The 56,888-nt window shown below is 73.6% G+C and carries 53 protein-coding genes, 1 pseudogene and 1 riboswitch (2 of these 55 running past the window's edge); of the genes and pseudogenes, 37 read left to right on the forward strand and 17 right to left on the reverse strand.

The features are described 5' to 3' along the window. The 9 genes from J2S63_RS09155 to J2S63_RS09195 form a co-directional block, all read left to right on the forward strand. A protein-coding gene (locus J2S63_RS09155; RefSeq protein ID WP_310301533.1) for a cytochrome P450 crosses the window boundary here: on the forward strand, window positions 1-421 show its final stretch. 947 nt of this gene lie to the left of the window's left edge; only the last 421 of its 1,368 coding nucleotides appear in the window; its start codon lies off the left edge, out of view; it ends in the stop codon at window positions 419-421. Beyond that, window positions 414-1,409: a GNAT family N-acetyltransferase gene (locus tag J2S63_RS09160; RefSeq protein ID WP_310301535.1), complete on the forward strand. Its 996-nt coding sequence runs from the start codon at window positions 414-416 to the stop codon at window positions 1,407-1,409. The genes J2S63_RS09155 and J2S63_RS09160 overlap by 8 nt, the downstream gene beginning before the upstream one ends. 106 nt (window positions 1,410-1,515) lie before the next feature. Beyond that, window positions 1,516-2,076, forward strand: a complete 561-nt coding sequence (locus tag J2S63_RS09165; RefSeq protein WP_310301537.1) for a hypothetical protein — start codon at window positions 1,516-1,518, stop codon at window positions 2,074-2,076. Between the two features lie 43 nt (window positions 2,077-2,119). Then, window positions 2,120-2,497 (forward strand): DUF1304 domain-containing protein, encoded by a 378-nt coding sequence (locus J2S63_RS09170; protein WP_310301539.1) that lies wholly within the window; start codon window positions 2,120-2,122, stop codon window positions 2,495-2,497. Between the two features lie 71 nt (window positions 2,498-2,568). After that, complete coding sequence (locus J2S63_RS09175; RefSeq protein WP_310301541.1) at window positions 2,569-3,234, forward strand: 4a-hydroxytetrahydrobiopterin dehydratase; 666 nt, start codon at window positions 2,569-2,571, stop codon at window positions 3,232-3,234. 40 nt (window positions 3,235-3,274) lie between these two features. After that, a complete protein-coding gene (locus tag J2S63_RS09180; protein ID WP_310301542.1) occupies window positions 3,275-4,864 on the forward strand; it encodes an adenylate/guanylate cyclase domain-containing protein in 1,590 nt (529 codons plus the stop codon). A gap of 166 nt (window positions 4,865-5,030) precedes the next feature. Next, window positions 5,031-5,177: riboswitch (cyclic di-AMP (ydaO/yuaA leader) on the forward strand. A 1-nt stretch (window position 5,178) separates the two neighbouring features. After that, window positions 5,179-5,637: a transglycosylase family protein gene (locus tag J2S63_RS09185; protein WP_310301544.1), complete on the forward strand. Its 459-nt coding sequence runs from the start codon at window positions 5,179-5,181 to the stop codon at window positions 5,635-5,637. 78 nt (window positions 5,638-5,715) lie between these two features. Next, window positions 5,716-9,024, forward strand: coding sequence for an ATP-binding protein (locus J2S63_RS09190; protein ID WP_310301546.1), 3,309 nt, complete (start codon window positions 5,716-5,718; stop codon window positions 9,022-9,024). 73 nt (window positions 9,025-9,097) lie between these two features. Continuing rightward, the gene (locus J2S63_RS09195) at window positions 9,098-10,519 is read left to right on the forward strand and encodes an FAD-binding oxidoreductase (protein WP_310301547.1); all 1,422 of its coding nucleotides are present in this window, start codon (window positions 9,098-9,100) and stop codon (window positions 10,517-10,519) included. 48 nt (window positions 10,520-10,567) lie between these two features. On the opposite strand, the gene abmR is transcribed toward J2S63_RS09195, so the two are convergent. Next, the gene (gene abmR / locus J2S63_RS09200) at window positions 10,568-11,128 is read right to left on the reverse strand and encodes an ATP-binding transcription factor AbmR (protein WP_310301549.1); all 561 of its coding nucleotides are present in this window, start codon (window positions 11,126-11,128) and stop codon (window positions 10,568-10,570) included. Between the two features lie 191 nt (window positions 11,129-11,319). On the opposite strand from abmR, the gene J2S63_RS09205 reads away from it, so the two are divergent. Further along, entirely contained in the window at window positions 11,320-11,799 is a 480-nt protein-coding gene (locus J2S63_RS09205) for an MOSC domain-containing protein (RefSeq protein ID WP_310301551.1), read from the forward strand. On the opposite strand, the gene J2S63_RS09210 is transcribed toward J2S63_RS09205, so the two are convergent. The 3 genes from J2S63_RS09210 to J2S63_RS09220 are packed head-to-tail and all read right to left on the reverse strand — an operon-like array spanning window position 11,757 to window position 13,950. After that, window positions 11,757-12,083: a DUF1905 domain-containing protein gene (locus J2S63_RS09210; protein ID WP_310301553.1), complete on the reverse strand. Its 327-nt coding sequence runs from the start codon at window positions 12,081-12,083 to the stop codon at window positions 11,757-11,759. The two genes, J2S63_RS09205 and J2S63_RS09210, sit on opposite strands and share 43 nt — an antisense overlap. A 1-nt stretch (window position 12,084) precedes the next feature. Continuing rightward, complete coding sequence (locus tag J2S63_RS09215) at window positions 12,085-13,515, reverse strand: dihydrolipoyl dehydrogenase family protein (protein WP_310301555.1); 1,431 nt, start codon at window positions 13,513-13,515, stop codon at window positions 12,085-12,087. Between the two features lie 39 nt (window positions 13,516-13,554). Continuing rightward, window positions 13,555-13,950 (reverse strand): VOC family protein, encoded by a 396-nt coding sequence (locus J2S63_RS09220; protein WP_310301557.1) that lies wholly within the window; start codon window positions 13,948-13,950, stop codon window positions 13,555-13,557. A 174-nt stretch (window positions 13,951-14,124) separates the two neighbouring features. Between J2S63_RS09220 and J2S63_RS09225 the strand changes: the two genes are divergently transcribed. Beyond that, window positions 14,125-14,358 (forward strand): hypothetical protein, encoded by a 234-nt coding sequence (locus J2S63_RS09225; RefSeq protein ID WP_310301559.1) that lies wholly within the window; start codon window positions 14,125-14,127, stop codon window positions 14,356-14,358. Between the two features lie 52 nt (window positions 14,359-14,410). After that, complete coding sequence (locus tag J2S63_RS09230; protein ID WP_310301560.1) at window positions 14,411-15,271, forward strand: esterase/lipase family protein; 861 nt, start codon at window positions 14,411-14,413, stop codon at window positions 15,269-15,271. Window positions 15,272-15,298: 27 nt separating this feature from the next. On the opposite strand, the gene J2S63_RS09235 is transcribed toward J2S63_RS09230, so the two are convergent. Together J2S63_RS09235 and dnaB are read right to left on the reverse strand one after the other, a co-directional pair. After that, the gene (locus tag J2S63_RS09235; RefSeq protein ID WP_310301562.1) at window positions 15,299-16,099 is read right to left on the reverse strand and encodes a crotonase/enoyl-CoA hydratase family protein; all 801 of its coding nucleotides are present in this window, start codon (window positions 16,097-16,099) and stop codon (window positions 15,299-15,301) included. Between the two features lie 12 nt (window positions 16,100-16,111). Continuing rightward, window positions 16,112-17,911, reverse strand: coding sequence for a replicative DNA helicase (dnaB, locus tag J2S63_RS09240; RefSeq protein ID WP_374725136.1), 1,800 nt, complete (start codon window positions 17,909-17,911; stop codon window positions 16,112-16,114). A gap of 479 nt (window positions 17,912-18,390) precedes the next feature. Between dnaB and J2S63_RS09245 the strand changes: the two genes are divergently transcribed. The 4 genes from J2S63_RS09245 to J2S63_RS09260 all read left to right on the forward strand — a co-directional run bounded on the left by J2S63_RS09245 (window position 18,391) and on the right by J2S63_RS09260 (window position 22,274). Next, entirely contained in the window at window positions 18,391-19,770 is a 1,380-nt protein-coding gene (locus tag J2S63_RS09245; protein ID WP_310301564.1) for an MATE family efflux transporter, read from the forward strand. 41 nt (window positions 19,771-19,811) lie between these two features. Further along, the gene (locus J2S63_RS09250) at window positions 19,812-20,405 is read left to right on the forward strand and encodes a hypothetical protein (RefSeq protein WP_310301567.1); all 594 of its coding nucleotides are present in this window, start codon (window positions 19,812-19,814) and stop codon (window positions 20,403-20,405) included. Window positions 20,406-20,479: 74 nt separating this feature from the next. Then, window positions 20,480-21,652, forward strand: coding sequence for a hypothetical protein (locus J2S63_RS09255; RefSeq protein ID WP_310301569.1), 1,173 nt, complete (start codon window positions 20,480-20,482; stop codon window positions 21,650-21,652). Window positions 21,653-21,737: 85 nt separating this feature from the next. After that, complete coding sequence (locus tag J2S63_RS09260; protein WP_310301570.1) at window positions 21,738-22,274, forward strand: TetR/AcrR family transcriptional regulator; 537 nt, start codon at window positions 21,738-21,740, stop codon at window positions 22,272-22,274. A gap of 130 nt (window positions 22,275-22,404) precedes the next feature. On the opposite strand, the gene rplI is transcribed toward J2S63_RS09260, so the two are convergent. The 4 genes from rplI to rpsF all read right to left on the reverse strand — a co-directional run bounded on the left by rplI (window position 22,405) and on the right by rpsF (window position 24,251). Continuing rightward, window positions 22,405-22,863: a 50S ribosomal protein L9 gene (rplI, locus tag J2S63_RS09265; protein ID WP_310301573.1), complete on the reverse strand. Its 459-nt coding sequence runs from the start codon at window positions 22,861-22,863 to the stop codon at window positions 22,405-22,407. Between the two features lie 14 nt (window positions 22,864-22,877). Then, entirely contained in the window at window positions 22,878-23,114 is a 237-nt protein-coding gene (rpsR, locus tag J2S63_RS09270) for a 30S ribosomal protein S18 (protein ID WP_310301574.1), read from the reverse strand. A gap of 127 nt (window positions 23,115-23,241) precedes the next feature. Continuing rightward, window positions 23,242-23,877, reverse strand: coding sequence for a single-stranded DNA-binding protein (locus J2S63_RS09275; RefSeq protein WP_310301576.1), 636 nt, complete (start codon window positions 23,875-23,877; stop codon window positions 23,242-23,244). 83 nt (window positions 23,878-23,960) lie between these two features. Further along, entirely contained in the window at window positions 23,961-24,251 is a 291-nt protein-coding gene (gene rpsF / locus J2S63_RS09280; RefSeq protein WP_310306651.1) for a 30S ribosomal protein S6, read from the reverse strand. Between the two features lie 217 nt (window positions 24,252-24,468). Here rpsF and J2S63_RS09285 point away from each other — a divergent pair, with 217 nt between their 5' ends. The 7 genes from J2S63_RS09285 (at window position 24,469) to J2S63_RS09315 (ending at window position 30,969) form a co-directional block, all read left to right on the forward strand. Then, window positions 24,469-25,257, forward strand: a complete 789-nt coding sequence (locus J2S63_RS09285; protein WP_310306653.1) for a deoxyribonuclease IV — start codon at window positions 24,469-24,471, stop codon at window positions 25,255-25,257. A 109-nt stretch (window positions 25,258-25,366) separates the two neighbouring features. After that, window positions 25,367-26,140, forward strand: coding sequence for an amino acid ABC transporter ATP-binding protein (locus J2S63_RS09290; RefSeq protein ID WP_310301578.1), 774 nt, complete (start codon window positions 25,367-25,369; stop codon window positions 26,138-26,140). 96 nt (window positions 26,141-26,236) lie between these two features. After that, window positions 26,237-27,121, forward strand: coding sequence for a glutamate ABC transporter substrate-binding protein (locus tag J2S63_RS09295; RefSeq protein ID WP_310301580.1), 885 nt, complete (start codon window positions 26,237-26,239; stop codon window positions 27,119-27,121). A 100-nt stretch (window positions 27,122-27,221) separates the two neighbouring features. Continuing rightward, on the forward strand, window positions 27,222-27,902 hold the full coding sequence (locus J2S63_RS09300; RefSeq protein ID WP_310301582.1) for an amino acid ABC transporter permease: 681 nt from the start codon (window positions 27,222-27,224) through the stop codon (window positions 27,900-27,902). Next, window positions 27,899-28,744: an amino acid ABC transporter permease gene (locus J2S63_RS09305; RefSeq protein ID WP_310301583.1), complete on the forward strand. Its 846-nt coding sequence runs from the start codon at window positions 27,899-27,901 to the stop codon at window positions 28,742-28,744. The genes J2S63_RS09300 and J2S63_RS09305 overlap by 4 nt, the downstream gene beginning before the upstream one ends. A 31-nt stretch (window positions 28,745-28,775) precedes the next feature. Further along, entirely contained in the window at window positions 28,776-29,909 is a 1,134-nt protein-coding gene (locus J2S63_RS09310; protein ID WP_310301585.1) for a lipid II:glycine glycyltransferase FemX, read from the forward strand. Between the two features lie 4 nt (window positions 29,910-29,913). Beyond that, window positions 29,914-30,969 carry an alanine racemase gene (locus J2S63_RS09315; RefSeq protein WP_310301587.1) on the forward strand — a complete coding sequence of 352 codons (1,056 nt, stop codon included), beginning with the start codon at window positions 29,914-29,916 and terminating at the stop codon, window positions 30,967-30,969. Window positions 30,970-30,999: 30 nt separating this feature from the next. On the opposite strand, the gene J2S63_RS09320 is transcribed toward J2S63_RS09315, so the two are convergent. Continuing rightward, the gene (locus J2S63_RS09320) at window positions 31,000-32,421 is read right to left on the reverse strand and encodes a glycosyltransferase family 87 protein (protein ID WP_310301589.1); all 1,422 of its coding nucleotides are present in this window, start codon (window positions 32,419-32,421) and stop codon (window positions 31,000-31,002) included. 7 nt (window positions 32,422-32,428) lie between these two features. Then, window positions 32,429-34,645, reverse strand: a complete 2,217-nt coding sequence (locus J2S63_RS09325) for a transglycosylase domain-containing protein (RefSeq protein WP_310301591.1) — start codon at window positions 34,643-34,645, stop codon at window positions 32,429-32,431. 172 nt (window positions 34,646-34,817) lie between these two features. On the opposite strand from J2S63_RS09325, the gene J2S63_RS09330 reads away from it, so the two are divergent. The 5 genes from J2S63_RS09330 (at window position 34,818) to J2S63_RS09350 (ending at window position 41,002) form a co-directional block, all read left to right on the forward strand. Next, window positions 34,818-35,405, forward strand: coding sequence for a PadR family transcriptional regulator (locus J2S63_RS09330; protein ID WP_310301593.1), 588 nt, complete (start codon window positions 34,818-34,820; stop codon window positions 35,403-35,405). A gap of 27 nt (window positions 35,406-35,432) precedes the next feature. Further along, the gene (locus J2S63_RS09335) at window positions 35,433-36,524 is read left to right on the forward strand and encodes an inositol-3-phosphate synthase (RefSeq protein WP_310301595.1); all 1,092 of its coding nucleotides are present in this window, start codon (window positions 35,433-35,435) and stop codon (window positions 36,522-36,524) included. A gap of 103 nt (window positions 36,525-36,627) precedes the next feature. Beyond that, entirely contained in the window at window positions 36,628-37,395 is a 768-nt protein-coding gene (locus J2S63_RS09340) for an RDD family protein (protein ID WP_310301597.1), read from the forward strand. Between the two features lie 121 nt (window positions 37,396-37,516). Beyond that, window positions 37,517-39,679, forward strand: a complete 2,163-nt coding sequence (locus J2S63_RS09345) for an MMPL family transporter (protein ID WP_310301598.1) — start codon at window positions 37,517-37,519, stop codon at window positions 39,677-39,679. Between the two features lie 33 nt (window positions 39,680-39,712). Next, window positions 39,713-41,002: an MFS transporter gene (locus J2S63_RS09350; protein ID WP_310301600.1), complete on the forward strand. Its 1,290-nt coding sequence runs from the start codon at window positions 39,713-39,715 to the stop codon at window positions 41,000-41,002. A gap of 89 nt (window positions 41,003-41,091) precedes the next feature. Here the strand turns inward: J2S63_RS09350 and J2S63_RS09355 are convergent, their stop codons facing one another. From J2S63_RS09355 to J2S63_RS09370, 4 genes are all read right to left on the reverse strand, one after another. Further along, window positions 41,092-43,023 (reverse strand): DUF6345 domain-containing protein, encoded by a 1,932-nt coding sequence (locus tag J2S63_RS09355; protein ID WP_310301602.1) that lies wholly within the window; start codon window positions 43,021-43,023, stop codon window positions 41,092-41,094. A gap of 108 nt (window positions 43,024-43,131) precedes the next feature. After that, on the reverse strand, window positions 43,132-43,602 hold the full coding sequence (locus J2S63_RS09360; RefSeq protein WP_310301604.1) for an SRPBCC family protein: 471 nt from the start codon (window positions 43,600-43,602) through the stop codon (window positions 43,132-43,134). A gap of 10 nt (window positions 43,603-43,612) precedes the next feature. Further along, complete coding sequence (locus tag J2S63_RS09365; protein WP_310301606.1) at window positions 43,613-44,323, reverse strand: AIM24 family protein; 711 nt, start codon at window positions 44,321-44,323, stop codon at window positions 43,613-43,615. 9 nt (window positions 44,324-44,332) lie between these two features. Continuing rightward, window positions 44,333-45,787 (reverse strand): CCA tRNA nucleotidyltransferase, encoded by a 1,455-nt coding sequence (locus J2S63_RS09370; protein ID WP_310301608.1) that lies wholly within the window; start codon window positions 45,785-45,787, stop codon window positions 44,333-44,335. 73 nt (window positions 45,788-45,860) lie between these two features. Here J2S63_RS09370 and J2S63_RS09375 point away from each other — a divergent pair, with 73 nt between their 5' ends. The 9 genes and pseudogenes from J2S63_RS09375 to J2S63_RS09410 all read left to right on the forward strand — a co-directional run bounded on the left by J2S63_RS09375 (window position 45,861) and on the right by J2S63_RS09410 (window position 56,329). Beyond that, window positions 45,861-48,275 (forward strand): DUF6049 family protein, encoded by a 2,415-nt coding sequence (locus J2S63_RS09375; RefSeq protein ID WP_310301610.1) that lies wholly within the window; start codon window positions 45,861-45,863, stop codon window positions 48,273-48,275. Next, a complete protein-coding gene (gene murJ, locus J2S63_RS09380) occupies window positions 48,272-49,948 on the forward strand; it encodes a murein biosynthesis integral membrane protein MurJ (RefSeq protein ID WP_310301612.1) in 1,677 nt (558 codons plus the stop codon). Before J2S63_RS09375 ends, murJ begins: the two co-directional genes overlap by 4 nt. Window positions 49,949-50,112: 164 nt before the next feature. Continuing rightward, window positions 50,113-51,966, forward strand: coding sequence for a protein kinase family protein (locus tag J2S63_RS09385; RefSeq protein ID WP_310301614.1), 1,854 nt, complete (start codon window positions 50,113-50,115; stop codon window positions 51,964-51,966). Between the two features lies 1 nt (window position 51,967). Further along, the gene (sigM, locus tag J2S63_RS09390; RefSeq protein WP_310301616.1) at window positions 51,968-52,669 is read left to right on the forward strand and encodes an RNA polymerase sigma factor SigM; all 702 of its coding nucleotides are present in this window, start codon (window positions 51,968-51,970) and stop codon (window positions 52,667-52,669) included. A 46-nt stretch (window positions 52,670-52,715) separates the two neighbouring features. Beyond that, entirely contained in the window at window positions 52,716-53,495 is a 780-nt protein-coding gene (locus J2S63_RS09395; RefSeq protein ID WP_310301618.1) for a hypothetical protein, read from the forward strand. A 192-nt stretch (window positions 53,496-53,687) separates the two neighbouring features. Continuing rightward, entirely contained in the window at window positions 53,688-54,713 is a 1,026-nt protein-coding gene (trxB, locus tag J2S63_RS09400; protein ID WP_310306655.1) for a thioredoxin-disulfide reductase, read from the forward strand. A 90-nt stretch (window positions 54,714-54,803) separates the two neighbouring features. After that, window positions 54,804-55,121 carry a thioredoxin gene (gene trxA / locus J2S63_RS09405; RefSeq protein WP_310306657.1) on the forward strand — a complete coding sequence of 106 codons (318 nt, stop codon included), beginning with the start codon at window positions 54,804-54,806 and terminating at the stop codon, window positions 55,119-55,121. Window positions 55,122-55,144: 23 nt separating this feature from the next. Continuing rightward, window positions 55,145-55,315: pseudogene (locus tag J2S63_RS21290) on the forward strand (peptidoglycan-binding domain-containing protein); the annotation flags it as partial. Between the two features lie 132 nt (window positions 55,316-55,447). Further along, window positions 55,448-56,329 carry an N-acetylmuramoyl-L-alanine amidase gene (locus J2S63_RS09410; protein WP_374725137.1) on the forward strand — a complete coding sequence of 294 codons (882 nt, stop codon included), beginning with the start codon at window positions 55,448-55,450 and terminating at the stop codon, window positions 56,327-56,329. Here the strand turns inward: J2S63_RS09410 and J2S63_RS09415 are convergent. After that, window positions 56,289-56,888: the 3' portion of a GNAT family N-acetyltransferase gene (locus tag J2S63_RS09415; protein ID WP_310301623.1), read on the reverse strand. The gene runs 105 nt beyond the window's last position; the window shows 600 of its 705 coding nt (coding positions 106-705); its start codon lies off the right edge, out of view; the stop codon is at window positions 56,289-56,291. The genes J2S63_RS09410 and J2S63_RS09415 overlap by 41 nt on opposite strands.

A 56,888-nucleotide genomic window follows, 5' to 3' on the forward strand; every position in this document is an offset into this window, starting at 1 on the left:
GCGCTGCCTGGCCGACGAGTCCCTGTGGGACAACGCGGTCGAGGAGGTGCTGCGCCACGACTCCCCGGTGCAGCTGACCGGCCGCACCGCCGTCCGGGACACGACCGTCGAGGGCGTCGCGATCCCGGCCGGCACGACGGTGCTGATCATGCTGGGCGGGGCCAACCGCGACCCTGCGGTCTTCGCGGACCCCGACCGCTTCGACGTCGGTCGCGCCGAGGCCGGCGAGCACCTCGCCTTCAGCCTCGGCGCACACTTCTGCCTCGGCGCCCAGCTGGCCCGGCTGGAGGCGCGGGTGGCGCTGCGCGAGCTCTACTCCCGCCACCCCGACCTGCGCGTGGTCGGCACCCCTGTGCGCAAGCAGACCCAGGTGCTGCGGGGCTACGAGCACCTGCCCGTGGAGCTCGGCCCCCGTGCCTGAACCGGGCGCGAGCCCCTACCCCCGACGCCTCGACCGCGTCACGCTCCGGCTGATGCGGGTCGCCGACGCCGAGGTCCACGCGGCCTACCGCTCCGACCCCGAGGTCGCCCGGCACCAGCTGTGGGAGGTGCCCTACCCGGTCGAGAAGGCCGTCGAGTCGTTCCGCGACCAGGAGGAGCTCGACGACCTGGTCGTCGGCGGCTGGACGACTCTGGCGATCGAGGTCGACGGGCAGGTCGTCGGCGACGTGGTCTGTCGCGTCGACGAGACCGGAGGGGTCGCCGAGATCGGCTACACGCTGGCCCGGGCGCACCAGGGCAGGGGCTACGCGTGGGAGGCCGCCTCGGCGCTGGTCGAGGACCTGGTCGAGCGCATCGGGGTGGGCCGGGTCCTCGGCGAGCTCGACCCCGTCAACGTGCCCTCCCAACGGGTCCTCGAGCACGTCGGCCTGGTGTTCGAGTCCTTCACGCTCAGGTCGTTCCTGTGGCGCGGGGTGTGGAGCGACAACATGGGCTACGCCGCGACCGCCGAGCAGTGGCGGGCCTGGCACGACCGGCCGCGCACGCCGTTCGAGGACGTCCGGCTGGTCGAGCTCGACGCGACCACACAGGCGTCGTACGCCGCCCTGGGCACGCACCACTCCCAGCTCCGCTTCGTCCCCCCGCCGCTGGAGGTGTACGCCGCCGCGCAGTTCGGCGACCGCCTGCTGCTCCGCGGGATCGAGGCGGACGGGCAGCCGGCCGGGCTCGTGCTCCTCGGCACCGGGGACGAGTCGTGGACCGTCGAGGCCCTGCTGGTCGACCGGATGCTGCAGCGGCGCGGGGCCGGACGTGCGGCGCTGGACCTGGTCACGGACCTCGCGCGGACCTCCGGCGCCGGGTCGCTGCGGGCCCCGCGGCACGAGGGACCGGGGAGCCCGACCCGCTTCCTGCAGGCCTGCGGCTTCGTCGACGACGCGGAGCACCTGACGCGGCGGCTGTCCGGCTGACCCGGGCCGACGGCCCAAGTCGCCTGCAAGTCAGCCCCAAGCGGCGCGCCCCAGGGTGGGTGACGTCCCCGAGAGACGGGGCCACACCTCCCGAAAGGTCCACCCGATGCGCCAGATCGCCGGCCTCGCCGCCGCCCTCACCCTGTCCACCGTCGCCGTCGGCGCCGCCGTCCTCGGCCCGGCCGTCGCCTCGGCCGAGCCCGCACAGGTCTCCGACGGCCACGCCGTGGCCGGGGCGCAGAACGCCACCCTGGCGCAGCTCAAGAAGGCGCTGCGTCCCTTCCAGGACAGCCCCGCCGCCGCGGAGGCCGCGGGCTACGAGCCGTCCACGACCTGCGTCGCGGCGCCGATGGGCGGCATGGGCTACCACTACGTCAACCTGTCGCTGGCCATGCAGCCGGCAGACCCGATGCACCCCGCGGTGCTGGTCTACGTCCCGGGCGACGACGGCCGCCTCGCCCTCGGGGCCGCGGAGTGGTTCAAGGTCGACGAGGACCAGGACCTCTCCACCGACGGGGACCGCCCCGCGCTGTTCGGCCGTGACTTCGACGGCCCGATGCTCGGCCACGAGCCCGGCATGCCCACCCACTACGACCTGCACGCGTGGCTGTTCCAGCCCAACCCCAAGGGCGTCTTCCAGCCCTGGAACCCGACCGTCTCCTGCTGAGCGTTCGCCTGCTCCGGCCGGCGTCCGCGGGCATCCTGTCCCCATGGAGACCATCGGGTGGGTGCTCGCGGCGCTGGCCGGGCTGCTGCACGTCTACATCTTCGTCCTCGAGGCCCTGCGCTTCGACGACCCCGGCACCCGCGCGGTGTTCCGGATCGAGCCGGAGCACGCCGACGCGGTCCGGCCGTGGGCCTGGAACCAGGGCTGGTACAACCTCTTCCTCGCCGTGGGCGCCCTGGCCGGCGCCGGGTTCGGGCTCGCCGACCACCACGGCACGTCGGTCCCGCTGGTGGTGCTGGCCTGCGGGAGCATGACGGCCGCGGCGCTCGTGCTGGTCCTCACCGACCGCCGCATGCAGCGCTCGGCCCTGCTCCAGGGCACGATCCCCACCCTGGCGCTCCTCGCCCTCGCGCTGGGCTGACCGGCGCGCCTTCCCGTCGTACGACGGCGCGGGGGTTCCGCCTGTCGGTGCGGTCGGCGAGAGTGGCAGGCATGAGCCCAGACCGCAAGCAGACGCTGACCGGGTCCCAGGTCGAGGCCGAGGGACTGACCGGGTGGACCTTCGCCCTCGACGAGCTGTCCACCCGCATCTCGTGCCCCGACTTCGCCGCCGCCCTGCGCCTGGTCGTCGCCATCGGCGAGGCCGCCGAGAGCGCCGACCACCACCCCGATCTCGACCTGCGCTGGGGGCGGGTCGACGTGCGCATGTCGAGCCACGACGTCGGCGGGGTCACCAGCCGAGACGTCGACCTCGCCCGCACGATCAGCCGCCTCGTGCAGGAGCAGGGGGCCGAGCAGGCCAGCGACACCGTCTCGCGCCTCGAGCTGGCGCTCGACACCCCGTCCGCCGCGGAGATCCGGCCCTTCTGGGCGGCGATCCAGGGCCTGGAGGACGCCGGCGACGGCGAGTGGGCCGACCTGAAGGACCCCTTCGACCGCACGCCCACGCTGTGGTTCCAGGAGTCCGGCGACGAGGAGCCCCGGCAGCGCTGGCACCCCGACATCTGGGTCGACCCCGCCCAGGCCCGCGCGCGCATCGACGCCGCGCTGGCCGCCGGCGGGACCCTCGTGAGCGACGAGCACGCCCCGTCGTTCTGGGTGCTCGCCGACGCCCAGGGCAACAAGGCGTGCATCTGCACGTGGCAGGAGCGCGGCTGATCCCACCCGCGCCGAGCACCGCGACTGTCACCATGTCGGCGTGAGCGACACCGACCAGGCGGCCCAGGAGCGGGCCGAGGAGACCGTCCCCGCCTCGGAGGTCCGGGCCGAGCGCGCGGACCGCGTCTCGGCGACGCGCTCCCTCCGCCGGGGCCGCCGACTGTGGCGGGTGGCCAACCTCGGCGTCATCAGCGTGCTCATGGTGTCCAACACCGTCGGCGCGATCATCGCGCTGGTGCTGCCGATGTTCGTCATCCCGCTGCCGCCCTACCGGCCCGGCCACGAGCGCTCGACGCTGTTCTTCGTCGTCACCGTCGCGATCTACGTCGGCGCCGCGCTGCCGCTGGGCATCTGGCTCGGCCGCCGCGCCCAGCGCGCCGCGCGGCAGTGGCTGCTGTCCGGCCGACCGGCCACGCTGCGCGAGCAGCGCATCGTGCTGCGCACCCCGAGCCGGCTGTTCCTGGTGCAGATGTTCTTCTGGCTGCCCGCCGCCCTCCTCTTCGGCGCGCTGAGCCTCGGCCGCGGCTTCATGGGCGCCTTCTGGGTCACGGCCACTGTCGCCCTCGCGGGCGCGACGACCGCCGCGTCGACCTACCTCCTCGCCGAGCGGATCCTCCGCCCGATCGCCGCCAAGGCGCTGTCCCGGGGCGCCCAGGGCGACTTCCGTGTCAGCGGCGTGCGGCGGCGCGCGATCCTGGCGTGGGTTCTCGGCACGGGTGTGCCCGTCGGGGGCCTGCTCGCGGTCGGCATCGTCTCCCTGAGCACGGGCGACGGCTCCCGGCAGCAGGTGCTCGTCGCCGTGATCGTGCTCTGCGGCATCGGCGTGGTCGTCGGCTTCGCGACCGTGAGCGCGGTGGCGCGGGCCACCGCGGGCCCGATCCTCGGGGTGTCCCGCGCGCTGCGCCGCGTGCAGGACGGCGACCTCGACGTGTCGGTGCCCGTCTACGACGCGACCGAGATCGGGCGACTCCAGGTCGGCTTCAACGCGATGGTCGTCGGGCTGCGCGAGCGGGAGCGCATCCGCGACGCGTTCGGCACCTATGTCGACCCGGCGATCGCCGAGCTGATCCTGCGGGAGGGCACCGACCTCGACGGCGAGGAGCTCGAGGTGACGGTGATGTTCATCGACATCCGCGGCTTCACCACCTACGCCTCCGAGACCGAGGCCCACGAGGTGGTCACGCGGGTCAACCAGCTGTTCTCCACCGTGGTGCCGATCGTCCACGAGCACGAGGGGCACGTGGACAAGTTCGTCGGCGACGGCCTGCTGGCCGTCTTCGGCGCCCCGCGGCGCAACGAGCGCCACGCCGACGCCGCGCTGGCGGCCGCGCGGGCCATCGCCGAGGCCGTCCCCCAGGTCGACCCCGACCTCGGCATCGGCATCGGCCTCAACTCCGGGCCGGTCGTCGCCGGCAACGTAGGCGGCGGCGGTCGGCTGGAGTTCACCGTCATCGGCCACACCGTCAACATCGCCGCCCGGGTGGAGTCCGCGACCCGCGAGACCGGTGACACCGTGCTGCTCTCGGAGGCGACCCGCGACCAGCTGGCCGACCCTCCGGACCTCACCGCGCGCGAGGGCATCCACCTCAAGGGCCGCGACGGCGAGGTCACGCTCTACGCACCCGCCTAGCACCTCGGGTCCGTCCCCTGGGTCACACCGATCCCTGCGGTCACGACCTCGGCCCGGGAAGGTAAAGACCCGTCCTCGGTGCTTCACCGGGCCGCACGGTCCGTCGTAGTTTTCTCGGGCCTCGCACCCCCTGCGGGGCGGCCACCGTCGTACGCCGAGTCCTGCCGGTCGGTGGTCCCCGAACCGCTTGGCAGGAGCGGGGGACCCACGTTCCACGGGCTGCCACCGCAGCCCTCGGGGTGAAGCCGCGCGAGCGGCCGGGCACTCCTGCCCGAACCCGACAGCTGACCTCGCAGGCGTGTGGAGGAACCTTCATGCGCTCACGCATGCCTGCCGTCCGACGGGCGTCCCGTCGTACCCCCCTGACCGTCCTGTCCCTGCTCTCCTCGGCCCTGATGTCGCTGGTGCTGGTCACCGGCGCCGGCCTCGTCGTCGCCGGCGCCGCCCAGGCCGACACGCGGCCCTCGCCCGGCCCCACGATGCACTCGACCCAGCGGACGCCCCGTCCGCAGGCGCGGCCCCGGCACTACCGCGCCTGGCAGCGGATCGCCCACTGCGAGAGCACCGGCCGGTGGCACGTCGACACCGGCAACGGCTACTACGGCGGCCTGCAGATCAGCGCCGGCACGTGGCGGGCGTACGGCGGCCGGCGCTACGCCCGGCTCCCGCACCGCGCCACGAAGGTGAAGCAGATGCGGGTCGCCGAGCGCATCCTGCGCGGGCAGGGCTGGGGCGCCTGGCCCCACTGCTCGCGCGTCGCCGGCATGCGCTGAGCCTCGCGGGTCGTCCCGCACCGGCGACCTGCGCCGGCGTCGTGGCCGGACGGGCCGCGCGCTCCTAGGCTGTGCGGCGTGGGAGAGCAGGAGGTCTCGGGGGCGACGCGCTACCGCGCGTTCGGCGGGCTGGTGGTGCAGACCGCCGCGGGCGAGCAGGAGCTGCGCCGGCGCCGCGAGCGCGACGTCCTGGCGGTGCTGCTCGCCGTCCGTGCTCCGGTGTCGGCCGACCGGCTGCTCGGCGAGGTGTGGGACTCCGGCGCGGCGCTCGGCTCCCTCCAGGCGGTGGTCTCACGCCTGCGCGACACGGTCGAGCCGCGACGGACCGCGCGCGGGGAGAACCGCTGCCTGGTGAGCACGTCGGCGGGCTACGCGATCCGCGCCGACGTCGCGGACGTCGACACCTGGCTGTTCGAGGACGCCGCCGGACGGTGCCTCGCCTCGACCGACCCGGCCGGGGCGCTGACGCTCTTCGAGCAGGGCGAGGCGCTGTGGACCGGCGAGCCCTACGCCGACTGCTCGCCCGAGGCCGTGGTGGCGGCCCGGGCCCGGCTGGTCGAGCTGCGCGCCGCGGCCACCGAGCGCGCGGCCCAGGCCCTGCTCGACCTCGGCCGCCCCGAGCAGGTCGGGCTGGTCCTGGCGCGCCTGGTCGAGGAGCACCCGTTCCGCGAGCGCCTGTTCGCGCTGCTGGCGCTGGCGCACTACCGCTGCGGCCGCCAGTCCGAGGCGTTGGAGACCCTCCGCGACCTGCGCTCGCGCCTGGCCGACGAGCTGGGAGTCGACCCGACGCCGGAGGTACGCCGGCTGGAGACCGACCTGCTGCGGCAGGACCCGGCGCTGGACGGTCCCGTCGCGGCCCCGCGGTCGCCCGCGCCCGCCCCGGACCGTCCGGCGGCGCCCGGCGACGCGCTGGTCGGCCGGCAGGAGCCCCTGGCCCGCGTGACCACCCTGCTCGACCGGCTGCCGGTGGGGCGGCAGGTCGCCACCGTGCTGGGCGAGCCCGGCATCGGCAAGACCCGGCTCGTCGAGGAGGTCCTGCGCGGGGCGGCCGGTCGCGGTCTCACCACCGTGGTCGGCCAGTGCCACCAGGGCGACGTCGCGCCGGCGCTGTGGCCGTGGACGCAGGTCGTGCGTGCCCTCTCGCCCGACGCGGGGGCCGACCCGCTCCTGCACCCCCTCCTGGCCGACGGCGTGCCGGTCGACACCGGCTCGGGCTCGCTGCGCCTGTTCGACGCGGTCGCCGGCCTGCTCGAGGCCGCTGCCCGTGACGCGGGTGGGCTCGTGGTCGTGCTCGAGGACCTGCACTGGGCCGACAGCACCTCCCTCCAGCTGCTCGCCCACCTCGTGGAGCGCCCCTCCTCCGCCCCGGTCCTGCTGCTCGTGACCCGGCGGACCACCGAGGAGGACGGCGCCGAGCAGCTGCTCACCACCCTGGCCGCCCTCGCCCGTGCCGGGGCGGAGCGGGTCCGGCTCGACGGCCTGGGCCGGGACGACGTGGGGCTGCTGCTCGGCCGATTCCTCGGCCGCGAGCCCTCCACCGTCCCCGCCGGCCTGGTCGACGTGGTCGACGAGGCCACCGCGGGCAACGCGTTCTTCGTGCACGAGTACGCCCGGCTGCTGCAGACACTGGACGACGTGGACGCGGTCGACACGCTCCCGGTGCCGGAGGGGGTGCGCGACGTCATCGGCCAGCGCGTCACCCGGCTCCCGGCCGAGACCCGCGAGCTGCTGCGGGCCGCCGCCGTGCTGGGCCGCGACATCGTCCCCCAGGACGCAGCGGCGCTGGCCGGCCAGCCGCTCGACGAGGCGCTGGACCACCTCGACCTCGCCCTCGCGACCGGGCTGCTCGACGAGCACGGCGACGGCTACCGCTTCGCCCACGCCCTGACCCGTGAGGCGCTCTACGCCGACCTCTCCGCCGCCCGCCGGCTCCGCTGGCACGCACGCGCCGCCGACGTGCTCGCCGAGCGGCTCGGCGACGTGCCCGACGCCGCCGCGGACATCGCGCACCACGCCTCGCTCGCCGTGCCCCTGGGTCCCGACCGGGCGCGTACGGCGTTCACCTGGCTCGGGCGGGCCGCGCGGGTCGCGCTCGCGCGGCAGGCCCCGGTCGAGGCGCGCGACCTCTGGCTGCAGGCCCGGCGGGTGGCCGAGGAGCTCGGCCTCGAGGACGAGCGCCTGCACGCCATGCTCGGCGTCGCCCGCAGCGCCGTCCGCATGGGCACCTTCACCGAGGCGCCGGGGCTGGTGGAGGAGCTCGCCCGCGAGGCCAGCCGGCTGGGCCACTGGGACCTGGTCGCCGCCGCGGCCGCGACGTTCCACCAGGCGGGGGCCTGGACGTGGCGCACCCACGGCAGCAAGAACGAGGAGCTGATCGACCTCTTCACCGCCGCGCTCGACCACGTCGACGCCGCCGACGAGGCGACGCTCTGCGCGACGCTGACCATCGAGCACCAGTTCGGCTGGGACACCGCCGCCAGCGACGCCTACGCGGCGCGCGCGATCGCGGCCGCACGGACGGCCCAGGACCGCGACCTGCTCTGCTCGGCGCTGCTGGTGCGCCAGATCGCCAGCGCCGGCCGCCCCGACCTCGGGGGGCGGTCCTGGCTCGGCGAGGAGCTCCTCGCCGCCGGGCCCAGCGCGGAGATCGAGGTCGCCGGACTGTTCCACCTCGGCTTCGCCCAGCACGAGGAGGGCCGCGTCCGCGAGGCCGAGGAGACGATGGAGGAGGCGCGGCGCAAGGCCGCGACGCTGACCCACAGCGGCCTCGACGTCCCGCTCGCGTGGTGGCGCGCGGCGGTGGCCGCCAGCCACGAGGACCCCGACGCGCGACGGATCGCCGACGAGGCGCTGGCCCTCCACCTGGGCCAGGGCTTCTACTACGGCACCGAGCTGCAGACCCTGCACGCCGTCCTGCACCGGCCCCCCGGCACTCCCCTCGCGTCCGACGTCCTCGCCGGCGCCCGCAGCGGGCTCCACGCGGAGCGGGCGCTGGTGGCCTGGTCGCTGGTCGAGTCCGGTGAGCTCGACGCGGCCGCCGAGGTGGTCGGGGAGATGCCGCCGGCGTACGCCGTGGACTACTCCATCGAGGCGTCGTGGTGCTTGCGACTGCTGGTCGCCGCGGCGCTCGACCGCCGCGACGACGTCGCCGAGCTGCTGCGGCGCATCGACCGCTACACCACCCCGCTGGCCGTCTACGGCTCGGTCCTCCACCTCGGCGCGCTCGACCACTTCCGCGCGGTGGCGCACCGCGCCCTCGGCGACCCGGAGCGTGCCCTGGTGCTGGCCAGGTCGGCGGTCGAGATCAACCGGCGCTGCGAGATCCGCCCGTGGCTGCGCCGCAGCGAGGCGCTGGTGGCCGAGCTGGAGCAAGCCACACCCAAGTGAGTGGCAAGCGGGCCCGCTGATGCTCGTCCCACCACCGGGGAGGTCCCGGTGACCGGACGAGAGAAGGCACCCGATGACCACCAACCCGACCCAGCACCCGACCGCCGTCCCCGGCCAGGCCGCACCGGCCGGCCCCCGCGGCGCGCTGCGCTCGCTCGCCGAGCGGGTCTCCGGCCGGCTGCTCACCCCCGCCGACCCCGAGTGGGCCGCAGCGGTCGTGCCGTGGCGGGTCAACGTCGCCCAGCGCCCGGTCGCCGTGCTCGAGACCCACGACGCCCACGACGTGGTCGCGGCGGTGAGGTGGGCCGCCCATCACGAGGTGCCGGTGACCACGCAGACCACGGGCCACGGCGCGACCCACGTCGACGGGGTCAGCCCGGCCGACGGTGCCCTGGTCGTGCGGTGCACGGGCCTCACCGAGATCGAGGTCGACCTCGAGCGTCGTACGGCGTGGGTGGGCGCGGGCGTGCGCGCCGGACAGCTCCTCGCCGCCCTCGACGGGACCGGCGTGACGTTCCTGTGCGGCTCCAACCCGAGTCCGAGCGTGGTCGGGATGACCGTCACCGGCGGCCTCACCTGGTTCGGCCGTGCGTACGGCGTCGGCGCGGACTCGATCCGCACCGTGGAGCTGGTCGACGGTCTCGGCCGGCTGCGTCGCATCGGACCGGACGAGGCCGAGCGCTTCTGGGCCGTCCGCGGCGCCGGCGGCGACTTCGGCGTGATCACCCGCGTGGAGCTCGCACTGCACCCCGCGCCCCAGGTGCACGGCGGCCGCATGGTCTGGCCGGTCGAGCGGCTCGCCGAGGTGCTCGCGGCCTTCCGCGCCGTCACCGCGACCGCGCCGCGCGAGCTCACGGTGTGGCTGCAGGTGCAGCACTTCCCGGACGTGCCGTTCCTGCCCGAGGAGATCCGCGGGAAGTCGTTCGCCGCGGTGGCCTACACCTTCCTCGGCGCGGAGGTCACCGCCCTGATGCGCATGGCACCGCTGGCCGGCGTGGCGGGCCGGTTGACCGACACGTCCGGCCCCGTGGCGATCGGGGCCCTCGGCGACGTCGCGGCGGAGCCGGTCGACCCGACGCCCGCGATGGAGTACGCCCAGCTGCTGTCGACGATCGACGACACCACGGCCGACGCCCTGGTCGAGCAGGTCGGCACGCGGGGAGCCTGCCCGATCACGATCGTGCAGGTGCGCCACCTCGGCGGTGCGCTGCGCGAGGGCGGGACCTCGGCCTTCGGCACGATCGAGGAGGAGTACCTGCTGCAGGGCATCGGCATCCCCGCCGTCCCCGCGGTCGTCCCGGCGATCGAGGGCGCCTTCGTGGGGCTGGACTCCGCGGCCGCCACGGTCGGCACCGGCCGCGCGCCGCTGGCCTTCCTCGGCGAGACGCCCACCGCGCGCTGGTGGAGCCCGGAGACCCGGGCCCGGCTGGTCGCCGCCAAGCAGGACCTCGACCCCCTCGGCGTCATCCGCTCCAACCGGCCGGTGGCGGGCTGACCGCGCACGGCGCCCTCCTCGCCCGTGGCGAGGAGGGCGCCGTCGTCCTCAGGCCGCGGGGCCGGCCTTGCGCGCCTCCTGCACCGCGACGAGCGCCTCGCGCAGCTGCTGGATCCAGTCGGCCTCGTGCTGGGCGACCAGGCGCACCGACCAGGCGAGGGCGTCGGAGCGCGAGCGGGCGACGCCGGCCTCGACGAGGGTGTCGAGGACCTGCCGCTCGGGCTGGCGCAGCCGGGTCATCACCGGCACCGACAGGTGGGTGAACAGCACCCGGGTCTCGCCGCAGGCGGCTCCCCAGGCGACCTTGCGGTCGAACTGGCGCTCGGCCTCCTGGGCGATGCGGATGCGCTGGGCACGGGTCTCCTCGCGCCAGCGCTGGATGCGGCCGCGCTCGGCGGCACGCGCCTCGGTCCCAGGGTCGGTCCCAGGGTCGGTCCCGGGGTCGGTCTCGTCGCCCTCGTCGGCGGCGGGGGTCGCGTCCGAGGCGGTGCCGGGTGCCGGGATCCGCCCCACGATCACGATCTCGTCCTTGTCGAGGCTCACCTCGGGAGCCTCGACGAACCACTCGTCGGGAAGTCGCCCCGACAGCCAGGCACTGATCGTCGTCATACTGTGATTACAGCATTACACCGCAACGCGCACAACGGCCCCGCCGTTCGCCCTGGGCGGAACCGCGCCCACTGGCCCGGCGCCCCGCGCCGCGTACTCCGACGTACGCGTGGTGGATATCCGATATGTCCAGCGCGTACGTCGGAGTACCCGCGGGGGAACACCGGCGCGCGGGGTCGTGTTCAGCACACGTGAGCACCCTCCCGAGCATCGCCGCGATCCACGTCGCCAAGGCCACGCGCCTGCCGATGCGCGCGCTCGACCAGGTGGTCGCCGAGGCGGGCAAGGGGCTGGTCGGTGACCGCTACCACGGCACGCGGCACCGCCACGTGACCGTGCAGAGCCTCCAGGCGCTGGCCGAGGCCGAGGAGCGCTTCGGCCGCGAGGTGCCCGCCCACCTGACCCGCCGCAACCTGACGCTCAGCCACGGCGAGGTGCCGCGCACGCCCGGCGCACGGCTGCGCATCAGCGTGGTGCTCCTCGAGGTCGTCCGGGTCGCGGCCCCCTGCAAGCTGCTCGACGACACGATCGGGCGTGGCGCCCAGGAGGCGCTGCGCCACCGCGGGGGCTCCGTGTGCCGCGTGCTCGAGGGCGGCACGATCGAGGTGGGCGACCCCGTCGTCGAGGTTCAGGCCCTCGCGACCACGTCCAGCGTCACCTCGACCACCTGACCCGGCCCGACCCCCTCGGCCTCACGGACCCAGTCGCGCAGCGGGACGACGTACCCGCCCTCGCGCGGCCACAGCGCGGTCTCCCACTCGCTGCCGCCGAGCGCGACCCGCACCGGGACCATCCCCCAGCCGTAGGTCACCTCGGCGGCCACGTCGCCGATCTCCTCGCACTGCTCCGGCGGCACCGCCACGAAGTGGTAGGGCGCCGGCCCTCGCCACTCGAACACCGGGCCGGTGACGCTCAGGCGCAGGCCGACCGGCTCGCCGTACTTCCGCCGCACCACCTCACACCTCGTCGGTCGCCGGCTCGGCCTCCAGCAGTCGCAGCCAGACCTCGCTCGCGGTCGGGTAGCTGGGCACGGCGTGCCCCAGCGTCTCGACGTCCAGGCGCCCGGTGACCGCGACCGTCGCGGAGTGCAGCAGCTCGGCGACGTCGGGCCCGACGAAGGTCGCCCCGAGCAGGCGACCGGTGCCCTGCTCGACCACGAGCCTGGCCTGCCCGGTCGCGTCGTCGCGCAGGAGCGCGGCACCCGAGGCCGAGGTGTACGCCGCGTCGCGGGTCTCGACCGACAGCCCGGCCTCGCGGGCCTGGGCCGCGGTGGGGCCGACCCACGCGACCTGCGGGTCGGTGAAGACCACCTGGGGGACGGGCACGTCCTCCGGCACGGACGGGTCGGGGCGGCCCTCGGCGCGGGCGGTGAGGAGCCGACCGACGAGGCGGGCCTGGTGCTTGCCCCAGTGGGTCAGGGGCGCGACGCCGTTGACGTCCCCGACGCTGAGCAGCCAGTCGGGGAGCGCACCGCCGTGGGTGCGACCGGCGACGTCGTCGGCGGTGAGGCCGGCGGACTCGAGCCCGACGTCGGTGACGGGGCGGCGCCCGGTGGCGACCAGCACCTCGTCGACCTCGAGCTCCACGGAGCCGTCGAGCCTCAGCGTGACCGGGCCGCCGTGGATCCTGCCGACGCCGGTGTCACGCACGTCGTCCCGCGAGGCGCCGGAGGTCCCGGTCGAGAGGCGGACCGTCACGCCGGAGGCCTCGAGACCGGCGACCACGAGGTCGGACACGAACGACTCCGCCCGCGGCAGCACCCGGTCGCCGCGCACGAGCAGCGTCACCTCCGACCCGAGCGCAGCCATCCAGCGGGCGGCCTCGCAGGCCACCACGCCGCCGCCGACGACCGCGAGCCGGGCGGGGACCTCGGTCACGCCGGTGACGTCGCGCGAGCCCCAGGCGCCGATGTCGCGCAGCGGCGGCGGCACCACGGGCGCGGAGCCGGTCGCCAGGACCACCGCCTGGCGAGCACGCAGGGTGCGGGTCGACCCGTCCGGCGCGGTGACCTCGACCGTGCGCTCGCCGGCCAGCCGGCCCCGGCCCCGCACGACCGAGATGCCGGCGCCCTCGGCCCACTCGACCTGGCCGCGGTCGTCGTACCCCGAGACCCAGGTGTCGCGCCGCGCCAGCAGCCCGGCCGGGTCCGGCTCCAGCGGACCCCGGATGCCCTGCAGGTGGCGGGCGGCGTCGAGCACGTCGAGCGGACGCAGCAGCGCCTTGCTCGGCATGCACGCCCAGTAGGAGCACTCGCCACCGACGAGCTCGGCCTCGACGATCGCGGCGGTGCGGTCCGAGCCGCGGATCGCGTAGTCGGCGGCGTTCTCGCCGGCGGGGCCGCCCCCGACCACGACGACGTCGTACTCCTCGGTGTGCTGTGGCGTCATCCGGCCAGTCTGCTGCACCCCGGGTGAGCGCGGCAGGCGCTACCGCGTGAGCGCCGGGCGGCCGCCGTACCTCACGGTGAGGACCTCCAGGAGGTGCCCGTCGGGGTCGCGGAAGTAGAACCCACGACCCCCGTCGTCGTGGTTGACCTCCCGCAGCCCGGAACCGTCGGGCTCGGCCCACCAGTCCGCCCCGGAGGCGTCGACCCGGGCGAGCACCCCGTCGAGGTCGGCCTCGTCCACGAGGAAGGCGTAGTGCTGCGGCACGACCGTGTCGTCCCACCCGGCGACGTAGAGGGCGACGTCGTTGGCGAGGTCGACCGCGAGGAACGGTCCCTCCTCGCGCGCCTCCGGCAGGCCGAGGGTCTCGGTGAGGAAGCGGGCGCTGCGCCCGCGGTCGGTGCTGGGCAGGATGTGGTGGTCGAAGCCGATGCTCATCGGGACTCCTTCGGGTCGTCGGTGGAACCAGTGGACCTCCCGGTCCTTGGCGCCCACTTGCAGCGCGCTTGCCTCGCACCCGTCCGGGGCCCGGCCGGGGACGAACCAGGGGCGTGGTCGAGCTCGCGCCGGGGTGGGCTCGTGGGGCCACATCGAGGACAGAGGGGGCCGACCGTGGGAGATCCGGACGCGATGTTCGCGAGCCGCACCGTCGGTGAGCACCTGCTACGTGGGGTCGTGGGGCTCCCGTTGACGGTCGCCGCGTTCGTCCTGGTCGGGACGCTCGGCCCCCTCTCGCTCCTCCTGCTGGTGCCGGCCGTCGCCCTGCTCCGCGGCTGCCCAACCTGCTGGGCGCTCGGGCTCGTCCAGACCCGCGAGCGCACGCGCTGCTCGACCGGTCGCTGCTGAGGGCTCGCGCGGCCCACCCGTGACCCCGTCGCGGGTCGTGCGTTGGACCTGCATGCCCCTCCCACGACGTGCCGCTCTGCTCCTCGCCGCCGTGACCGCGACCGTGCCGTCGCTCGGCGTGCCTGCGCTCACCCAGCCCGCCGGCGCGGAGAGCTACCCCTCCTCCACCTCCCCCAACGACCCGCCCGGCGCCAACGACTGGTCCTGCAAGCCCCCTGCGGCTCACCCGGAGCCCGTGATCCTCGTGCACGGCACGTTCGGCGACCGCACCCACCTGTGGGAGCCGATCTCCTACCGCCTGTCGCAGGCGGGCTACTGCGTGTTCTCCCTCGACTACGGCAACCGCGCCACCGGCCCGATCGAGGACTCCGCCCAGCAGCTGGCCGACTTCACCGCCCGCGTGCTGAGCGCCACGGGCGCCGACGAGGTCTCGATGGTCGGCCACTCCCAGGGCGGGCTCATGCCGCGCTACTACATCAAGAACCTCGGCGGTGCGGCGTACGTCGACGACCTGGTCGGCATCGCCCCCTCCAACCACGGCACCACGGTGCTCAACAGCACGATGTTCGACCCCTCCGGCGGCGGCTACTGCCGGGCGTGCGAGCAGCAGGTCGCCGGCTCGCCGTTCCTGACCGCCCTCAACGCCGACGACGAGACCCCCGGCGACGTCGACTACACGAACATCGTGACCACCCACGACGAGGTGGTCGTGCCCTTCACCTCCGGCTACCTCGAGGGCGGTCGGGACACCGCGCAACTGACCAACGTCGCGGTGCAGGACACCTGCCCGATCGACCCCAGCGAGCACGTCACGGTGCCGACGAGCGCGACGACCTACGCCTGGGTCGCCGACGCCCTCGCCCACGACGGCCCGGCCGACCCCCGCACGCCGGCCCTCTGCGGCGGCCCGTGACCGCCTGAGGACCCGCGGAGAGCCGGCTCAGCGGCCGGTGAACCTGGCCTGCCGTCGCTCGACGAACGAGGCCACGCCCTCGGCGACGTCGGCGGTGCCGAAGAGCCGCTGCAGCCCGGGACCGAAGCCGGCGACCGCCGCAGCGTCACCCTCGACCAGCGCCTGCTGGGCGCTCTCGAGGGTCGCCCGCACGGCCAGCGGTGCGGCGTCGCCGGCGATCGAGCGCGCCAGCTCCAGGCCCCGGTCGTACGCCGCCGCGGCGTCGGGCAGCACCTCCTGCACCAGCCCCATGCGCAGCGCCTCGGCGGCGTCGAACTCGTCGCCGGTGAGCATCCAGCGCATCGCGTTGCCCCACCCGCAGTCACGCGGGAACCGCATCGTGGCTCCGCCGACCGGGTAGATCCCGCGCCGCACCTCCAGCTGGGTGAACCGCGTGCCCTCCGCGGCGACCCGCACGTCGGCGGCGAGCAACAGCTCGATGCCGGCCGTCATGCACCAGCCGTGGGCGACCGCGACGACCGGGGTGCTCCACCGGCCGTCCAGGCGCCAGGGGTCGCGGCCCTGCTCGGGCACGAGCCCCTCCCCCGAGGCCATCGACTCCGCCACGTCGGCCAGGTCGAGCCCGGTGGTGAGGTGGTCGCCCGTGCCGTGCACGAGGCCGCACCACACGTCGGGGTCGTCCTCGATCACGCCGTACGCCAGCGCCAGGTCGCGCAGCAGCTGGCGGTTGAAGCTGTTGCGCTTCTCCGGCCGGGCCAGGCCCACCACGAGCACCCGCCCCTCACGGCGCAGGTCGACGGTCTCGAGCCGGGGCAGGTCGCTGGTCATGGACGCCCCCGCTCAGCCGTGGGCCATGTCGACGAACCGCGAGTAGTGGCCCTGGAACGCCACCGTGACGTCACGGGTCGGGCCGTTGCGGTGCTTGGCCACCAGCAGGTCGGCCTCGCCCAGGCGCGGGGACTCCTTCTCGTAGAGGTCCTCGCGGTGCAGCAGGATCACCATGTCGGCGTCCTGCTCGATGCTTCCCGACTCGCGCAGGTCGGAGATCATCGGCTTCTTGTCCGCGCGCTGCTCCGAGCCACGGTTGAGCTGCGAGAGCGCGATCACCGGGACGTCGAGCTCCTTGGCCAGCAGCTTGATCTGGCGGGAGAACTCCGAGACCTCGAGCTGGCGGGACTCGACTTTCTTGCCCGAGCTCATCAGCTGGAGGTAGTCGATGACCACCAGTCGCAGGTCGTGGCGCTGCTTGAGCCGCCGCGCCTTGGCGCGGATCTCCATCATCGTCATGTTGGGCGAGTCGTCGATGAACAGCGGCGCCGCGTTGACCTCCGACATCTTGCGCGCCAGGCGGTGCCAGTCCTCCTCGGTCATGTGGCCGTTGCGCATGTGGTTGAGCGGGATCTTGGCCTCGGCCGAGAGCAGCCGCATGGTGATCTCGGTGCGCGTCATCTCCAGGCTGAAGACGACCGCAGCCAGGTTGTTGTGGATGCTCGCGGCCCGGCAGAAGTCGAGGGCCAGCGTGGAGTTGTGCGTCGGGATGCTGGTCGGCCCGGCGAGGAACAGGTGGTCCGCCGCGGCCACCTGCACGCACCGCACCGGCACCGAGACGATCGGCTCGACCGACTCGATCTTGACCTGCGAGCCGTCGGGCAGGTCGACGGTGTGACCATCGGCGACGGTGCGCGCGATCTGGCCGGTGGTGACCGTGCGCGCGGGACGGTCGGGGCCGGAGCCGCTGCGGGTGACCCAGTTGTGCTGGTAGTCCGCGACGATCAGCGCCCCGTCGGAGAAGGTCACCGCGAAGCACGGCCGCCCGCGCATCACGCCCGTCGCCGCCACCACCTCGGTCGGCCCGCCGTCGGACCCGAGGACCTGGTCCCCGACCCGCACCTCGCCCATCGTCGTCCAGCCCGTCGGCGTCTCCAGCGGGGTGTCGAGGGCGAGCGCCTTGCCCACCGCGGGTCGCGCGGCGACCACGATCATCTGGCCGCCGTGCAGGCCGTTGGTCAGCTCGTCGAGCTCGGTGAAGCCGGTGGGGACGCCGGTCATCTCGCCGCCCCGGTTGGAGATCGCCTCGATCTCGTCGAGGGTGTCCTGCATGATCGCCGACAGCGGGGCGTAGTCCTCCGAGGTGCGCTTCTCGGTGACCTGGTAGACCTCCTGCTGCGCCGCGTCGACCACGTCGTCGACGTCGCCCTCGCCGGCGTAGCCCATCTGCACGATGCGGGTGCCCGCACCGACCAGCCGGCGGAGCACGGCCTTCTCGCGCACGATCTCGGCGTAGTAGCCGGCGTTGGCCGCGATCGGCACCGAGGCGGTGAGCGTGTGGAGGTAGGGCGCCCCGCCCGCGCGGACGAGCTCACCGCGGCGGCCCAGCTCGGCGGCGATCGTCACCGGGTCGACCGGCTCGCCCCGGCCGTAGAGGTCGAGGACGGAGTCGAAGATGGTCTCGTGGGCCGGCTTGTAGAAGTCGGTGCCCCGCAGCACCTCGACCACGTCGGCGATCGCGTCCTTGGACAGCAGCATCGCGCCGATGACCGACTGCTCGGCGTCGTTGTCCTGGGGCGGCATGCGGTCGTAGGTCATCGCCGACGAGCCTCCCTGCGCACCCTGCGGCGGCACGTCCGGGCCGCCCCACATGTCCAGGTCGGAGGAGTGCCCCGACTGGTCGGTCACGCTCACCTGAGTCTCCCTTCGCTCACTTGCGACCTCTGTTCGACCCCTGTGGTGTGACTCCTGAGGCAGGCTCCCACCGGTCACCGACAGTTGCCCGCCGGGCCCTCCGCGCAGGACCGTACGGGCCCGAGGGGTCCGTTCTCCACCCCGTCCTCCACAGCCCCCTGTGCATAACTGGTGGTCCCATGTGGAACACGCCGCGGTGCTTGTGCACAGCCTGTTCAGCAACCTGTGGAGTCGCGCGCGCTCTCCGCGCCCGCACCCGCTCTGACCTGCGGTGATGCGGCGGCACCGGTGTGAGGGAAAGAAAGTGGCGAAAGTTTTCGGCCCCGGTCCGGACACCGGACGTTCACCAGGACGATCGTCCCCGGGCGCGTCTCGCGAGGATCTGGTAAGGGCCCTCTCCACAGGAGCACCGAGTTCTGCACAGGTACGCTCCCCCGGTGCGGCAGCCCCGATACCACGACGGCTCCGACCCCTCCCATGACCCGAACGGGCCAGATCCGCTCGACCGCGAGGTGCTGGCCCGCCTGGTGCACCTGGCGCTCCCGGCCTTCCTCGCCCTCGTCGTCGAGCCGCTGTTCCTCCTGGCCGACTCCGCCATCGTGGGCCACCTCGGGACGCCCGAGCTGGCCGGGCTCGGCATCGCGGCCGTCCTGCTGCGCGCCGCGGTCGGCCTCAGCATCTTCCTGGCCTACGGCACCACCGCGTCGGTGGCCCGGCAGGTCGGGGCCGGCGACCTGCGCGCGGCGCTCCAGCAGGGGGTGGACGGGCTCTGGCTGGCCCTCGGCCTCGGCGTGGCCGGCGCCGCGGTCGGTCTGGCCGTGAGCCCCTGGCTGATCGCCCCCTTCGACGCCACGCCCGCGGTCCACGACCACGCGGTGACCTACCTGCGCCTCTCGTGGCTCGGCCTACCGCCGATGCTGCTGGTCCTGGCCGCCACGGGCGTCCTGCGCGGGCTCAGCGACGCCCGCAGCCCCCTGCGAGCCGCCGTCGCCGGCAGCCTCGGCAACGTCGTGCTCAACCTGGTCCTCGTCTACCCGGCCGGCCTCGGCCTGGCGGGCTCGGCGATCGGGACCGTGCTCGCCCAGACCGGCATGGCGGCGTACCTCGTGGCCGTGGTGGTCCTCCGGGCCCGCCACCACGAGTCCGGCCTGTCGCTGCGCCCGCACCTGCCCGGCGTACGACGGTCCGCGCGGGCCGGCGGCCCGCTGGTCGTCCGCACGCTCACCCTCCAAGCGGTCCTCCTGCTGACCACCTGGTCGGCCGCCCGGCAGGGGGCGACCGCGACCGCGACCCACCAGCTGGCGATGAGCGTGTGGACCTTCCTCGCCTACGCGCTGGACGCCGTGGCCATCGCCGCGCAGACGATGACCGGCGAGGCGCTGGGCGCAGGTGACCGACGCGGCACGCGGGCACTGACCGACCGGATGATCCGCATCGGTGCGCTGTCCGGGGTCCTGACCGGGGTCCTCCTGGCGCTGACCGCGCCCCTGCTGGGGCCGCTGTTCACCACCGACGAGACCGTCGTCCGGCTGCTCGGCCACGTCCTCCTGGCCGCCGCGGTCTTCCAGCCCCTGGCCGGCATCGTGTTCGTGCTCGACGGGGTCCTCATCGGGGCCGGCGACGGGCGCTACCTCGCGTGGGCCGGCACCGCGGTCCTCCTGCTGTCCGCCCCCGCCGTGCTCCTGGCCTCCACGACCGGCCTCGTCACGGTCTGGGTGGCGTTCGGGCTCACCTTCATCGGAGGCCGCGCGGCGCTGCTCCTGCACCGCTCCCGTGGCGACGCCTGGATGGTCACCGGAGGGTCGCCCTCACCCTGAGACGTGAGTGTGGATCACGTCCTGGCGGGCACCCTGGGGGCGTGAAGGAGCTGCAGACCCTCGCACTCGGGCTGGTCATCGTGTTCGTCGACGTCTCGACCCCCGACTGGGTGGCCGATCCCTTCGGCTGGATCCTGGTCCTCATCGCGCTGGCCGCGATCCGCGAGCAGCTGCCCGACTACCGCCAGGTCTCGCTCGCGGCGTGGACCAGCCTCGCGCTGTCCGTGGTCACCTGGCCCGAGAGCTCGGTGGCCCACGTCGACGGCTGGCTGGAGCTGCTCTTCGGCCTCCCGGTGCTCGCGTTCTGCTTCCTGCTCTGCGACTCCCTGATCGACGTCACCATCCCCGAGCACGCCGCGCGCTTCCGGGCCCTGTGCTGGGCCTTCGCCGTGCTGGTGCTCGCCCCGGTCGCGATCTACGGGCTGGGGTGGGACTGGCTGCAGCTGCCCGCGACCATCGCGGGGGTCGCCGCCAACCTCGCGCTGGTGCTGGTGCTGTTCGGCGCCTCCGACGAGGACGCCTACGTCCCGGCGGGGTCCGCCGCCGAGGAGGACGGGCTCTCCGAGCGCTCCCGCGACGGCTCCGCCGACCGTGAGGCCGCCGACTCCGAGGATCGCGGCAAACACCGGGCGTGAGCCCGCCTGCTCCCTCACACTGGAGGCGCTTCTCGGCGCTCCGCGCACCACCTCGACCTCCAGTGAGCTGATCCATGGCCCGACGTCGCCTCCGTCCCGTCCTCGCCCTGATGGGGCTCCTCACTCCTGCCCTCCTCGTCGCCGGGGCCGCCGCTCCGTCGTACGCCGACCCGGGGTCGCTGTACTGCCAGACCCCGGCGCCCCTGGGACAGGCCGACTGCACGGCACCGGAGGCGCGGATCTACAGCGCCAAGGCCGACCACGGCTACCAGGACCTGTCGCGGACCCCGGAGACGACGGCTCGTGACGCGGAGTTCTACATGAGCACCGTGACCGACGACCCCCAGGACGACGTCGACGGCGACAAGGACAACGACGAGGTCACCTTCACCTGCCAGCTGCTGCGCAACGACACCGTGGTCAGCGGTCAGGCGTGGCAGGAGTGCACCGACCCCGACCCGAGCAACGCCTACGCCTACGCCCGCGGCACCATCGCGTTCACCGAGCTCGCCACCGGCACCTACACGCTGCAGGTCAAGGCGAAGGACGCGGCGACGACCCCGCTCGGCGGCGACGGGAGCAACGAGCAGGCCACCCCCACCGAGCTCACGTGGACGGTCGTGCAGCCGACCACCGACACCACCCCGCCGCAGACCCGCCTCACCAGCGCGGCCAGGCGCTGGCACCTGTTCCCCTATGTCGCCGAGGAGTACGCCGGCGACGAGCCCCTCAAGACCGCCCGCTGCCGCCTGGGCAGCACCGTCCGCCAGTGCGACGGCTCCCAGGCCACGATCATGGGCCTGAGCGCCGGTGACTGGACCTTCACCGTCGCCGGCGTCGACTTCGCCGGCAACGTCGACCCGACCCCGGCGGTCAACCGGTTCACCGTGCCGGTGCCCAGCAGCAAGCTGCGGGCGAGCTCCGGCTGGACCAAGGGCACGCAGTTCGGCTACTTCTTCAACGGCTACTCCACGACCAAGCGCAAGGGAGCCTCGCTCAGCGCCGCCCGCGCCGGCACCCGCTCCGTCGTCCTGGTCGCCACGAGGTGCCCCGGCTGCGGCTCGGTCAAGGTGACCTACGGCAAGAAGGTGATCAGGAAGATCTCCCTGGCCGCGAGCGCGCGGCGCAAGCGCCAGCTCATCGCCGTGGGGTCGTGGGCCACGGCCCACCGCGGGCGCTTCTCCGTGGTCACGCTCAGCGGCAAGCCGGTCACCATCGAGGGGCTGGGCTTCTCCCGGCGCCGCTGACCCGGCCCGGGCTCGACCCCACCCGCCGCACGGATCCCAGGCGTGCCGGCTGGTCCCGTGCCCCGCAGCCGGTCACACTGCGGGGATGGTCGCGCCGCACCGCTTCACCCCGCCGCCGTCGTACGCCGGCGTCCGGAGCCTGCTCGACCTCGAGCAGACCGTGGTGCTCGACGAGCTGGCCCTGCAGCAGGCCCTCGACGATCTGCCTCCCGAGGTCCCCGAGTCCCCTGAGGACGGCCCCGGCGCCGGTCGCGACGCCGGTCCTGACGCCGGTCCCGACGACCTCGGCTCGCGGGTGGCCCGGCGCTTCTTCACCCTCTGCGAGAACCCCCGCACCCGGGCCCGCACGATGAAGGTGCTGCGCTCCAGTGCCGACAGCGCCGTGGGCGGGCGGCTCCTGGTGGCGTTCCTGAGCCGGATGGTCTTCACCCCGCTGATGCGCTCGCGCCGGGTGGACCACGTCACTGCGCGCGTCGAGCTCGCCTGCGCCCAGCTGGGCGGGGTCGCGGTGCTGCGCTACGTGACCCGGATGGAGCCGGTCGCCTCGATGGACGTCGAGGACCTGGTCGCGATGGTGGGGCCGAGCGTCCACCTCACGCTGACCAGCCCCTACGCCCGCTGACCCGCCGGGCCGCGCGCGCCGGCGTACCGCAGCCGCCGCCCGGCGTACGGCGGCAAAACTGGCACTCCCCGAGCGAAGTTTCGCTCGGGGAGTGACAAGCTCACTAGGTACCTAGTGAAACCGACAGCGCTCAGGCGGAGACCACGTTGAGCTGGACGGTCGCCTCGAGCTCGTCGTGGAGCTTGACGGTGACCTGGTGGGCGCCGAGCGACTTGATCGGGTTGCCGACCAGGATCCGGCGCTTGTCGACCACGTCGCCGGAGCCGGAGGCCACGGCGGCGTTGATCGCGGAGGCGATGTCGGAGACGGTGACGGCGCCGAACAGGCGGCCACCTTCCCCGGCCCGCACCTGGACGTCGACGGGGGTCCGCTCGAGGGCGGACTTGATCTCCTCCGCCTTGCCGAGGTCGCGCACCGCGCGCGAGCTGCGGGCGGCCTTGATCGACTCGATCTGCTTCTCGCCGCCGCGCGTCCAGCGGATCGCCACGTTGCGGGGGATGAGGTAGTTGCGGCCGTAGCCGTCCTTCACCTCGACGACGTCGCCGGGGGCACCGAGGCCGGTGACCTCCTGGGTCAGGATGAGCTTCATCTGGTCCGTCCCTCTCAGCGCGCGGTCGACGTGTAGGGCAGCAGCGCCACCTCGCGGGCGTTCTTGACCGCGATGGCGACGTCGCGCTGGTGCTGGACGCAGTTGCCCGTCACCCGACGCGCGCGGATCTTGCCGCGGTCGGAGATGAACTTGCGCAGGAGCGCCGTGTCCTTGTAGTCGACGTAGGTGGTCTTGTCCTTGCAGAACTGGCAAACCTTCTTCTTGGGCTTGCGCAGGACCGGCTTGGCCATTGTGGTGCTCCTTCAGTGAGCCCGGGGTGCCCCGGAATGGTTGCTGGATTGCGTCGTTGGTCGTGCTGGTGCTGCTGGGTCGTGCTGGGTCGTGCTGAGTGGCGCTCCGCCGTGGTGGGGCCGAGCCTCAGAACGGGGGCTCGTCGGACGAGCCGCCCTGGGAGCCCCACGGGTCCTGGGCCGGCTGGCCGCCGCCCTGACCGCCCCACGAGCCGCCGCCCTGGGGCTGGCCGCCGGAGCCGCCCCCCTGGGGCTGGCCGCCGGAGACGCCGGGGGTCGCCCACGGGTCGTCGGAGAAGCCTCCGCCGCCCTGGCCGCCCGGCGTGCCGCCGCCCTGGCCGCCCTGGTAGCCACCGCCACCCTGGCCGCCACCGAAGCCGCCGCCCTGACCGCCGGAGCGCTGGGTCTTGGCGACCTTGGCGGTGGCGTACTTCAGGGAGGGGCCGATCTCGTCGACGTCGATCTCGAAGACCGTGCGCTTCTCGCCCTCGCGGGTCTCGTAGCTGCGGGCCTTGAGGCGACCGGAGACGATGACGCGGCTGCCGCGGACCAGGGACTCGGCGACGTTCTCCGCTGCCTGGCGCCACACCGAGCAGTTGAGGAACAGCGCCTCGCCGTCCTTCCACTCGTTGGTGTTCTTGTCGAACGTGCGCGGCGTGGAGGCCACGGTGAAGTTGGCGACCGCGGCGCCGGAGGGGGTGAACCGCAGCTCCGGGTCAGCGGTCAGGTTGCCGATCACGGTGATCGGGGTCTCGCCTGCCATGAAGTCTCCTGGGTGTCGTCTCGTCGGGCGTCCCGGTGAACCTAACCCTCACCGCCGACACGGCGGGAGGGTCGTCCACAGGATCAGCGGATGTCGGGACGGATCACCTTGGTGCGGAGCACCGACTCGTTCAGCGTGAGCTGACGGTCGAGCTCCTTGACGGTGGCCGGCTCGGCCTCGAGGTCGATGACGGCGTAGATCCCCTCGGGGTTCTTCGCGATCTCGTAGGCCAGGCGACGCTTGCCCCACACGTCGACGTTGGTCACCTGCCCGCCGTCCTGACGGACGACGTTGAGGTAGGTGTCAAGGGACGGGGCGACGGTTCGCTCGTCGAGGCTGGGGTCGAGGATGACCATTACTTCGTACTTGCGCACAGCGGTCTCCACCTCCTTCGGACTCAAGGCGGCCACGGACGATCCGTGGCAGGAGGGCTGATGCATGTCTCGGCGGGGAGCAGCGTCGTCGGGACGCCTCCGCAGAGGACGGGACAGGTTATCAGCGCGGGACCCGGCTCCTGAAATCGTCCGCGGCGCGACCTAGCCTGGGCTCGTGAGCACCACACCCGCCCCCACGCCCCTCACCGCCGAGACGCTGCGCATCGGCGCCCACGTCGAGCAGACCGACCCGGTGCAGGAGGCCAAGGCCCGAGGCACCGACCTGGTGCAGTTCTTCCTCGGCGACCCGCAGGGCTACAAGGGCCCCGAGATCAGGTACGCCGGCGGCGCGGCCGGCCTGCGCGCCGACGCCGAGGCGGCGGGCGTCGACCTCTACGTCCACGCGCCCTACATCGTCAACGTGGCGACGACCAACAACCGCATCCGCATCCCCAGCCGCAAGCTGCTCCAGCAGCACATGGACGCCGCGGCCGAGATCGGCGCCAAGGGCCTGATCGTGCACGGCGGCCACGTCAACAAGGCCGACGACCCTGCGAAGGGCTTCGACAACTGGCGCAAGGCGATCGAGGCCACCGACCTCAAGATCCCGCTGCTGATCGAGAACACCGCGGGCGGCGACAACGCGATGGCCCGTCACACCGAGCGCATCGCCCGGGTCTTCGAGGCGGTCCAGGCGGCCGACCAGGCCGAGATGGTCGGCTTCTGCCTCGACACCTGCCACGCCCACGCCGGCGGCATCGCCCTCGACACCGCGGTCGAGCAGCTGCTCGCGGTCACCGGGCGCATCGACCTGGTCCACGCCAACGACAGCCGCGACGAGTTCGGCTCGGGCGCGGACCGCCACACGTCGTACGGCGCCGGGCGGGTCGACCACGACGCGTTCGTCGCGCTCATCAGGGCGGCCGGCGCACCGGTGATCGCCGAGACCCCGGGCGGCCCGGAGGAGCACGGCGCCGACTTCGCGTGGCTGCGCGAGCGCCTCTGAGCCGGCCCCCCTCCCTCCGGGCGGGTCGGCAACGATTCGGTGACAGTGCCGGGACCTCGGTCCCTCGGCGGTGGTCACAGCGGGTGACCTCGGCCTAGGTTGGGTCGGTATGACGACCAGCGCCGAGGAGATCAAGGCCGGCAAGGGCGAGCCACTCGTCGTGCTGGACCGCGTGAACAAGCACTTCGGGTCCCTCCACGTGCTGCAGGACATCGACCTCACGGTCAGGCGCGGCGAGGTCGTCGTGGTGATCGGTCCCTCGGGGTCCGGCAAGTCCACGCTGTGCCGCACGATCAACCGGCTGGAGACCATCGACGACGGCACGATCACCCTCGACGGCAAGCCGCTGCCGGCCGAGGGCAAGGCCCTCGCGCAGCTCCGGGCCGAGGTCGGGATGGTCTTCCAGTCGTTCAACCTCTTCGCCCACAAGACCATCCTCGAGAACGTCACCCTGGGCCCGATCAAGGTCCGCGGCGAGGACAGGGCGGCCGCGGAGAAGCGGGCCACCGAGCTGCTCGAGCGCGTCGGCGTGGCCCACCAGGCCGCGAAGTACCCCGCCCAGCTCTCCGGCGGCCAGCAGCAGCGGGTCGCGATCGCCCGGGCGCTCGCGATGGAGCCCAAGGTGATGCTCTTCGACGAGCCGACCTCCGCGCTGGACCCCGAGATGATCAAGGAGGTCCTCGACGTCATGGTCGAGCTCGCCGAGCAGGGCATGACGATGATCGTGGTCACCCACGAGATGGGCTTCGCCCGCGGCGCCGCCCACCGGGTGATCTTCATGGCCGACGGCGCGATCGTGGAGGAGAACACCCCCGAGGAGTTCTTCACCCACCCGAGGTCCGACCGGGCCAAGGACTTCCTGTCCAAGATCATCACCCACTGACGCGCGACCAGAGACCCCGAGACCCGGGACCCACCAGCACAGCCCGAAGCAGAACCCCGACCCGTGCGACCACCGCACAGGACAAAGGAGAAGCAGATGAGACTGAGCAGGACCCTCAGCACACTGACCGCGGCGCTGTTCGCCGTATCCCTCGCCTCGTGCGGCAACGCCGGCAGCGACGGCGGCGGGGGCGTCGACGTCAAGGTGGACGACAACGCGGCGTCCAGCTTCGACGACGGCACCCGCATGAAGGACCTCGCCGACAGCGGCAAGATCACGATCGGGGTGAAGTTCGACCAGCCCGGCATCGGTTTCAAGGGCGCCACCGACGACATGCCCAAGGGCTTCGACCCGGAGATCGGCAAGATCCTCGCCGCGTCGCTCGGCATCAAGCCCGAGGACATCACCTGGAAGGAGACGATCTCCGACAACCGGGAGCCGTTCCTGCAGAAGGGCGAGGTCGACCTGGTCATCGCGTCGTACTCGATCACCCCCGAGCGCCGCAAGGTCGTCGGCCAGGCTGGTCCGTACTACGTGACCGGCCAGCAGCTGCTGGTCAAGAAGGGCAGCGACATCAAGAGCGTCGCCGACATCAAGGGCAAGGAGGTCTGCTCGGTCACCGGGTCGACGTCCCTGGACAACGTGGAGGCGAAGGGCGCCAAGCCGCGCGGCTTCGACACCTACTCGGAGTGCCGCGACCAGGTGCTCAACGGCTCGGTCGACTCGATGACCACCGACGGCGCGATCCTCCTCGGCTACGCCGCGGAGGACCCCGAGAAGCTCGAGGTCGTCGGGGACCCGTTCTCCGAGGAGCGCTACGGCGTGGGCTACTCCAAGAAGTACCCCGAGATGTGCCAGTGGATCACCGACACCCTCAAGAAGGCCGAGGACGACGGGACCTGGGCCAAGGCGTTCGAGGCCACGCTCGGCAAGTCCGGCGTGGACACCCCCGAGCCGCCGGAGATGGACTCCTGCTCGTGACCTCGTGACCTCGTGACCGTGCGGTGACCCGGGCTCCGGCCCGGGTCGCCCCGGTCCCGGGGTCGCCCGGCCACCCTCGAACGAAAGGGCGGTGCTCTGAGTGGACGCCGTGTGGTCGAACTTCGACCTGGTCCTCAAGGCCTTCTGGCTCACGATCCTGCTGTTCGTGGTCTCGGGGCTGCTGAGCCTGCTGCTCGGCACGTTGCTCGCCGCGATGCGGGTCGGCCCCGTGCCGGTGCTCTCGAGGGCCGGGGCCGCCTACGTGCTCCTCGTCCGCAACACCCCCCTGCTGGTGATGTTCATCCTGGTGACGGTGGCGCTGCCTGACATCGACTGGGGCATCCCCGACCTCCACCTCGGTCCGCTCGAGGTGAGCAACTACTTCGCCCAGGGACTGGTCGCCCTCAGCGTCTACACCTCGTCGTTCGTGTGCGAGGCGGTGCGCTCCGGGATCAACGCGGTCCCGCTCGGCCAGGCGGAGGCCGCGCGCTCGGTCGGCATGGACTTCGGGCAGGTGATGCGCAGCGTCGTGCTGCCGCAGGCGTTCCGGGCCTCCATCCCCCCGCTGGCGAGCGTGCAGATCGCCCTGGTGAAGAACACCTCGGTGGCGGCTGTCTTCGGCATCGCCGAGGCCACGTTCCGGATGCGCTACTTCACCAACAACGACGTCTCGGCCCGCAACCAGATCTTCCTGATGTTCGCGATCGGCTACGTGATCATCGTCGAGATGGTCAGCTTCGGCTCCAACCGGCTGGAGCGGCGAGTGAGGACCGCACGATGAGCAACCGTTCCGCCACCGTCCTGTACGACGCGCCGGGTCCCAAGGCGCTGCGGCGCTACCGCGCCTACTCGCTCGTCTCCGCGCTCCTGCTGCTCGGCCTGGTCGCGCTGTTCCTGCTGCAGATGAGCCGGACCCACCAGCTCGAGTACGCCAAGTGGGAGTACTTCGTCACCCCGAAGTACCTCAGGATCATCCTCGTCGACGGCATCCTCAACACCGTCAAGGCCGCCGTGATCGCGATCCTCGTCGCGCTCGCCCTCGGGGTGGTGCTCGGCGTGGGCAAGCTGGCCGACCGCTCGTGGGTGCGCTGGCCGGCCTGGCTCTTCGTCGAGTTCTTCCGCGCGGTCCCCCTGCTGCTGCTGATCATCTACATCGCCTACTCGATCAGCTACGGAGGCGGCGTCGCCTACATCTGGTCGCTGGTCCTCGGGCTGGCGCTCTACAACGGCGCCGTGCTCGCCGAGATCGTCCGGGCCGGCATCGAGTCGCTGCCCACGGGACAGGCCGAGGCGGCCTACGCCATCGGCATGACCAAGGGGCAGGTCACCCGCATCGTCCTGCTCCCGCAGGCGGTCAAGGTGATGCTGCCGGCGATGATCAGCCAGTTCGTGGTCTGCCTCAAGGACACCAGCCTCGGCTACGCCATCCTGGCTCCCGGCATCACCATCGTGTTCAAGCAGATCGCCCAGGAGGGCCGCAACCAGGTCCAGTCGGCCCTGGTGATGGCGGCGATCTACATCTTCCTCAACGTGCTCGTCGTCGCGGTCGCCCACTGGGCCCAGCGCCGCTACGTCGGTGAGGGGGACACGGGCGCCGCGGCCGCCGCCGACGAGGCCGTCTGAGCGGTCCCGCGACACCGGTAGCCTCGCCCCCGTGACCTCCCCCCTCTCCGTCCGCACGATCACCCCTGACCAGCACCTCGGCTTCGTCCGGGCCCAGGACAGCGTGAGCTTCCTGCAGGTGCCGGCCTGGGGAGAGGTGAAGAGCGACTGGAGGCGTGAGTCGGTCGGGTGGTTCCGGGGTGAGGAGGTGGTCGGGGCGGGGCTGGTGCTCTACCGCCAGGTGCCCCGCCTCAAGCGCTACCTCGCCTACCTGCCCGAAGGACCGGTCATCGACTGGGAGGCCGAGGACCTGGCCGTGTGGCTCGACCCGATGGTGAGCCACCTCAAGGGCCAGGGGGCGTTCGGCATCCGCATGGGCCCGCCGGTGGTCACGCGCCGCTGGGACGCCGCCTCGATCAAGGCGGGGGTGGCCGACGAGTCGGTGCGCACCCTCGACCAGGTGCCGCCGCTGACCCGCGAGCCGGCGGGGGCCCGGGTGGTCTCGGCGCTGCGCACGCTCGGCTGGCGCGAGCAGAAGGCCGAGGGCGGCTTCGCGGCCGGGCAGCCGCAGTACAACTTCCAGGTGCCGCTCGCCGGCAAGGACGAGGACGCCGTACTCGCGGGCATGAACCAGCAGTGGCGGCGCAACATCAAGAAGGCCGCCAAGGAGGGCGTCGTCGCCGGGCGGGTGCCCGCCGACCAGCTGGCGCCGAGGCTGGAGGAGTTCCACGACCTCTACGTCCACACCGCCGAGCGCGACCACTTCACGCCCCGGCCGCTGTCCTACTTCCAGACCATGTTCCGCGCGCTCGGCGCCGAGGACCCCGACCGCATCGCGCTGTTCACCGCCGAGCACGAGGGTGACCTGGTCGCGGCGACGATCCTCGTCCAGGTCGGCACCCACGTCTGGTACTCCTACGGCGCCTCGTCGACCGACAAGCGCGAGGTCCGCGGCTCCAACGCCGCCCAGTGGGCGATGATCCGGCACGCGCTGGCCACCGGCGCGACCGTCTACGACCTGCGCGGCATCACCGACACCCTCGACGAGGACGACTCGCACGTCGGCCTGATCCGCTTCAAGGTCGGCACCGGCGGCGAGGCCGTGGAGCACGCGGGGGAGTGGGACCTGCCGGTCAACCGCGCGCTCTACAAGGCGTTCACCCTCTACCTGGCGCGCAGGGGCTGATCGCGTGCTCACCCTCTACGTCGACCAGGAGCGCTGGCAGGCCCACCTCGACTCCGTCGTGGCCACGGTGCCGGGCCTCGTCCCGGTCGCCAAGGGCAACGGCTACGGCTTCGGCGTCCCCCGGCTCGCCGAGCTCGCCCAGGACCTGGGCGCGGACACCCTCGCCGTCGGGACGTACGCCGAGGTGCCGGCCGCGCTCGAGCACTTCGGCGGCGACGTGCTCGTGCTCACGCCGTGGCGACCGTTCGAGGTGAGGGCGTCCTACTCCGGCCGCCTGGTCCACACGGTCGGCAGGACCGAGGACCTCGACGGCCTGGCGACCGCCTCGCGCGACACCGACCCCGACGCAGGTGGCCGGGCGCGCGTCGTGCTCGAGCTGATGACGTCGATGAAGCGGCACGGCTTCACCCCGGCCGGGCTGCGCGCCGCGGCCGACCACCTCGCCGGCGTCACGGTCGAGGGGTTCGCGCTCCACCTGCCGATGTCGCACGGGTCGCACCTCGGGGAGGTCGAGCGGGCGATCACCGACCTGGTCGCCTCGGGCATCGACACCCGGCGGCTCTACGTCTCGCACCTCACCGACGGCGAGCTCGCCGCCCTGGCCGCGTCCTACCCCGACTTCGAGGTCCGGCCCCGCATCGGGACCCGGCTGTGGCTGGGCGACCGGGGCGCCCTGCGGGTCAAGGCGACCGTGCTCGACGTGCACGAGGTCGAGCGGGGTGACGTGTTCGGCTATCGCGGGCGCAGCGCCCCCAAGCACGGCCACCTGCTCATCGTGTCGGGCGGCACCGCCCACGGCATCGGCCTGGAGGCCCCGACCGGCGGCGCGACCATGCGCGACCGCGCCGCCCGGGTCGCCAAGGGCGGGCTCGACGCGGCGGGGTTCGTGCGCTCGCCGTTCACCGTCGGCGGCAAGCAGCGGCTGTTCGCCGAGCCTCCCCACATGCAGGCCTCGATGCTCTTCCTGCCCGCCGGCGCCCCCGTGCCCGTCGTGGGCCAGGAGGTCGACGTGCAGGTGCGGTTCACCACGACCACGTTCGACCAGATCAGCCTCGTCTGAGGCCTCGGTCCGGCCGTCCCGGCCCCGGGGTCAGGTGGCGAGGAGCATCCGGGGTGGGCACATCGGGTCGTCGTCGGGGAACGCCCGGGCCACGTCGTGCTGGGGGCGCAGGATGTCGCGGACGACGACGGCGCCGAGGGAGAGCTCGGCAGCCATGCGCAGCACGATCGCCACGGCGTAGAGCGGGTCGGGTGCCCCGCCGGTGGCCGAGGCGGTGAGCCCGCCGATCATCCACCAGCAGGCCGCGAAGTAGAGCAGCTCGCCCGCCTGCCAGATCAGCAGCGGACGCCAGCGCGGGACCGCGAGGACGGCCACCGGGAGCAGCCACACGACGTACTGCGGGGAGTAGACCTTGTTGACCAGCAGGAACACCATGAGGATCAGGTAGGCCAGCTGGGCGATCCGCGGCACGTGCCGCGCGCGCAGGCCGAGCACGAGGATCGCCAGGCACCCGCCGCCGAAGACCAGCCACGACACGAGGTTGATCGTGTGGGGCGAGGCGGCGTGGCCGTGCTGGGAGAACGCCAGCCAGATCGAGCCGAGGTCGGGTCCGCGGCTGGAGTTGAAGGTCCAGAAGGCCTTCCAGCCCTCGAGGTTGTCGGTCATGGCCGGCAGGTTGGTGGCCAGCCACGCGCCGGCCGCACCGACCACGACGAGCCCGAGGTCGCGCAGCTGTCGGCGCCTGAGCGCGACGACCAGGAAGGCGCCGAGCACGAACAGCGGGTAGAGCTTGGCGGCGGTGCCCAGCCCGATCAGCACCCCGGAGAGGATCGGCCGGCCGCGTGCCCACGCCCAGAAGCCGCCGGCCAGCAGCGCCACCGGGATGATGTCCCAGTTGATCAGCCCCGCCGCCACCAGCGTGGGGGCCAGGACGTAGGGCAGCGCGTCCCAGGGCCTGCGCCGGTGCGCGCCGGCGAGGAAGAACGCCGCGAGCAGCGCGAAGGGCGCGAGCAGGACCGCGGTGACGCGGAAGTAGTCCAGCCGCTCCTGGTAGACGCTGGGCAGGTTGCCCACCTGGTCGACCGGGACCGTACGGCGGGTGGCGACGTCGACCTCGCCCGGCACGACCGCCTGGGTGACGATCGCGGCGCCGTAGGCGAAGTAGCCGGTGAGGACGGGGTACTCGAGGTACATGTAGCGCCCGCCGTTGTCGGTGAAGGGCACCCACCGCTCGGCGAACCCCCGCCCGGCGTAGAGGTAGGGGATGTCGGAGTAGCACATCAGGCGGTAGCGCTGGTCGGTGCCGTTCCACTTGCCGACGTCGCACGGGGCCTTCTGGCCGATCGCGAGCAGCCAGGTCACGCACGCCAGCGCCAGGACGACACGGATCGGCGTCCACCACGGGTGACCGGCCGAGCGGCGCCCGGCGGGACCGCCGAGGACCGCGCTGGCCTCCCGGGCCGTCGGGTCCTCGAGGGTCGGCGCGACGACGCCGGCCACCTCCCGCCTCATGCGAGGGTCATGCGGCGGCGGCCCGCCGGCCGGGGGCGCGACGGCGGCGCCGGCCGGACTGGCGGGTCGTCGCGGGTTCCTGGCTGCGGCCCGCTGGGGACTGGCCGGGCGTCGTCGTCTTCTGGGCGGCGGGGCTCTCGGTCGCCCCTCCGCCACCGCCGCCACCCGGCGGGGTCGCCGTCGGCGTGGACGAGGGCGGCCCGGACGGGCTCGGAGCATCGGTCGGCGTCGGGGACGACGACGGGGACTTGCTCGGGCTCTTGGTGGGCGAGGGGGTGTAGGTCGGGCTCGGCGGCGGCGTGTAGGGCTCGTGGCCCTCGGCGGTCTGCTCGAGGTTGGCCGGCGGCGGGAAGGGGATCTCCTCCTCGCCCTCGAGCGCCTTGCCCATGACCGCCGCCCACGTGCGGGCGGGGTAGTCGGCGCCGAAGAACGAGGACAGGAAGCCGTCGAGGGGCTGGTTGCCGTTGCCGCGGACGTACATCACCGCGGTGGCGAGCTGCGGGGTGTAGCCGACGAACCAGGAGGACCGCACGTGGCCGCCGTCGGTGGTCGCGGTGCCGGTCTTGCCCGCGATCGGGCGGCCGATGACGTTGGCGTTCTGGCCGGTGCCGGCGATCGCCACCTGCTGCAGCGCGTAGGAGGTGTCGGCGGCGACGTCCTCCGAGATCGCCGCCGTGGTGCGCACGTTGTGCTTGTAGGGCCGCGACCCGTCGAGGGTCTTGACCTTCTGCACGACGTACCACTTCTTGGCCTTGCCGCCGTCGGCGATCGTGCCGTAGGCGTTGGCCATGTCGATCGGGCTCACCGTGGCCGAGCCGAGCACGATGCTGAAGGTGTCGTCGAGGCCGGGCGCGTTGCGCGGGATGCCCATCGCGATCGCGTGCTCCTTGATCTTGCTGACCCCGTTGTCCATGGAGTCGGCGAGGTCGATGTAGGCGGTGTTGACCGACTTCTCGGTGGCGGTGAGAAGACTGATCGCGGAGCCGTAGCTCTCCCCCAGGCCCTCGCCCTCGTTGCTGAACTCGGTGCCGTTGACCTCGATCGGGGAGTTGCCGTCGAACGTGCTCTTGAGCGAGTAGCCGTAGTCGAGCGCGGTCGCCAGGGCGAACGCCTTGAACGTCGAGCCCGGCGCCCCGCCGGCGACGGCCCAGTTGAGCTGGCTCTTGAGGTAGTCCTGCCCGGCGTAGATCCCCCGCAGGGCCCCCGTGCGGGGGTCGACCGAGGCGACCGCGGGGTGGAGGCCCTTGAGCTTGGGGGCCACCTCCGGCACGCCGGCCTCGACGGCCGCCTGCACCTTCTTGTCGATCGTGGTGGTGACCCGCAGGCCACCGGTGAGGATCTCGCTCTCGCTGAAGCCGTTCTTGACCAGGTCGTCGTGGACCATCTTGAGGATGTGGCCGCGCTGGCCGCCGTTGCTGTTCTCCACCTTGCGCTTGGGGAACTTGGGCAGCCGGTAGGGGTCGCCCTTGACCGAGGGCAGCGAGCCCAGCTCGGACATGCGGTCGATGACGTAGGTGTAGCGAGACTCCAGCGCCGAGCGTGAGGCCTCGCCCTCGGCGGGGTCGAGGTTGTTGGGGTTGTTGATCATCGCGGCGAGCGCGGCGCCCTGCCGGACGTCGAGCTTCTTGGCCGGGATGCCGAAGTACGCGCGGGAGGCCGCCTCGATGCCGTAGGCGCCGCGACCGAAGTAGATCGTGTTGAGGTAGCCGGCCAGGATCTCGTCCTTGGAGAGCTGGCGGTGGATCTTGAGGCTGAGGATCGCCTCCTTGGCCTTGCGGGTGAAGCTGCGCTCCTGGGTCAGGTAGAGCACCTTGACGTACTGCTGGGTGATCGTCGACGCGCCCTGGGTGCTGCCGCCCTTGGCGTTGTTGAACGCCGCGCGCAGGATGCCCTTGGGGTCGATGCCCTTGTTGGAGTAGAACGTCGCGTCCTCCGCGGCAATGACCGCGTCCTGGACGTGCTGCGGCACGTCCTCCAGCGGGATCGTGGTGCGGTTCTGCTCGGCGAACTTGCCCAGCACGCTCTTGCCGTCGTCGTAGTAGACGTAGGTGGTCTGGGCCTCGAACCCCTGGTTGGGGTCGGGGATGTCGGTCGTGGCGTAGGCGAAGGCGAACAGCACCAGGCCGAGGCCGAACACCGTCGCCAGCAGCAGGAACACCCGCTTGACCCACGTGCGGGTGGTCGAACGTGCCTCGGGCCCGCGCTTGGGCGTCTTGTCACTCACGGACACAGAGCCTACGGGTCAGTAGGGTCCCCCGGCCGGTTTCGGCCAGGTGGTCATCGCCACGCCCGGGACAGGTTTGGGTTCACTTCGATATATCGATACGATACGTTCACGCGATAGATCGTGCCGTCACGTCGAGGCACACCGTACAACCGCCGGAAGGGGGACCACCGTGGCTCGTCGGGGCGACACGCTGGAGCTGGCCGTGCTCGGCCTCCTCCACGAGAACCCGCTCCACGGCTACGAGCTGCGCAAGCAGCTCAACCTGGTCCTCGGCTGGGGCCGGGTGCTGTCCTACGGCTCGCTCTACCCCGCGCTCAAGAAGCTGAGCAAGGCCGGCCTCATCGTCGAGGACGTCCTGCCGCCGGCCGCGCCGGGCACGGTGAGCCGCCGCCAGCGCATCACCTACCGGCTCACCCCGGCCGGTGACGAGCGCTTCGCCAAGCTGATGTCCGACTCGGGTCCCTCGACCTGGGAGGACGACAACTTCGACGTGCGGTTCGCGTTCTTCGGGCGCACCGACCGCGCCATCCGGCTGCGGGTCCTCGAGGGCCGCCGCTCGCGCCTGGAGGAGCGCCTGTCCCAGGTGCGCCAGGACCTCGACCGCAGCCACGGGCGTGACACCTACGCCCGCGAGCTCAAGCGCCACGGTGTGGAGTCCGTGGAGCGCGAGCTGGTGTGGCTCTCCGAGCTCATCGCCGCCGAGCGCGGCGAGGGGCGGACCCCCACCACCACCGACCACCCGACACCGACCGAGTAACACCGAGAAGAGATCAAGGAGAGCCCCATGGGTTCTGTCCGAGTCGCCATCGTGGGCGTGGGCAACTGCGCCACGTCCCTGATCCAAGGCGTCCACTACTACCGCGACGCGGACCCGGAGACCACGGTCCCGGGCCTGATGCACGTCAAGTTCGGGGACTACCACGTCTCCGACGTCGAGTTCGTCGCCGCGTTCGACGTCGACGCCAAGAAGGTCGGCTTCGACCTCTCCGAGGCGATCACCGCCTCCGAGAACAACACCATCCGCATCTGCGACGTGCCGCCACTCGGCGTGAGCGTGCAGCGCGGCCCGACCCTCGACGGCCTGGGCAAGTACTACCGCCAGACCATCGACGAGTCCGACGCCGAGCCGGTCGACGTCGTCCAGGTCCTCAAGGACGCCGAGGTCGACGTGCTCGTCTCCTACCTCCCGGTGGGCTCCGAGGAGGCCGACAAGTTCTACGCCCAGTGCGCCATCGACGCCGGGGTCGGCTTCGTCAACGCGCTCCCGGTGTTCATCGCCTCCGACCCGGAGTGGGCCAAGAAGTTCGAGGACGCCGGCGTCCCGATCGTCGGCGACGACATCAAGTCCCAGGTCGGCGCGACCATCACCCACCGCGTGATGGCCAAGCTGTTCGAGGACCGCGGCGTGACGCTGGACCGCACCTACCAGCTCAACGTCGGCGGCAACATGGACTTCAAGAACATGCTCGAGCGCGAGCGCCTGGAGTCCAAGAAGGTCTCCAAGACCCAGGCCGTGACCTCCAACCTCACCGGCTCGCTGGCCGACAAGACCCACGACCGCAATGTGCACATCGGCCCGTCCGACTACGTCGCGTGGCTCGACGACCGCAAGTGGGCCTACGTCCGCCTCGAGGGTCGCGCGTTCGGTGACGTCCCGCTGAGCCTGGAGTACAAGCTCGAGGTCTGGGACTCCCCCAACAGCGCCGGCATCATCATCGACGCCCTCCGCGCCTGCAAGATCGCCAAGGACCGCGGCATCGGTGGCCCGATCCTGTCGGCCTCGACCTACCTGATGAAGTCCCCGCCGGTCCAGATGCCCGACGACCTCGGTCGCGCGCAGGTGGAGGCGTTCATCAAGGGCGAGGTCGAGCGCTGACGCGCTGAGCCCCCCTCTCGGTCGGTCGCACGGGCCGCGCACCCCCAGCGGGTGCGCGGCCCGTCGCGCTCCCGCGAGCCGCCGCCGGGTCTACCCTCGGCGCATGAGCCAGCCTCCCGTCGGCCCCGGGCAGCCGTCCGAGCCGCGCCAGAACCCGCCGAGCACCCCGACCCCTCCGGGAGGTGGCCAGGCGCCTCCGCCACCGCCGCCCCCGCCGCCCCCGCCGTCGTACGGCGAGCAGCCGCCGCCGTCGTACGGCGACCAGCCGCCGCCGAGCGCACCCCCCACTGCCCCGTCGTACGGCGAGCAGCCGCCGCCCCCGCCCGGCACCGCCGGCGGCTGGGGTGCGGGCCCGGCCGGCAGCGTCACGGGCGAGCGCCCCGGCGAGCTGCTCGACCGCTTCGTCGCCCGTCTGATCGACCACGTCCTGCTGGGGGTGGTCAACGCGATCATCGCCTCGATCCTGGTGGTGAGCATCATCGGCCTCGACGCCGGCAACGGGTTCGGCATGATCGGCTCCACCGGCGGCAGCTTCGCCGCCGCGGCGCTCATCTCGATCATCGACGTGGCGATCTCGCTGGGCTACTTCGCCTTCATGGACTCCTCCCAGGGGCGCACGATCGGCAAGATGGTGATGAAGCTGCGCGTGGTCGGCGCCTCCGGCGGCCACCCGACCGTCCAGGAGTCGGTCAAGCGCAACATCTGGATCGCCTTCGGGCTGGCCGGGATCATCCCGTTCCTCGGCATCGTCGGCAGCCTCGCCTCCCTCGTGGCGGTGATCCTCATCGCCGTCGGGATCAACAAGGACACGGTCGCGCGCCGCCCGTGGACCGACGAGCTCGCCGGCACCCGGGTGGTCAAGGAGGCCTGACCGCTCCGCACCCGCTCACGAGCCCGGCTTGCAGACCGCCGCAAGCCGGGCTCAAGCGCGTCTCAAGAGCCCTCTCGCAGCCTGAGCAGGTCAGCACGACGACCTACCTCAGGAGAACGACATGCGAACCCTGCTCCACCGCCTCGGCCACACCTCCGCCGCCCACCCGTGGCGGGTCCTGCTCGGCTGGGTGATCGCACTGGCCGTCGCGGCCGGCGTCGCGTCGGCGTACGGCGGTCAGACCCAGGAGAACTGGGACGTCCCGGGTGCCCGCGCCCAGCAGGGCGTCGAGCTCCTGCGCCGGCACGGGGAGAACGCCGCCAACGCCGACGCCCGGGTCGTGGTCCACCGCGACCAGGGCGTGCTCACCGACGCGAGCGGCCGGGCGGCGCTGGCCGACCTCACCGCGCGGCTGGGCCGGATGCCGCACGCCGCGTCGGTGTCACCACCGCGGCTCAGCGCCGACGGTGACACCGCCCTGCTCTCGGTGGAGTACGACGCGCCCGTCACCCACCGCGACCTGATGGGCAAGGGCGAGCCGCTCGTGGAGGCCGTCGAGCCTACCCGTGACGCGGGGCTCCAGGTGGAGCTCAACGGCACCATGGCCGAGCAGTCCGCCGAGCCGATGAAGGGGACCGGCGAGCTGATCGGCATCGCGGCCGCGCTGCTGGTGCTGGTGCTCGCCTTCGGGTCGGTGGTCGCCGCCGGCCTCCCGATCGGCGCAGCGGTCGTCGGGCTCGTGCTCGGTGGCTTCGGCACCACGCTGCTCGCCGGGGCCATGGACGTCAGCCCGAGCGCCCCGATGATCGGCACGATGGTCGGGCTCGGGGTCGGCATCGACTACGCGCTGCTGCTCGTCGTCCGATTCGCCGAGCACCTGCGGGAGGGCGTCGAGGTCCGGCACGCCGCCGGGCTGGCCACGGCCACCGCGGGCCGCTCGGTGGTGTTCGCCGCCTCGACGGTGCTGGTGTCCCTGCTGGGCCTCGGGCTCGCCGGGTTGCCGACGTACTCCGCCTTCGGGCTGGTCACCGCGATCTCGGTCGCCGCCGTCGCCCTGGTCTCGCTCACCCTGGTGCCCGCGCTGTGCCGCCTGGGTGGACGTCGCATCCTGGCCCGCGCCGAGCGCCGGGCGACGCGACGCCCGCGCCGACCGGGGCGCGAGCCGCTGACCGCCCGGTGGGCGCAGCGGGTGGGGCGCCGGCCGTTGCCGTGGGCTCTGGGTGCGGCGGTCGTCATGCTCGCCCTGGCCGCGCCGGTGGTGGACATGCGCACCTGGCCGAGCGACATGAGCGTGCACGCCGAGGGCACCACGCTGCGCGAGGGCTACGACCTGGTCGCCGACGAGTTCGGCCCCGGGGCCAACGGCGCGATGCTCGCGGTCGTCGACCACGCCGCGGTCGTCTCGCCCCGGGCGGCGGTCGCGGCGACGGTCCGCGCGCTGGAGTCCGACGACCGGATCGCGGTGGTGGCCCCGCCGGTCACCTCCCGCGACGGCGAGCTCACCCTCGTCTCCGCCGAGCCGGTCTTCGGGCCCGCCGACGCCCGGGTCAGCGACCTCGTGCGCGACGTGCGCGCCGACCTGCCGGCGGGCGTCGACCTCACCGGGCTGACGCCGATGTACGAGGACATCTCCCAGATGCTGGCCGACCGGCTCTGGGTGGTCATCGCGTTCGTCGTGGGGATGTCGTTCCTGCTGCTCACGATGATGTTCCGCTCGGTGCTCGTGCCCCTCAAGGCGGCGCTGATGAACCTGCTGTCGATCAGCGCGGCCTACGGCGTGCTCACCGTGGTCTTCCAGTGGGGCTGGGGCGCCCAGCTCCTCGGCCTGGACCACTCCACCCCGGTCTCGAGCTGGATGCCGATCCTGCTGTTCGCCATCCTGTTCGGGCTGTCGATGGACTACGAGGTGTTCCTGCTCGGCCGCATCCGCGAGGAGTACGACGGCGGGGCCGACGCCCGGGCCGCCGTCGTCCGCGGGCTGGCCGCCACGGGCCGCGTGATCAGCTGCGCGGCGGCGATCATGGTCGCGGTCTTCTTCGGCTTCGCCACCGAGACCGACCCCGTGGTCAAGCAGCTCGGGCTCGGGATGGGCGTCGCGGTGGCCCTCGACGCCACCGTGGTCCGGATGGTGCTCGTGCCCGCGACGATGTCGCTGCTCGGCGACCTCAACTGGTGGATGCCGCGCTGGCTGGACCGGGTCCTGCCCCGGATCCGTCACGCGGAGGAGCCGGCCGCCGGGCAGTCGGACGGGCGGCCCGCCGAGCCCGAGCTCGTCCGGGTCTGAGCCGGGGGGAGCCGGGTCCGACATGATCGGGACATGAGGCGCCCGTCCGCAGGGGAGCCCGTCACCACCTCGGTGTGGTGGCGGGCTCCGGCGTTCGTGCGGCTGCTCCTCGTGCGGCTCCTCGGCCAGGTCGGTGACGGGGTCACCCAGGCCGCGCTCGCGTCGTACGCCCTGTTCAGCGACCGGCAGGCGGACCCGGTCGAGCTGGCCGCGGCGGCGGCTGTCGTGCTGCTGCCCTACTCCGTGCTCGGGCCGTTCGTCGGCGTGCTGCTCGACCGGTGGTCGCGGCGCCAGGTGCTGCTGGTCGGCAACCTGGTCCGCTCGGCGGTCGTCCTCGTGGTCGCGGTGCTGGTGGGGTCCGACGCCCCCGAGGTCGGGGTGTACGCCGCGGTGCTGGTCGCGCTCGGGGTCAACCGCTTCCTGCTGTCCGGGCTCTCCGCGGCCCTGCCCCACACCGTCCCGGTGGAGGACCTCACGCCCGCCAACGCGCTCACCCCGACGCTGGGGACCGCGGCGTTCGTCGCGGGCCTGGGTCTCGGCGGCCTGCTCCGGGCCGCGCTCGACGACCGCGGCGAGGCCGTCGCCAACGGGCTCGTCGTCGCGGCCGGCGTGGCGGCCTACCTCCTCGCGGCGGGCGCGGCGCTGCTCACCGCCCGCCGCGCCCTCGGGCCGGACCACCGCGTGGTGCCTCCCTCGCCGCGGCACGTCGCCGCCGGGCTGGTGGCCGCCCTGCGCCACCTGCGGCAGCGTCCGGTCGCGGCGGGCGCGCTGGTCACCGCGTCGGTGGTGCGGTGGGGGTTCGGCCTGCTCGCGGTCTCGGCGGTGCTGACGCTGCGCAACTCGACCTTCCGCGGCGACGCCGACCAGGCACTCGCCGCCGTGGCACGGTTCACCGGCGCGACGGCCGTCGGGTTCCTCGCCGCGGCGGTGCTGGCGCCCTGGCTCGCCCGCCGGCTCGGCCGGGCGGCGGTGGTGCGGCTCGCGGTCGTCCTGGCCGCGGGCGTCCTCCTGGCTGCGGGGCTGGCACCGAGCACCGAACTCGGGTGGGCCGTCCTCGGACTGGCCGGGGGCGTGGCGGCCCAGGGCGTCAAGGTGTGCGCCGACGCCCTCGTGCAGGAGCACGTCGACGACGACTTCCGGGGGCGGGTGTTCTCGCTCTACGACCTGGCGTTCAACGTCGCCGTCGTGACCGCGGCGGTCTCGGTCGCCGCGGCCGCCGACGACCGGGGCGTGCCCACCACGGGCCCGCTGCTCGCCGCCGCGCTGCTGGTCGCGCTGGTCGCGGGCCTCCGGGTCGGCGGTCCGCGGCGGCCGCGCGGCTGAGCCGGGTCCGGCGGGCGTTCCACGTGGAACACGGCCCCTCCCCGCCCCCACGCGGGGGACGGGGAGGGGCTCTGCCGGGCCGAGCGGGGTCAGACCGTGCCGCTGATCGCGACGTAGCCGATGAGCTGGCTCTTCGGGATGTCCGGACCGACGTTGCCCTGACCCCAGAACTTGTCGTCCAGGTTGGTCACCCAGCCCGAGCGTGCCGGGCTGATCGAGCGCCACACCCGGCCCGAGGGCTCGAGGTCGGTGGCCATCTGGCGCCAGGCCTGCTGGACGGTGAGCGCGGGCGAGGTCCAGAACAGGAAGGTCCGGGGGAAGAGGTACTCCGCGAACCGCCGGCCGGTGCCGCCGTTGACGCACTGGGCGAGGGTGTCGAAGCCGTTGAGCAGGTGCAGGCCGTCGAAGGCCGGCGCCCAGCGGGCGAAGTAGTCGTTGGTCCCGGTGGTGTCGCGCAGCACCTCGCACGACTCCAGCTGCATCCACTCCAGGTTGTCGTTGTCACCCCACCGGGCGTCCGACGGGGTGATCGAGCCGTCCTGGTGCGCGGTGTTCTTGAAGGTGATGCCGCCTGCGCTGCCGTGGCCGGTGTACCACTGGGCGTCGACCGCGTCGACGTACGACGAGTCGGAGCCGCCGGCCGAGGTCTTCTTGAAGTCCTGCTCCCAGGCGTTCATCCCACGCCAGTCGAACCTCACGGTGTGGCCCTTGCTCTGCATCACCGACCGGAAGCCGGCCGCGGAGTCCTGGGCGCACTGCCACTCGTCGACGGTGTTCTCGATGCCGACGGAGGCCAGCTCGCCACCCTGGCCGCCGTACCCCTGCGCCTCGACCTGGCCGCCGGTCGCGCCGAGCACGCCCGAGACCTCGGTGGTGATGCCGTTGGCGTCGGTGACGGTGGCGGTCAGCGTCTCGGGGACGGCCTTGCGGCCGCGGGCCGCGGCGGCGTACTCCACGCCCTCGGGGCTGCCCTTGAGGATCCCGCGGGTCGAGGAGGACCACTGCACCTTGAACGGCTCCTGGCCGCCGGTGAGCTCGAGGCGACCGGTCATCGCGGTGCCGTCGCGAGCGACCAGCAGGTCGGCGGCCGGGGTGAGCGAGGGCGCCGCGGGCACGAGCTTGCCGGGCTCGACGCCCTTGCCGTCGCGCTGCTGCACCTCGCACGCCCAGTGCGGCAGGAGGTAGGACACGGTGCCCTTGCCGGCCCCGGTGAGCCGCGGCGCGTAGTAGACCAGCTGCGGGTCGCCGAGCGGGGTGTTCGCGCCGTACATCGACCGGCACTGCTCCTGCGCGGCGTCGGGGCCGATGATCCCGACGTAGCCCGCCTTCTCCACCGACCGCGTGGCGAGCGTGAGCCCCTGCACCCCGCCCTTGGGGCCGAAGGTGACGCTCGTGCGCATCCCCGGCCCGGTGACCGGGACGTCCCCGAGCCGGTAGTCGAGGTTGACCGTCGTGTCGAGGTCGTAGGTCGCCAAGGTCCGGCCGCGCACGCCCGCGAGCGTCAGCCGGGTGTGGCTGGGGTGGGCCGAGGTCTCGAAGCCCTTCGGCAGCGGCAGCAGGTCGTAGGCCCGGCTCACCGCCTTGTCCTCGTTGAGCGGCCTCAACGCCTTGAGCCGCTCGAGGTCGAGGCGGCGGGCCACGGTGGGACGGCCGTCCTCGTCGGTGCCCTTGGCGCCGGTGAGCATCGGCACCCGGCCGAAGGACGCCGCGTTGACGAACGAGAAGGTGCCGTCACGCCGGAGCGCGTTGCGGATGCCGGCGCGCTCGGCCAGGGCCTTGGCCTGCTCGGCGTCGAGGCCCTCCGCGGTCACCTGGAAGTACGGCGCCTCCTGGGAGACGCGCGGGAGGTCGGCCCCGCGCGCGGTCGCCATGCTCAGGCCGAGCGTGGTGACGGTGGCGGCGCCCCCGAGGCCGGAGGCGAGCACGCCGGCGACGAGGACGCCGGCGGACGGGGCCGCGACGCTGCGGACCCGGCGCCGGCGGACACGGGGGGTGCGGGACGAGCTGGTGGGACGGGCCATGACGGTCCTCCTGGGCCGGGGCGCCGCCTGGGATCCGGCGCCGGTGTGGGAGGAGGAGCGCGCCGGTCCGGGGGAGATACCACCCGGACCGGACCAGTCCCGTGGAGGTCAGCCGGTCGACGGGCCGCGGGCCGCGGACTCCTCGACCCGGCGCACCAGCGCGGTCGACGAGCGCTCCGAGGCCCGGGCCACCGCCGGCTCCATCACCTTGCCCATCACGCGCCCGGCCGGGCCGAAGGGCAGCCGGTAGGTGATCTGGGAGGTCACGAGCGTCTCGTCGTCACCGAGCGCCTCGAAGGTCCACCGGGAGTCGGTCGAGAACCCCTTGACCGAGCGGAACTCGAGCAGCGCGTCCTGCTCCCACGCCACCACCTCCAGCCGGGTGCGGATCGGCACGCCGACGTGCATCACCACGTCGAAGACGGCGCCGAGCCCGTGGTCCCGCTCCCCGACCGGCTCGAACGTCTCCACCCCGAACATCCACTCCGGGACCCGGGTGTGGTCGTCGACGTAGGCGAACGTCTGCGGCAGCGAGGCGCGCACCCGGTGCTCGTTGGTCACGGTCATGCCCGAGGCCATCGCGCGCCCCTCAGCCGTTGAGCAGGTTGCCGACGAGACCGCCGCCACCCCCACCGGACTGCTGCTGGACGGGCGCCCACTCGCTGGGCTGCACGACCACGAAGCCGGGGCCGTGGAAGGAGTACTGGAACGCCTCGCCGGTGCCGCCGCGCAGCATCGACTTCATGTTCATGCTGCTCACCACGGCGGGCACGAGGTTCGAGGACCACGCGACCGCGGCCTGCACGTCGACGTACGTCGGCTGCTGGGAGCAGTCGAGCACCACCGGCGAGCCGACGGTGTGGAGCGCGACGGTGCCCGTGCCCTGGACGGTGGTGTTGAACAGCCCGCCGGCCATGATCCCGGCGCCCTTGACCCGGTTGATGTCCCACTGCAGGGCCGCGTCGAAGGCGAGGAGGTTGCGCCCGTTGACGCTGATGCCGTCGCCGGCCAGCTCGACCAGGAAGACGTAGCCCGCCTCGCTGGCGAAGAAGACCTCGCCCTGCCCGCTGACCCGCATGAGCGGGACGTCCTCGGCGGTCAGCACCTTCTTGAGCAGCTTGCCCATGCTGCCGGCCTTCTCGTGGTCGAAGCGGATCTGACCCTGGTAGGCGACCATCGCGCCCTTGACCGACAGCACGTCGGGCCCGAGGGCGACGCGCAGCATCTGGGGGTTCTGGAGGGCGAAGCGCTGCTGGGCCTGCACCTCGAGGTTGGACTGGGCGAAGAGCTCACTCTGCATGGGCAGAATCTAGCGCTGGGTGGCCCACCAGTCCTTCAGGGCGGCCTCGGCCTCGGCGGCCTCCATCGGGCCGTTCTCCAGGCGCAGGTCGAGCAGCCAGCGGTAGGCCCGGCCGACCTCGGGGCCCGGGCCGATGCCGAGCACCTGCATGATCCGGTTGCCGTCGAGGTCGGGGCGGATCGACTCCAGCTGCTCCTGCTCGCGCAGCCGGGCGATGCGCTCCTCGAGCTCGTCGTAGGTGCGGCGCAGCCGCTCGGCCTTGCGCCGGTTGCGGGTCGTGCAGTCGGCGCGGGTGAGCACGTGCAGCCGGTCGAGCTCGGGACCGGCGTCGCGGACGTAGCGCCGCACCGCGGAGTCGGTCCACTCGCCGCTGCCGTAGCCGTGGAACCGCAGGTGCAGCTCGACCAGGTGTGACACCGCGTCGGTCACGTCGGTGGGGAAGCGCAGCTCCCGCATCCGCTTGCGGGTCAGCTTGGCGCCCACCACGTCGTGGTGGTGGAAGGTGACCGTGCCGTCGTCGGTGAACCGGCGCGTGCGGGGCTTGCCGACGTCGTGCATGAGGGCGGCGAAGCGGGCCACGAAGTCCGGGCCGCCCCCCGGCAGCCGGTCCTCCAGGGCGATCGCCTGGTCGAGCACGGTGAGGGTGTGCTCGTAGACGTCCTTGTGACGGTGGTGCTCGTCGCGCTCGAGCGCGAGGGCGGGCAGCTCGGGCAGGACCCGCTCGGCCAGCCCCGACTCGACCAGGAGCCGCAGCCCGCGGCGCGGCTCGGGGGCGCACACCAGCTTGACCAGCTCGTCCCGCACCCGCTCGGCCGAGACGATCTCGATCCGGTCGGACATCGCGGTCATCGCCTCGACCACCTCGGGCGCCACCTCGAAGCCCAGCTGGGCGGCGAAGCGGGCCGCACGCATCATCCGCAGCGGGTCGTCGGAGAACGACATCTCGGCCGGCCCCGGGGTGCGGAGCGTGCGGTGCGCGAGGTCGACCAGGCCGCCGTACGGGTCGACCAGCTCGGCGTCGACCTCGCCCGGCACGAGCCGCAGCGCCATCGAGTTGACGCTGAAGTCCCGCCGGCGCAGGTCGCCGGTCAGCGAGTCGCCGAACGCGACCGCGGGCTTGCGCGAGTCGGGGGCGTAGTCGTCGGCGCGGTAGGTGGTCACCTCGATCGTCCACGGACCCTTGCGGCAGCCGATCGTGCCGAAGGCGCGCCCCATGTCCCACGTCGTGCCGGCCCAGTCCCTGAGGAGGCGCTCGGTGACGTCGGGGCGGGCGGAGGTGGTGAGGTCGAGGTCCTGCTGCAGCCGGCCGAGCATGATGTCGCGGACCGGTCCTCCGACCAGCGAGATCTCCTCGCCGGCCTCGGCGAACAGGCTGCCCAGCGGCTCCACGACGTCGGCGAGACGGCCCAGCTCGGCGCGGACGCGCTCCTGGATCTCGACGACGCTCAGCTCTCGGCCCGACACCCACCGAACTCTAGGAGGCCGTCCTCCCCGTGTGCGTCCCGCCCTCGGGGTGGGCCGTCGATAGCCTTGCGCGGTGACCCGGCCCCGACTCCCGCTGCTCCTCGCCGCGGGCGTCCTGGCCTCGCTCACCGCCCTCGCCGGCCCGGTCGCGGCCCCGGACGCCCGGGCGGCACCGTCCGCCACGCCGGCACCGACGCCCGGCCCGGCCACCGGCCCGGCCACCTCGGGGACCCCCACGGCCACCCCCGGCTCCCCCGGCTCGACGGGTGACCCGAGCGCGAGCCCGGCCGACCCCGGCGAGGGGCCCGAGCCCGCCACCGCCGACCGGCCGCCGCTCGAGGTGCGCCTGGAGTCGATCCAGCCGGCCGTCCTCCCCCGTCGCGGGGCGCTGCGCGTGTCCGGCACGGTCACCAACCGGACCACCTCGACCTGGACCGAGCTCCAGGCCTACCTCGCGGTCTCGCCGGACCCCCTGACGACCCCGGAGGCCCTCGCCGCGGCGCAGGCCGAGCCGGCCGGGCGCGAGTCCGACTTCGGCCGACTGGTCGACCCGGGGCTCTTCGTCGACCTGCCCGATCTGCCACCCGGTGGGTCCGCCGCGTTCCGCCTGGTCGTCCCGCGCGACCGCCTCGGCCTGCCGGAGACGCCCGGGGTCTACCGGATCGGGGTCCACGCGCTCGGCAGCGAGGAGGGCCTCGGCCGCGTGGCGGGCGCGGACGGCCGCGCCCGCACGTTCCTCACCCAGCTGCCGACCACCCCCGGGTCCAGCCCCGACCCGACACCCCTGGCGCTGGTCATGCAGCTGCGCAACCACGTGGTGCGCGCCCCCACCGGCGAGCTGGAGTTCCTGCGCGGCTGGCGCCGCACCCTCGCGCCCGACGGCCGCCTCGGCCGCCTGCTGGCCCTGAGCGACACCACCGCCGGCTTCCCGCTCAGCTGGGTCCTGGACCCCGCGGTCGTCGAGGCAGCCGGCACGGTCGCCGAGGGCAACCCGCGCACCGAGCTCGGTGGCCGCGCCTACGACGGCGTCGACGACGTCACCGACGGCGGCACCTCGGGCGACCAGGGGGCGAGCGGCTCCCCGGAGGCGTCCGGGGCCCCCGAGACCGCGGAGACCGCCGAGAGCCCGGCGAGCCCCTCCTCCGACGGGTCGGCCTCCCCCACCACCGGTCCGGACGCCGTCGCCGCCCAGGGCCGGGCCGACGCCGCGGCGTGGCTCGACGGTCTGCGGGACCAGGCTGCGCTGCACCCCACCTTCAGCGTCCCGTACGGCGACCTCGACGTCGCCGCGGCCGCGCGCGCCGGGGACACCACCACCATCGACCGGTCCGTCCGCACCGGGCTCGACACGCTCGCGCACTACACGGTGAGCGCCCGCCCCCTGGTCGCCCCGGTCAACGGCGCCCTCAAGGGCTGGATGCTCGACCGGGTCCCCCCGACGGTGCCGGCGGTGCTGAGCGACGCGGTCCTGCCGACGCTGGACGGGACCGTCTACCGCCGCGGCGACCGCCCGGTGGTGCTGTTCTCCCGCGACACGCTGCGTCCGGACGCCGACGCCGCCGAGGCGGCCGGGGTCGACCCCACCGCCTCCACCGCGCTCGGCCTGCGCCAGCGGCTGCTCGCGGTCACCGCGGTGCGCTCCCTGACCGGCGACGACCGGCCGCTGGTGGCGATGCTGCCCTCCGGCTGGGACCCGGGCCCGGCCTGGCAGCGCAGCGCGTTCTTCGCCGGCCTCGACGTCCCGTGGATCGCGGCGACCGGCCTGGGCGACGTGGCGGCGTCGGTCACCGACGCCACCCCGCAGCCGGACGACCGCGACTTCCTCTACCCCCCGGGCCGGCGGCGTGCGGAGCTCCCGGTCCGGATCGTCGAGCACGCGCGGGACACCACCCACGCCGGCGCGCTGCTCGACGACACGCTCGTCGACGACGACGCCACGGGTCCCCGGATCGGCCGTCAGGCGCTGCTCTCGGCCTCCTACTTCTCCCGCAGGCGCCCGGCACCCGCCGACCGCCGCCTGAGCGCCATCGAGGCCCGGGTCGACCACTGGCTGCGCCAGGTCCGGGTGGCCGCGCCGCCGTTCGTGATCTCCTCCAGCGAGGAGGGCAGCTTCCTGGTCCCGGTCACCAACAACCTCGACCAGCGGGTCCGCGTGGCGCTGCGTGCCCGGGTCGACGGCCCCGGGCTGGAGGTCTCCGCGGACCCGGCCGCCGACCTCGCGCCGGGCACCCGCCGGCCCTTCAAGATGCGCATCCGCTCCACCCGCATCGGGGTCCACACCGTCGACCTCGACCTGGTCACCGACAACGGCGAGAAGCTGTACGACGGCCCGCAGGTCCCCGTGCGGACCAGCAAGGTCGGGCTGGTGGTGTGGGTCGTCATGGGCGTGGCCGGAGCGGTGTTCCTGGCCGCGATCGTGGTCCGCATCGTGCGCCGGGTCCGCCGGCGCCGCCGTACCCCCGGACCGGTGCTGAGGAGGCGCGCGTGAGCGAGACCCAGAAGGAGACCTCGGTCCTGGGCTCCAGCGCGGTGATGGCCGCGGGCACCGTGGTGTCGCGGTTCAGCGGCTTCCTCCGCTCGACCCTCCTCGCCGCCGCGCTGGGCACCCAGCTGCACGCAGACGTCTTCACGATCGCCAACACGGTGCCCAACATGCTCTACATCCTGCTGGCGGGCGGGGTGTTCAACGCGGTGCTCGTCCCCCAGCTGGTCCGCGCGATGAAGCACGACGAGGACGGGGGCGCGGCCTACACCGACCGCATCATCACCCTGGCCGGCCTGTTCCTCGCCGGGGTCACCGCGCTGCTGGTGATCGGGGCACCGTGGCTGATGCGGCTCTACCTCGACGGGGCGTTCTTCACCGAGCCGTTCACCGCCCAGCGCGAGTCGGTCATCGCGTTCGCGCGGCTGTGCCTGCCCCAGGTCTTCTTCTACGGGATGTTCGTGCTGGTCGGCCAGGTCCTCAACGCCCGCGACCGGTTCGGGCCGATGATGTGGGCGCCGATCGCCAACAACGTGATCGCCGTGGCGGTCCTCGCGGCCTACCTGGTGCTGTTCGGCCCAGCCTCGGGCGACGAGCTGTGCGGCGGCTACACCGCCGGCCAGGAGTGGCTGCTGGGCCTGGGCTCGACGGTCGGCATCGCCGTGCAGCTCCTCGTGCTCCTGCCCTACCTGCGGGCCGCCGGGGTGTCGTTCCGCCCCCGCTTCGACTTCCGCGGCAGCGGGCTCGGGCACACGCTGCGCCTGGGGGTCTGGACGGTCGCGTTCGTGATCGTCAACCAGGTCGCCTACACCGTCGTCGTGCGCCTGGCCTCCAGCGGCACGGCCGAGGCGGCGCTGGCGTGCGGCCAGTCGTCGGCCTCGAGCGGCACGGGCTACACGATCTACTCCGGGGCCTTCCTGCTGGTGATGGTGCCCCACTCGATCGCGACGGTGTCGCTCGCGACCGCGGTCCTGCCGCGGCTCTCGCGGGCGGCCGCCGACGACGACCTGCCCCGCCTGGCCGCCCAGGTCGCCGCGACCACCCGCACGGCGCTCGCGCTGATCCTCCCGTTCGCGCTCCTGCTGCCGGCGATCGCGCTGCCCCTGGCCAATGTGGTGTTCCGCTACGGCGCGGCGAGCCGCACCTACGCCGACTTCGCGGTCTCGCTCGCCCTCTTCGCCCCCGGCCTGGTCTTCTTCACCGTCCACTACCTGATGCTCCGCGGGTTCTACGCCATCGAGCGCACCCGCACGGTCTTCTGGGTGCAGTGCGTGATCGCCGCGACCAACATCGCCCTCGCGGTCCTGGTCACCTCGCACGTCGACCCCCAGCACACCGCGCCCGGGCTCGTCGTCGCCTACGCCGGGTCGTACGCCGTCGGCGCGGTCTGCTCCTACCTCCTCCTCCGCTCGGTGCTGGGTGGCCTCGAGACGCCCGTGCTCGTGCGCTTCGCGGTCCGCATGCTCATCGCGTCCGGGGTGGCGGCCGCCGGCGCGTGGGGCTTCCGTGAGGTGCTGCTGGCGGTCTGGCCGCTCGGGGACGGCAAGGTCCAGGCGCTCACGCTGCTGGCCGGGTCCGGCGTCGCCGACCTGGCGCTGCTGCTGCTCGCGGCCCGGGTGATGCGCATCACCGAGGTCACCGAGGTGGTCGGCCTGGTCACCTCGCGCCTGCGCCGGTGAGACCAGCCCTCCGGGCGTGATTCGTGCCCAAGGGGACGAACCATCCGAAACCACCCCAGCGGGGTGGTCCGAACGTGCGCGTCCTCACGGGTTTGCTGGACCGGTCACCTGCCTACTCTTGAGAGGAGCAGATCGATCGGCAACGGTCGGGAACAGGGAGTCAGGTGCCGCACAGCGACGTCGGACCGGGCAGCGTGGTCGCCGACCGGTTCCGCCTGGAGGACCTCTTGGAGGACACCTCCGGAGCGAGGTTCTGGCGTGCCCGCGACCTCACGCTCGCCCGTGACGTCGCGGTGCACGTCGTCCCTGCCGACGACCCCCGCGCCCCTGCGCTGCTGACCGCCGCCCGCACCTCCGCCCTGGTCTCCGACGCCCGCCTGCTGCGCGTGCTCGACGCCGTGGAGCAGGACGACCTGGTCTTCGTGGTCCACGAGTACGGCACCGGGCTCTCCCTCGACCGCATCATCAACGAGCAGGGAGTGCTCGACCCCCGTCGAGCGGTGTGGCTCGTCCGCGAGGTCGCCGAGGCGATCGTGGTCGGCCACGGCAGCGGCGTCGCCCACGGGCGCCTGGTGCCGGAGAACGTCCTCATCACCGAGGCCGGCTCGGTCAAGCTGATCGGCTTCGTGGTCAGCGGCGTCCTCCACGGCCGGCCGGAGTCCGCGCCCGACGGCTCTGCGCCGCCGTCGGAGCACGAGTCCGACGTGACCAACCTGGGCGCCCTGCTCTACGCCTGCCTGGTCGGGAAGTGGCCCGGCTACCCCGACTCCGTCGTCCCGGCCGCTCCCCGCGACCACGGCCGCCTGCTGCGTCCGCGCCAGGTCAAGGCCGGCGTCCCCAAGGCCCTCGACACGCTGTGCGGCCAGATCCTCGCCGGCCCCGCCCGGGGCCGGAGGACCGAGGACCCCCGGTTCGAGTCCGCCTCGGCGGTCGTCGAGGCGCTCAGCCGCTGGCTCGGCGACGGCGGCGGGTCGGTGGTCACCCCCGGCACCGCCTACGCCGGCCCGACGGCCTACGTCGACCCCGCGCGGGCGCCCGGGACCTCCGGGCCGCAGAGCCTCGGCTCCTACGACGCCGACGACGAGGCCGACCCCGCGGCCGACCCCGTCGCCGGGAGCGACCGGGCCGCGGCTCCGGCCGACCCGGAGGCGACCCAGGCGAGCCCCCTGGCCCAGCCCGAGGCCCGGCCCCGGCGCGAGGACTCGCAGCGGCGTCCGGCGGCGGCCTGGGCCGGCGCGGCGGACGACCACGCCACCGTGGCCGCCCCCCTGCCTCTCCCTGTCCCCGGGGGCGAGGAGGACACCGTGCGGGCCTCGCGCCCGTCCCCGCCCGCCTCGGGCCCCGTGCCCTGGGGGCCCGACGCGCTGCGCGGCACGGGGTCGACCCCTCCGGCCCGCGGCGACCGCCCGGGCTCGGTCTGGCTGCGGCTGGCGGGCCTGGTCGCGGTGGTCGCGGTCATCGTCGTCGGGGTGCTGATCGTCTTCGGTCTCGGCAGCTCGCGCAACGCCGACGACCCCCAGGCGGGCGACGGCCCCACCACCGCCAGGAGCGACCGCACCGCCACCCCGGTCAAGATCGTGGGGGTCCGCGACCTCGACCCGCCGTCCCAGGGCGGCAACGGCGAGGAGCACCCCGAGGAGGCCCGGCTCGCCGCCGACGGCGACAAGGCGACCGCGTGGACGACCCAGAGCTACAACGACGGTCCGGCGCTCGCCCCCTACAAGCAGGGGCTCGGGCTGGTGCTCGACCTCGGCTCCGAGACCGAGGTCGGCTCGATGAGCCTGAGCCTCGGCGGCGCCGGCTACTCCTTCGACGTCTACGCCGCCCCCGAGGGCGCGGGCGCGCCGACCGACATCACAGGCCTGCGGCGGGTCGCCCAGGACAAGGGTGCGGGCGGCGAGACCCAGGTGCAGCTCGACCAGGTCACCACGCGCTACCTCGTGCTGTGGCTCACCGCGCTGCCCCCCGACGGCGGTTCGTTCCGTGGCTCGGTGGAGGAGGTCGTCGTACGGTCATGACGTGGCGACGACGGGACCCGGCTCCGCCGGTCCGGACGACCGGGACGACCGGTCGCTGATCGCCGCCCACGTCGCGGGTGACCCCGACGCCTTCGGCGTGCTCTTCGGTCGGCACCGCGACCGGCTCTGGGCCGTGGCGCTCCGCACGACCGGCGACCGCGAGGAGGCCGCCGACGCCCTCCAGGACGCGATGGTCTCGGCGTTCCGCAAGGCCGCGTCCTACCGGGAGGACGCCGCGGTGACCACCTGGCTGCACCGCGTCGTCGTCAACGCCTGCCTCGACCGGCTGCGCCGCCGCAAGGTCCGCCTCGCCGAGGCGCTGCCGGACGAGACCCACACCACCCCCGAGGCGCTGCGCGAGCCCCGGTCACACTCCCCCGAGGCCCGGGCCGAGCTGGCCGAGCGCCGCCACCGGGTCCTCGCCGCGCTGGCTACCCTCCCCGCCGAGCAGCGGGCGGCGATCGTGCTGGTCGACCTCCAGGGCCAGTCGGTCGAGGAGGCCGCCGCGGTGCTCGAGGTCGCGCCCGGCACGATCAAGTCACGGTGCTCGCGCGGCCGCACCCGGCTGGCCCCCCTGCTGGCCGACCTCCGCGCGGACGCGCCCCCGGGGAACCCCGACCCGCCCCCACGCGTCCCATCGGTGTCCGGCAGCCAGGCCCCCGCCCCCGGGGAGGGCGGGCCGGCGCCCCCGGCGCTGCGCTGAGGCCCCCCACCACCCCGACCACCACGACGCCCCGGAAGGAGGCGAGATGAGCACCGAGCACGACCCCGTCGGCCCCGGAGACCCGGTCGACCCCGAGGAGCAGGCGTTCGTCCGTGCCCTCCTGGGCGAGGTCGGCCGCGAGCCCGAGCCCCTGCCGCCCGACGTGGCCGAGCGGCTCGACGACGTGCTCGCCGGCCTGGTCGTGGAGCGGACTGCCGGTGAGCGGGCAGCCGGCGGCGCGGACGCGCCGGGGTCCCCGGCCGTCGTACCCCTGGAGCGCGCGCGGCGCCGCCGGCGCGCCCTGGCCGGTCTCGTCGCGGCGGCCGCCGTGGTCGTCGGCGGCTGGTCCCTGACCACCTCGGGCCTCCTCACCGGCTCCGGCGGGTCCGCCGACAGCGCGGGCGGCGCGTCCGGGGCGCTGCCCGAGGCCGCCCTCGGCTCGCAGGCGCCCGGGTCGTTCACCATGTCGTCCGACTCGCTGCGCGCCGACGCGCGCCGCCTGGTCGGCTCCGACCCGGCTCAGCTCGCCCGGCTCGAGAGCTCGACCCAGCGCCTCTCCCCGCTGCACGACCAGGCCGACGCCGCCCAGCTGCCTACGACCGACACCGGCGGTGCGCCGGGTCCCTCGCGGGTCCCCGCCGGCCGCTGCCTCGACCCGCTCGCGCCGGCCCGCCTGCCCCGCCTCGCCGTGACGTACGACGGCCGCGCCGCCACCGCGGTCCTCCGTCCGGAGCGGCCCACCGCGTCCGGGCGCGACCGGGTGCGCGTGGAGGTGTGGTCCTGCACCGCACCGGCGCGGCTGGCCTCGGTCGTCGTACCTCGGTGACGGCGACCCGGCCACGGGTGGCCACGCCGTGGCCCTCACCCCGAGGGGAATGCCGGCCACCTAGGATCGGTTGAGGCTCGTGAACGCCCGTCCACCCCGACCCGCACCGAGGAACGTCTCGTGAACTTCATCTCCGTCCCGACCAGCACCACCGCCACCGGTGGGACCGGCGAGGCCCAGGACGCCCAGCGGATCCGCCAGGTGATCATCATCGGCTCGGGCCCGGCGGGCTACACCGCGGCCGTCTACGCCGCCCGGGCGAGCCTCGAGCCCCTGGTCTTCGAGGGCTCGGTCACCGCCGGCGGCGCGCTGATGAACACCACCGAGGTGGAGAACTTCCCCGGCTTCCGCGACGGCATCATGGGCCCGGCGCTCATGGACGAGATGCGCGCCCAGGCCGAGCGCTTCGGCGCCGAGCTGGTCGCCGACGACGTCACCGCGGTCGACCTGACCGGCGAGGTCAAGCTGGTCACCGACGGCGAGGGCGTCGTGCACCGGGCGCACTCCGTGGTTCTGGCCACCGGCTCGGGCTACCGCAAGCTCGGCCTCGAGCACGAGGACCGCCTGTCCGGCCATGGCGTCTCGTGGTGCGCGACCTGCGACGGGTTCTTCTTCCGCGACCAGGAGATCGCGGTCATCGGCGGCGGCGACTCCGCGGTCGAGGAGGCGACGTTCCTCACCCGCTTCGCCAAGAAGGTCCACCTGGTCCACCGCCGCGACGAGCTGCGCGCCTCCAAGATCATGCAGGACCGCGCGTTCGCCGACCCCAAGCTCGAGCCGGTGTGGAACTCCGAGGTCGCCGCGATCCACGGCGACGACAAGCTCACCGGCCTCACCCTGCGCGACACGGTCACCGGCGAGACCCGCGAGCTGCCGGTCACCGGCCTGTTCATCGCGATCGGCCACGACCCCCGCTCGGAGCTCCTCGGCGGCCAGGTCGACCTCGACGACGACGGCTACGTCCTGGTGGACCACCCCTCGACGCGCACCAACCTCGAGGGCGTCTTCGCCTGCGGTGACCTGGTCGACCACCACTACCGCCAGGCGATCACCGCGGCCGGCACCGGCTGTGCCGCGGCCCTCGACGCCGAGCGCTACCTCGCCGACCGCGGCATCGCGGCCGCCGACCACCACACCGAGGCCGAGGCCGTCGACCCCGCCCAGGCCGGCGACGGCAGCGGCGGCACCGTCGAGCGCCCCGCGTCCGTCTCGGTCTGAGTGAGTCGCTGCCCTCGGGCACCCCGGCACCACCCCCGCACCCGTCAACCCGCACGCAGAGCACGAACACAAGGAGATCCCGTGGCTGAGATGAAGGTCGTGACCGACGACAATTTCGAGCAGGAGGTGCTCAAGTCCGACCTGCCCGTGCTGGTCGACTTCTGGGCCGAGTGGTGCGGGCCGTGCCGCCAGGTCGCCCCGATCCTCGCCGAGATCAACGAGGCGCACGGCGACAAGGTGCAGGTGGTCAAGCTCAACGTCGACGAGAACCCGGTCGTCGCCGCGCAGTTCCGCGTCACCTCGATCCCGACGATGAACCTCTACTCCGGTGGCGAGGTCGTCAAGCAGATCGTCGGCGCCCGCCCCAAGTCCGTCATCCTCAAGGAGCTGGCCGACTACATCGGCTGACCCTTCCTCACCCCGACCCCCCGATGGGCGATGACCTGCTGCGCCTCGGCGACGAGGACGACCGCGTGGCCGCGCTGCGTGCACGCCTGGCCGGCATGGGTCTGGTCGACGGGTCCCCGGACGCGGACCTCGACACCCCGGACGGCCCCTCCAGGCGCTTCGACGCCGACCTGGAGCGGGCCGTCCGCGCGTTCCAGCAGCAGCGGGGCCTCAGCGCCGACGGCATCGTCGGCCCCGGCACCCGTGCCGCCCTGGCCGACGCCGCCTGGGTGCTCGGCGACCGCGTCCTGGAGCACCTGCCCGGCGCGCTCGCCGGCGGGGACGACGTGATCGCCCTCCAGCGCCGCCTGCTCGACCTCGGCTTCGCGGTGGGGCGGGTCGACGGGCTGTTCGGGCCCGAGACCGCCGCCGGCGTCGCCGAGTTCCAGCGCAACGTCGGCCTCGAGCCCGACGGGGTCCTCGGCCCCGACACCATGGCCGCGCTCGGCCGGCTGCGTCCCCGCGCCTCGGGCGGCAACCCCAACGCGATGCGGGCCGCCGAGCGCATCCGTGCGGCCGGGCCGAGCCTCGACGACAAGCTCGTCGTGCTCGACGTGGTCCCCTTCACCACCGACGTCCCCGGCCTGGGGGCGGACGCCGCCCGGCTCGACGCCCTCGGCAGCACCGCGGTCGAGGCGGTCGCCTCGCTGGTCGAGCAGGGTCTGGTCGAGGTCGGCGCCCGCAGCCTGCGCACCACGCCCGGACCCGAGCGCGAGCGGGCGTGGGCGAGCAACCGCTCCGGTGGGGCGGTGTGCGTCTCGCTGACCACCGACGCCTCGACCGACCCGGGAGCCGGCGGCCTGTCGACGTACTACTACGGCATCGACGCCCACGACATCCGCTCCACCGCGGGCGAGCGGTTCGCCGGTCTCGTCCACCGCGAGGTCCTCGCCCGCACCCCCTTCGCCGACGGCGGCTGCCACGCCCGGTTCTGGGACCTGCTCCGCATGACCCGCATGCCGGCCGTGCGCATCGACCTCGGCTGCGTGACGCACGCGCCCGACGCGACGGCCCTGGGCGACCCCGAGGTGCTCGCCTCGGTGGCGCGCGCGATCGTCGTCGCCGTCCAGCGGGTCTACCTCGGCCCCGAGGACGACTCGCCGACCGGGCTGCTCAGCCTCGACGACCTCAGAGCGCTGCGGGACCGTCCGGACTCTCCCGAGGGATGACGACCGGGCGCCGCGAGACCGGCGCGGGCGCCGGCGCCGGGGGGCGCACGACGCCGATCAGCCGCTCCCACGCGGTGCCCACCTCCTCGCGCCAGCTGAGGGCCGTGCGCAGGTCGAGCCTCATCCGCGGGTGCGACGGGTGCGCACGCGCGGTGCGGAAGCCCACCCGCTCGAGGAACTCCGCCGGCACCGGCCCGCAGTCGCCCGCGAGGTCGCCGGCACGGGCCGAGGCGACCGCCTCCACGGCCTTGATGCCCCCACGCTTGACCAGGTCACGGGCCATCACCTGCAGCAGCACCCGGCCCAGCCCCGCCCCGGCGTACCCCTCGAAGACCACGACCGTGGCCAGCTGCACGGCGTCCTCGGAGACCGGGGCCGTGGCGAAGGACGAGGTGCCGGGGAACCACACCGGCGGGGCGTACTGCACGAAGCCGGCCGGCACGTCGTCGACGTAGGCCACCCGCCCGCAGGAGCCCCACTCGAGCAGCACCTGGGAGACCCATGCGGCCTTCTCGGCCTCCGCCCGTCCCCTGACCTCCTCGGCCGAGCCGTCCTGGAG

Source organism: Nocardioides marmoribigeumensis, from assembly GCF_031458325.1.
Lineage (GTDB): Bacteria > Actinomycetota > Actinomycetes > Propionibacteriales > Nocardioidaceae > Marmoricola_A > Marmoricola_A marmoribigeumensis.

Bases quoted from the DNA above. Each gene is read 5' to 3' on its own strand.
- J2S63_RS09165 (WP_310301537.1), top strand. From the start codon at position 1,516: ATGCGCCAGATCGCCGGCCTCGCCGCCGCCCTCACCCTGTCCACCGTC.
- J2S63_RS09170 (WP_310301539.1), top strand. From the start codon at position 2,120: ATGGAGACCATCGGGTGGGTGCTCGCGGCGCTGGCCGGGCTGCTGCAC.
- J2S63_RS09175 (WP_310301541.1), top strand. From the start codon at position 2,569: ATGAGCCCAGACCGCAAGCAGACGCTGACCGGGTCCCAGGTCGAGGCC.
- J2S63_RS09185 (WP_310301544.1), top strand. From the start codon at position 5,179: ATGCGCTCACGCATGCCTGCCGTCCGACGGGCGTCCCGTCGTACCCCC.
- J2S63_RS09195 (WP_310301547.1), top strand. From the start codon at position 9,098: ATGACCACCAACCCGACCCAGCACCCGACCGCCGTCCCCGGCCAGGCC.
- abmR (WP_310301549.1), bottom strand. From the start codon at position 11,128: ATGACGACGATCAGTGCCTGGCTGTCGGGGCGACTTCCCGACGAGTGG.
- J2S63_RS09215 (WP_310301555.1), bottom strand. From the start codon at position 13,515: ATGACGCCACAGCACACCGAGGAGTACGACGTCGTCGTGGTCGGGGGC.
- J2S63_RS09220 (WP_310301557.1), bottom strand. From the start codon at position 13,950: ATGAGCATCGGCTTCGACCACCACATCCTGCCCAGCACCGACCGCGGG.
- J2S63_RS09230 (WP_310301560.1), top strand. From the start codon at position 14,411: ATGCCCCTCCCACGACGTGCCGCTCTGCTCCTCGCCGCCGTGACCGCG.
- J2S63_RS09235 (WP_310301562.1), bottom strand. From the start codon at position 16,099: ATGACCAGCGACCTGCCCCGGCTCGAGACCGTCGACCTGCGCCGTGAG.
- dnaB (WP_374725136.1), bottom strand. From the start codon at position 17,911: ATGTGGGGCGGCCCGGACGTGCCGCCGCAGGGTGCGCAGGGAGGCTCG.
- J2S63_RS09255 (WP_310301569.1), top strand. From the start codon at position 20,480: ATGGCCCGACGTCGCCTCCGTCCCGTCCTCGCCCTGATGGGGCTCCTC.
- J2S63_RS09260 (WP_310301570.1), top strand. From the start codon at position 21,738: ATGGTCGCGCCGCACCGCTTCACCCCGCCGCCGTCGTACGCCGGCGTC.
- rplI (WP_310301573.1), bottom strand. From the start codon at position 22,863: ATGAAGCTCATCCTGACCCAGGAGGTCACCGGCCTCGGTGCCCCCGGC.
- rpsR (WP_310301574.1), bottom strand. From the start codon at position 23,114: ATGGCCAAGCCGGTCCTGCGCAAGCCCAAGAAGAAGGTTTGCCAGTTC.
- J2S63_RS09275 (WP_310301576.1), bottom strand. From the start codon at position 23,877: ATGGCAGGCGAGACCCCGATCACCGTGATCGGCAACCTGACCGCTGAC.
- J2S63_RS09290 (WP_310301578.1), top strand. From the start codon at position 25,367: ATGACGACCAGCGCCGAGGAGATCAAGGCCGGCAAGGGCGAGCCACTC.
- J2S63_RS09295 (WP_310301580.1), top strand. From the start codon at position 26,237: ATGAGACTGAGCAGGACCCTCAGCACACTGACCGCGGCGCTGTTCGCC.
- J2S63_RS09305 (WP_310301583.1), top strand. From the start codon at position 27,899: ATGAGCAACCGTTCCGCCACCGTCCTGTACGACGCGCCGGGTCCCAAG.
- J2S63_RS09320 (WP_310301589.1), bottom strand. From the start codon at position 32,421: ATGAGGCGGGAGGTGGCCGGCGTCGTCGCGCCGACCCTCGAGGACCCG.
- J2S63_RS09335 (WP_310301595.1), top strand. From the start codon at position 35,433: ATGGGTTCTGTCCGAGTCGCCATCGTGGGCGTGGGCAACTGCGCCACG.
- J2S63_RS09340 (WP_310301597.1), top strand. From the start codon at position 36,628: ATGAGCCAGCCTCCCGTCGGCCCCGGGCAGCCGTCCGAGCCGCGCCAG.
- J2S63_RS09345 (WP_310301598.1), top strand. From the start codon at position 37,517: ATGCGAACCCTGCTCCACCGCCTCGGCCACACCTCCGCCGCCCACCCG.
- J2S63_RS09350 (WP_310301600.1), top strand. From the start codon at position 39,713: ATGAGGCGCCCGTCCGCAGGGGAGCCCGTCACCACCTCGGTGTGGTGG.
- J2S63_RS09355 (WP_310301602.1), bottom strand. From the start codon at position 43,023: ATGGCCCGTCCCACCAGCTCGTCCCGCACCCCCCGTGTCCGCCGGCGC.
- J2S63_RS09360 (WP_310301604.1), bottom strand. From the start codon at position 43,602: ATGGCCTCGGGCATGACCGTGACCAACGAGCACCGGGTGCGCGCCTCG.
- J2S63_RS09365 (WP_310301606.1), bottom strand. From the start codon at position 44,323: ATGCAGAGTGAGCTCTTCGCCCAGTCCAACCTCGAGGTGCAGGCCCAG.
- J2S63_RS09395 (WP_310301618.1), top strand. From the start codon at position 52,716: ATGAGCACCGAGCACGACCCCGTCGGCCCCGGAGACCCGGTCGACCCC.
- trxA (WP_310306657.1), top strand. From the start codon at position 54,804: ATGAAGGTCGTGACCGACGACAATTTCGAGCAGGAGGTGCTCAAGTCC.